Consider the following 57,671-nt stretch of genomic DNA (forward strand, 5'->3'; position numbering starts at 1 on the left):
GGGTCGGTGGCACGGCGGGCCGCCACCGCGTGGCGGACCCGCTCCTCGACGCGGGCCAGCCGCCCCCACAGCACCTCGACGTCCGTCTCCTCCGCGACGGGTGGTGCGCTCCGGGCCACCGTCATCGCGCCGCACTCCCCCGCTTGCGCCGCCCTGGCGGCAGCCGCCGGTCCCGTTCGGCGGCGAAGCCCTCCGCCGGCAGAGCGCCGTTCGCCCCCTCGTACCGCAGACGGCGGCCGGGGTCGTCGCCCGCCGTGCCGTCCACGGCGGGCGCGGCCTTCATGACCAGGCCCTCGGTGACCGGCGGCCCGGCCGGGGCGCGTTCCCCGGCGAGCGGAGCGAGGACGCGCAGGTCGATCGCGGCCTTCAGCTCGCCGCCGAGCGCGGACCACACATCGGAGGCGGACGGGCCGTCGGTGCGCGGGCCCGCCGCCTCCAGCTCCACGGTGAGGCCGAGACCGGCGAGGCTGCCGGTCAGCATCCGCGCGGGCAGCACGTCGTGGCGCATCAGGCAGCGCAACACCTCCGAGAGCAGACGGTGTTCGTCCTGCGGGCGGTTGGTCCAGGCGGTGACCAGATAGGTCAGCTCGAACCAGCGGGGCGGGGTCCGCCAGCCGATGACCATCCCGTCCTCGTCGTGCTCCTCGGCCGTTCCGGTCCGCCGCCTCCCCGCGTTCTCGCGGATGCCGTGCAGGAAGATGCTGATCGTGGGCGCGTTGCGCCGCGCCGACCAGTCCTTCGTGGGGGCGTCGAAGACCAGCTCGACCCCGCTCTCCCTGAGGCCGGCGTCGACCAGCAGCAGCCGCAGCCCTTCGTCGACTTCGTGGATCATCGGCGGATCACCTCGTCCGGCGGGGTGATGGTGCCGAGCACCACGAGGAAGTCGGTGGTGACCGGGGAGAAGCCGGGGCCCTTCGCCGTGATCGTGCGCGGTCCCGTCCCGTCCTTCGGCAGGATCAGCAGCTGCGCGATGAACGTGCCGTCCGGGTCGGGGAAGGTCGGCGCGGCGGCAGCCGTGATGCCCGGGTTCCAGCTGAGCCGCACGGGCGCCCCGGGCGGGAAGTCCTTGCCGCGCACCGAGGTGACGAAGCCGGGCTTGCCGACGGCGGGCACGGAGACGATCCGGGGCTGGAGGATGCGCAACGGGATGCGGGAGACGTTGTCGCTCAGGTCCGCGTCCGTTCCGGTGGTGGTGAGGGTGGCCGTGATGGTGGTGCGCAGCGCGCGGTCCGGGGAGAGGACGGCGCGTACGACGGTGGAGGCGCCGGGGGCCAGGTCGGGCAGCGTGCACTGTCCGGCCGTGCAGCCTGCCGGGAGCGGCCCCGCCGGGATGTTCCCGGGCAGTCCGAGCCGAAGTCGCAGGCCGGTGGCGGAGGCGTTCGCGCCGTTGCGCACGGTGTACGTGACGACGACCTTGCCGCCGACGTAGCCGGGGCTGGGCTGGGCCCGCACATCGACTCGGGGACCGGCCAGGGGTGCGGGCGGGAGGGGGGCGGGGGGCCGCGGGGCGGGCGGGCGCGGTGACGGCGGCAACGGCGGTGCGGGCGCGGTGGTGGTGGGCGTCGGTGCCGGGGTGGTCGGCGTCGCGGTCGGCGGGGGCGTGGGGGCCGGGGTCGGCGTGGGAGGCGTCGGGGTGGGCGTGGGAGGTGTGGGGGTCGGGGTCGGGGTCGGGGTCGGGGTCGGCGGGGGAACGTCCTGGACCGGTACGAGGGTGCCGGTGGCGTTGTCCGTCGGGTTCGGGTCGAGCACGGCGCCGGTGACGGACCAGCCGACCGGCTGGTCGCCCCGGGTCACGCCGGTCAGCCGGGCGGTGATCTCCACGCTCGCGCCGGGCGGGACGGTGCCCAGGTCGCACTGGGGTGAGCCCTCCCCGCACGTGCCGCCGCCGGTGGTCAGCTCCTCCAGCCGCACGCCCGGCGGGGCGTCGGCCGTGAACGTGGTGCCGGGCGAGGGTGAGGGGCCGCGGTTGACCACCGTGACCGTCACCTCGACCAAGGAGCCGACCTCCACGGCGGGCCCGGTGGGCGGGGCGGTGACGGCGAGGTCGACCGCTTGCTGGTAGCTGGGCTCCTTCTGGCGCCCGGCGTGGTCGTTGTCCAGGGGGGTCAGCTCGCCGGAGGCGAGGTCGAGCACGGAGAGCTGCTCCATGGAGTTGGGCGGGAGTTCGCGCCGGGAGGTGAGCACGAGGTGGCTGCCGTCCGGGGACCAGGCCACGTCGCGGGGCTGGAAGGGGCCGGTGGCCGTGGTGTCGGGGATCTCCTGGTCGCAGCCGTCGGGGTTGTCCCGCTGCGAGGAGGGGAGCACGACCCGGCAGCCGCCGCCGCGCAGCGGCTTGACGAGGACGCCGGCCCGTTCGTTGGTCCGGCCGCCGCCGTCCTTGCGGTTGAAGGCCACCCGCGTACCGTCCGGGGAGAACGCCGGGCTGTCGTCGATGACTTCGCAGTCGCCGTAGCAGATGGTGGCGCTGAGGTCCCGCTGCCGGTCGAGCCGGTCCGCCGGGACGACCCAGATGTGCTTGTTGCCCCCGCGGCCGTTGATCACCTGTGTACGGGTGAAGGCGAGGTTGAGTCCGTCGGAGGACCAGGTCGGCTGGGCGTCGCCGCCCTGCGGCCGGCCCTCGGGCGGGCGGATCTCGTCGAGGATCGCGCCGGTGGCCACGTCGGCGATGAGGATGCGGCCGGGACCCGCCGCCTCGCCGACCCCGCCGGGCGAGGTCCGGGTGAACACCAGTTTCGTACCGTCGGGCGAGAAGGCGGGGTCGGTGTCCCAGTCGCGTTCGCCCCGGCCGGCGAGCGGCAGGGGGGCGCCGTTGGTGCCGTCGGCGTCGACCATCCAGATGCGTTGGACGCGCGCGTCGGCGGGGCCCTCGAAGCGGGTGACGACGATGCGGCGGCCGTCGGGGGTGTAGTTCTGCCGCTCGGTCCACGGGTCGAAGCCGGCACCCGGGTTGAACAGCGGGTCGTTCGCCGGGTCGGTGTTGGTACGGGCGGCGGGGTCCTCGCGGAGGATGGTGAAGCCGAGGTCGCGGGGGTCGGAGCCGTCCTGCCGTACGTCCTGGAGCGTCACGGTGGTCGCCGCGTCGGCGGTGATCCGGGTGACGACGACAGAACCGGAGTCGGGCGGGCCCAGCCAGGTGGGCGGGCCGACCTCGCGGTCCTCGGTGAGCAGTTGCTCCGGAGTCTCGTCGGTGAAGGCGGTCACCCGGTAGACGTGGTCGAAGTCGTCGCAGCCGCAGACGTGGAAGGGGCTGAGGAAGAGGAGCCGGTCGCCGTCAGGCAGCCAGGAGGCCCCGTGGCTGCCCCACTCGGCGTGGCCGCCCGCCAGCAGCGGCCGGTCGGTGCCGATGCCCTCGGTGACGCGGAGCCGGTTGCCCTTCTCCGGGTCGGGGTCGGTGATGTGGGTGTACGCGACCCGGGCGCGGTGGGTGTCGTCGTCCACCGGGTTCCAGGACGGGTCCCTGGCGTCGCCGGGCGGGCCGTCGCTGATCCGGGTCTGCGGGCCGCCGGCGAAGGCCCGCTCGTATATCTGCCAGCCGCGCGCGGCGTCCCCGTCGCAGGCGTACGCGATGCGGGTGCCGTCGGGCGAGAAGGTCGGGGACTCCTCGTTGTCCGGGGTGTCGGTGAGTTGCCGCAGGCCCGAACCGTCGATGCCGACCGCCCACAGGTCGCGCTGGGTGCTGCCGCCGGGGCCGCCGGGCTCGGCGGAGTCGAAGACCACCGTCCGCCCGTCCGGGGAGAGTTCGGGGTTCGCCGCGTCCCGGTCGGTGGTGAGTCTGCGTACGCTCCCGTCGGCGTCGCGCACGTATACCTGGGGGCGGGCGCTGTCGCGGAGGCTGGTGAAGACGAGGACGTCACCGCGGGCGGACGGGTCCTGGTCGTAGTGGGCGGGGCCGTCCCCGAAGAGGGGTGTGGTGGCCTTCGGGTCCGTGACCCGGCCGAGGCTGCGGTGTTCCGTACCGGCGAAGGCGATCCGCCCGGCCCGCAGCGGGTCGGCGGCGCCCTCGGCGGCCACCGCCTGGCGCACCCCCTGCGGAGCGGCAGCCGATCCGACCACCAGCAGCGGCGCCAGCAGCACCACCGCGCCCGCCAGCCGGCCCCACCCAAAACGCTTCCACCGGGGATGCCTCGCCGGGCCAGCAGTGCCGGTCACGGCCCACCTCACAGTCTGTCGATGACACTCCACGCTCCACACTTCACGTCGAGCATCGCGCCCGCGCGGGCAGGAGAACAGGCCCCGAGTACCCGGAGCGGGGGAAGGGACCGCTGCCCTTTGCGGCGCTCCCTCCCCCGTCGTGGGTACCGGGGCGCTCAGATCAGGCCGTGCCGCATCGCGTACCCCACCGCATGGGCGCGGTTGCGCAGGTCGAGCCGGGTCGCGACCTCGTGCAGAACGTTCTTGACGGTGCGTTCGGAGTACGAGGTCTTCCTCGCGATCTCCGACGTGTCGTAGCCCTCCGACACCAGCCGGATCATCTCCGCCTCGCGCGCGGTGAGGGTGGAGAGCGTGAGGCCTCGGGGGTCCAGGACGGTCCGCTGGAGGCTGCTGACATGGTCCAGGAGCTTGCCGAGCAGATCGCCGGGGAGGACACCCTCGCCCTTGGCCATCGCCTCGACCAGGTGGATCAGCCGGTCCTGGTCGGCCTCGCCGCGCCGCAGCACGGCGGCGACCCCGCACTCGATCATGGTCTGGAGCGCGCCCGACTCGAAGAAGCCGACGACGAGTCCGGTGCGGGTGGAGGTGTTGCGCTGGAGGCGGTGGAGGAGCTGGACGGTCTGGTCGTCCACCATGTCCACGACCACCAGGGAGACCTGCGCCCGGTCGGCCTCGGCTTCCGGTATCAGCTCGACCTCCGGCCGCATACGGAGCTGATGGATCATCCCGGTCTGGAGGATCAGGTCCTCCGCGTAGACGGCGACGGTGACCCGGCCGCCGGTGCCGGTTCCGACGTCGGCCGCCGCTCCCGTACCGGTGGCCGCTCCCGTGCGTGCTCCCCTGCCGGCGCGTGCCCCTGGGCCGTCGGCCGTTCCGGTGCCGGTGACTGTCGTCGCGCCCGTGCCGGTGCCTGTGCCTGTCGCGTACCGGGCGATCCGCTGGGCCGCGTCGGGCCTGCGGTACTGCCCGCGCTCGGTCGTCCTGCTCTTCGTCTCTGCCGTCGTCATCGCTTCGCGCCGTCTTCCTCAGGTACTTCCGCCCGATATGCCCGGTCCGCTCCCGTAGTCGCCCGCCCTCGGCAGGGGGCGCGGGCCCGGGGCGGGGCCTGCGGGCCCCCGGGCCGGTGTGCGTTCGGGGCACCGGCCCTGCCCGCTCGTTGCCCTCGCGACCCTGCTGCGCAGCCGCCCGGCCGGCCTACCGTCGCAGGGTGACCACATCTGCCGAACTCGAAACGCCCACGGTGACGGTGTCGCCCGGCGGCACCGCGACGACGACCCTGACGGTGCGCAACGACGGTGACATCGTCGAGGCCTACACGCTCGACGTCGTCGGCGACTGCGCCGCGTGGAGCACCGTCGAGCCGGCACGTGTCTCGCTCTACCCGGGCACCTCCGAGACGGTGACCCTCACCTTCACCCCGCCCCGCTCGCACGAGGTCAGGGCGGGCGAGACCCCGCTGGCCGTCCGCGTCCTGCCCGCGGAGCACCCGGAGTCGGTGGTGGTCCCGGAGGGCACGGTCACCGTGGAGCCCTTCCACGAGCTGCGCACCGAGTTGGAGCCGCGCCGCCGCCGGGGCTGGCTGGGCGCCCGCTTCCGTACCGCCGTGCAGAACAGGGGCAACACCCCGATCGACGTCGCCCTCACGGGCAAGCAGGCCGGGGAGGAGCTGCGGCTCGGATTCGCACCGGCTCAGAAGCGGCTGGAGCCGGGCGAGTCGGCCGAGGTACGGCTGAAGGTCCGCGCGGCCAAGCTGATCTGGTTCGGCGAGCCGGTCACCTGGCCGTTCGAGGTGCAGGCCGCCGAGACCGACGCCCCCACTGCCGTGCCCGCCGCGGTGGGAGCCGCGCAGAACGTCGGGGCCGAGGAGCCCGCCCGGCAGGAACCCGCTCGGCCGGAGCCGGCCGGCTCGGACCTGCTGCGACCGGAGCCGGTCCCCGGCGAGTTCCTCCAGCTGCCGGTCCTGCCCAAGTGGCTGCTGATCGTGCTGGCCGCCCTGCTGGCGCTGCTCCTCGCCTGGTTCGCACTGGTCCGGCCCGCGGTGAAGAGCACCGCGAAGCAGGCGGCGACCGAGGCCGCGCAGGAGGAGGCCGCCCGCGGCGAACAGCAGCAGGGTTCGGCCGCACCGGGCGGCCCGGACGACCCCGCGGGAAGCCAGGGACAGGGCACCGGTCCGGAGGGGCCGGGCACGCCGGGTGGCGGCGGCGGCTCCGGCACAGCACCGGGAACAGGCTCCGGTCCGGGTGGTACGGGCACCGGGGGCACCCAGCAGAGTTCCGCGACGATCGACGTGGAGAGCAAGGCCGGCGGCCCCGAGGAGGTCGGGACGTACCAGGTTCCGCAGGGCAAGGTCTTCGGGATCACGGACCTGGTGGTGGCGAACTTCCAGGGCGACGAGGGGGTGCTGACGATCTCCTTCGGAGAGCGGAAGATCACCACCATCGCGCTGGAGACCTTCCGCAACCAGGACTACCACTGGGTCACCCCCATTCAGATTCCGGAGAACGCCACGGTCACCGCCGCCGTCACCTGTGCCAAGCCCGGCACTCCGGCGACCGGAACGCAGGCTTCGGGCTGCCACCAGGTGGTCAACGTCAGCGGTGTGCTCAGCGATCTCGCACGGTAGAACACAGCGGGAACAGCAGCGCCGGGTTCCCTGCGCCACCTTTCGGCGGTGGCACCGCCTTTCGGTGACGACAACAGCAGAAACCCGCCCCCAGGGGAAACCCGGCGTGCCGAGCGGTGGCGGATTCATCCTCCCCAATCCCCCAGAGGTCCGCGCCAATTCGGTCATCCGTGACGCCGAGACCCGGAGAAGAATATCCGGTTCCGGTGGGCGCGGGCACGAACAGCCCTGCGCAGAGCCATTCCTGATGGCCTGATGAGTAAGTGGCGGCGCCCGATCGGAACGGTCGGGCGCCCGTTTCCGTCCGCGGAAACGGGCCGGGCGACCACACTTACCGGGCGCATTCTGGCTGAATCCCGCCAGGCCATGGTGCTGGTCGAGCCACCCCCTACGATTTTCGGCCACTCCGCGTTCACCTGGGAAAAGAGATATCGAACACACTCCCCCAATGAAGCGGAATCACCCGTTCCGGGCGAATCCTGTGACGAATCCGCCACCGTGGCCGGAGCGGAAACAGTTACGTGATCCGCTGTTCTCCTCTTCTTCACACCGGCTCCGTCGGAATGCGCCCCGCCCGGTCACGAGGTGCGCGAACCCGGCCCCGAGGGCCGCGAATACGGCGAGCGGCGCGAGTGGTCCGCCGAGGGCAGCATTCACCGCCGCGGGGGTGCCCGGGAAGGCAGCGCCCTTGCCCCGCGCCCAGGACTTCCGGACCTACTCCCCGTCACCACCGCCGGGCAAGACTGACGGGTGAACGAGTGACCACCCCGAAGGAGCGAGCATGCCGTCGTACCTCACCCCCGGTGTATACGTGGAGGAGGTGCAGTCCGGAGCACGGCCCATCGAGGGAGTCGGCACCGCGGTCGCAGCCTTCGTCGGCTTCGCCGAGACAGGCCCCTTCCACCAGCCGACGCTGGTGACCAACTGGGACCAGTACGTCCAGACGTTCGGCACCTTCACCGCCGACACCTACCTCACCCACGCCGTCTACGGCTTCTTCGCCAACGGCGGCGGCGCGGCCTACATCGTGCGCATCGGCGGCCCCGCCCAGGGCTCCTCCGGCTCCACGGGCCCCGGCGCCGTCGCCCCGGCCCCGGCGCCCGTCGCCCTCGGCGGCTTCCTGGTCTCCGCCAAGTCCGGTACGGGCGAGGGCCTCTCGGTCGAGGTCGCCGACGCCGAGGGCGAGAACCCCCCGGAGGACCGCTTCAGGCTGCTGGTCCGTCAGGCGGGCAAGGTGGTGGAGACGTACGAGGTCTCCACCCGCAAGAACGTCAAGGGCTACCTGGTCACCCAGGCCCGCGACTCCAAGCTGATCCAGGTCACCGAGCAGCCCGGCACGGCCCAGAGCCGCCCCGAGAAGCAGACCGTCGCCCTCGCCCCGGCCACGCCCGCCCCCGGCTCCGGCGTGGCGCGGCTCGACGCCTCCGAGTACGTCGGTGACGCCGCCGCCCGCACCGGGTTCGCCGGTCTGGAGGCGATCGACGAGATCACCATGGTCGCCGTCCCGGACCTGATGAGCGCCTTCCAGCGCGGCGAGATCGACGCCGAGGGCGTCAAGACCGTGCAGCTGGCCGTCATCTCGCACTGCGAGCAGATGGGCGACCGGGTCGCCGTCCTGGACACCCCGCCCGGGCTCAACGCCCAGCAGGTCCGCACCTGGCGCAACGACGAGGCCGGCTACGACTCGCGCTACGCCACCCTCTACTACCCCTGGGTCAAGGTCTTCGACCCGGCGAGCGGCCGCAACTCCCTGGTCCCGCCGAGCGGTCACGTGGCCGGTGTCTGGGCCCGCAGCGACCAGGAGCGCGGAGTCCACAAGGCCCCCGCCAACGAGGTCATCCGCGGTGCGGTGGACCTGGAGCTCCGCCTCAGCAAGGGCGAGCAGGACCTGCTGAACCCGATCGGCGTCAACTGCGTCCGGGCCTTCCCCGGCCGGGGCATCCGCATCTGGGGCGCCCGCACCCTCTCCTCCGACCCGGCCTGGCGCTACCTCAACGTGCGCCGGCTCTTCAACTACCTGGAGGAGTCCATCCTCCTGGGCACCCAGTGGGTGGTGTTCGAGCCGAACGACGACCGTCTCTGGTCGAGCATCCGGCGCAACGTCACCGCCTTCCTCACCGAGGAGTGGCGCCGCGGCGCGCTGTTCGGCCGCACGGCCGAGGAGGCGTTCTACGTCCGGTGCGACCGGAGCAACAACCCGCAGGAGTCGATCGACCTCGGCCAGGTCGTGTGCGAGATCGGGGTCGCCCCGGTGAAGCCGGCGGAGTTCGTGGTCTTCCGGCTCTCGCAGTTCTCCGACAGCACCAGCCTCGTCGACGAGTGACCCTCGCGGCCCCTTTCCCCCACCCACAGCACCACCGCAACCGGAACAGGTGACACACAGTCATGGCAGAGGGCGACGCTCTTTCCACCCACGTCTTCGGCGTGCAGCTCGGCGGCTATCTCGTGGAGTCCATCCAGGAGATCAGCGGGCTGACCGTCGAGGAGGAGGTCGTCGAGGTCCGTCAGGTGACCTCCGACGGCAAGCAGATCATCCGCAAGCAGCCGGGCGCGCGCCAGGCGGGCGAGGTGTCGATCACCCGCGGGCTCGACAAGAGCAGCGAGTTCACCACCTGGATCAAGGAGACGCTCAACAACGGGGCCGTCGACACCGCGCGCCAGAACCTCACGATCGAGATCAAGGACTCGACCGGTGAGACCGTCCGGCGCATCCAGCTGATGCAGGGCTGGGCCTCCAAGTGGGAGGGCCCCTCACTCAAGGCCGGCGAGTCCAGCGCCGCGACCGAGACGGTGACCATCACCTTCGAGGAGATCGTGGTCGAATGAGGCGCCGCACCGTCTCGCCGGGCAGCGGCCTCGAAGAGACCCTCGACAACCTGGCCGCCGCGACCGCCGCACGCCAGGAGGCTCCGGCCGCCGCGGCGCCCGCGGCAGCCGCCCCCGCCCGCGCACCCCAGCGCGAGCAGGACTCCCTGCGGACGGAGTTCGCCTTCGAGCTGCCGCGCGGGTACGTCGACGACGAGGGCCAGGTGCACCGGCACGGCACCATGCGGCTCGCGACCGCCCGGGACGAACTGCGCCCGCAGATCGACCTGCGGGTGAAGGAGAACCCGGCGTATCTGTCCGTGGTGCTGCTGAGCCAGGTGATCACCCGGCTCGGCACGGTCACCGATGTGCACGCCGGGATCGTGGAGCGGATGTACGCCACCGACGTGGCGTTCCTCCAGGACTTCTACCGCCGGATCAACAGCGAGGGCCACACGCACGCCGCGGTGACCTGCCCGCTCTGCCACGGATCGTTCGAGGTGGACCTCTCGGGTGGGCGCCTGGGGGAATCGTGACGTACGCGCTCCCCCGGTTGCGGGAGGAGATCGCGTACGTCGCCTACCACTTCCATTGGCAGCGTGAGGACATTCTCGACCTCACCCACGCGGAGCGTCAGCAGTGGGTGCGGGAGATAGCGCGGATCAACACCCGCGTCAACGAAGGCGGGTGATCGTGTGGGGTTCGGGGACTGGCTGCGCCGCCGGACGGACGGGCGGGGAGCCGCCGGAGGGCCAGAGGACGGTGCTGCCGGTACGGTTGCCGGTCCCGGGGCTGACGCTTCGGCCGGTGTCGGGGCTGCCGTTGCGGCTGCTGTCGGGGATGAGGCCGTCGGTACGGGGGTGCCCGCCTCCGGCGATCCCGGTTCCGGCCTTGGCGGTTCCGACTGGGACGGGGGCTGGCGTCGGGTCGCCCCGCCCTCGGTGACCGTCGCCCGGTCGTCGATCGGGGTGAGCGACGGGCTGCGGTTCCGGTCCCGGCTCGCCTCCTGGCAGAACCCGTCCCTGGGCGGCGAGTTGGGCCACGCGGTCATGCCGTCGGCACCCGTGGGCCTCATCCACGGTGTCGCCCGCCCGGGCGTCCCGCGTTCCGCTTCCCCCGGCGGGCCGCTGCTGCTGCGGGCGGCCCGCCCGGAGGCGGAGGGCGAGTCGGGCAAAGCAGCGGGGGCTTCGCCCGTGACGGCAACGGGTGCGGGGACGAGTGCCCCTCCCCGTACGCGTACGAAGGCCACGCCGACCGTGCAGCGCGGAGCGAGGGCAACCGAAGCCGGGGGCACTGCTGCTGCTCCTGCTTCTTCTTCTGCTGCTGCTTCTGCTTCTGCTGCTGCTTCTGCTGCTGCTCGGGGAGGTGCGCAGGCGGCGGTCCCGGACACGGGTGCCGCTTCGGCTTCGGGCCCCGCACCGGCCTCGGCTTCGGCCTCCGCTCCGGTGCAGCGTGCGCGGCCTGCCGCTGTACGCCCCCGGCGGACCGCGCCGCCGCTGATCGTGGCCCGGCGTCCGGCGACGCGACTGCGGCAGATCACGGGGGTGCTGCCGACGCCCCCGGCCACCCCCGCGGCCTCCGCACCTTCCCGAGCAGCGGCGGCCGCCACCTCCGCAGCGGGCCCGGCTGCCTCGTCCGCACCTGCCGACCCCGCCACTTCCCCGGCGGCCGCCGCTGCTCCCACACCTGTCGGCGCCGCTCCCGAGGCCGTACGTCCCGCCCTGGGCAGGCCCCTGCCCGAGATGCCCTCCGGGGCCGTCCCGGCCTCACCGGCAGGGCAGGGACAAGCCGTGCCGACCGCCCCGGGAGGGCAGGACACGGCGGCCATGCCGGTGCTCCGGCGCCGGGCGACGGAGACGACGGCGGCAACCGGACCCGCCTCGCCCCCCGCGCCGACACCGGGGGAGCGGACGGTGACGAAGACGCCCGGGACCTCGCCCACGCCGACGCCTGTCCAGAAGGCTCCGGCGAGCGGGCAGGCACAGGCACACGTGCGGACCTCGGCCGCCGCCGCACCGCACGAGGCCCAGCGCCGAACCGACGCCTCCGGTCCGGACTCCGGTGCCCGCGCGCGTACACGCGGCGGGATCGGTACGCCGCTTCCCTCGCTCCCGTCGACCGCCCGGCTCCAGCCCGACGCACCCCTCCTCGGCGACCACCGCCGTACGCGGCCGAGCCCTCCGGGTGCCCCGGCTGCCCACAGCACGCCCCCGCAGACCACCGCCGCGCCCCCGAGCGCGCCGACCTCCCCGGGCGCGCCGCCCGCCCTGCCGGTGCGCTCATCGGCCGCGCCCGCTCGGCCCACCGCCGCCCGACCCGACGCCGTACAGCGCGCGGTGGACGGTGGGCGCCTCCATTCCCCTACGGGCGCCGGTACGGTCCCGGGCACGCCCGCACCCGGCACCGCCTCCGCCCCGGCTGCTCCCGCGGCCCCGGTCCGCATCCGGAGCATCGGGCCGAGGCCGCGCCCCGGGCAGACCACCCCAGCACCGCCCGCCCCCACCGTTCAGCGGGCGCGCGCCCTGCTCTCGGACCGGACCCTGGTGGTGGACACCGGCTCCGCTGAAGGGTTCTCGGCGGTCCCGGCCGCCACGGCCGACGGCGCCACCGCCCGCCCGGTCGTGGCAGCCACCTGGCGCCGTGACGTACAGCGCTCGGCCTCCGCCGCCCCCGGCCCGGCTGTCGGCTCTCACGGCCTCATGCCCCCGCAGGCCGACGCAGGCGCGCAGCCCGCCGCCATCCGGCACGGCGCGGGGGCCACCGCACCGCACCTGAGCACCCGCGCCTGGGGCCCGGCCACTTCACCGGCGGCCCCAGCCGCACCCCCGGTGCCCGGCGCCACCGTCCAACGCGCCGTGCACACGGCCGCCGTGCCCGCACCCCGGCAGACTCCCGGTGGCGGAACCAGTCTCCAGGCCACCACCACGCCTCAGGCCACGCCGCCCCGCAGGACGTCCAGGCGCACGGCGGACCGCGCCAGGAAGGCGGACCGCGCCGCAGCCGCGAAGCCCCTCCCGGACGCCACCCGGGCCCCAGCCCCCACCACGGCCCCTGCGACGCACGCCTCCACGCCCGGTGGCGTGCTCCAACGGATCGTACGGCGGCGGTCGGTACGGGCCTCCGCACCCACGCCCACGCCCTACGGCCCTTCCGGCCGGGCGACCGCGCAGGCACCGGTGCCCCGGGCGACGGGCCCCGGCCACCGTGGCTCGCGGCCACCGGCCCTCCAGCCCGCGCCCTCAGCCTCCGCCGCCCCCTCGGACCCCACGCCGTTCCCGCCGTCGATGCCCACCGCGGCATCCCCGACGTCCCCGGCCGCACCGGTCTCCCCAGCAGCCGCACCCCCTCCGCGGCACGCCCCCGCCCCCAGCACCCCGCGCACCCCCGCCTCCCCCGCCCTCGCGACCACCCGCCCCCACCCCGTCCCCGTCGTCCGCCCCCATCCCCCCGCACCGGTCCAGCACGGGGCCACCGTCGTGCCCGTCCAGCGGATGCCCCTGCCGGTCGTGCCCGACCCGGCCGGTCCACCGCCCGCCGGTCCGGCCCCCGGCGGCGACGCCCCCGCGTACGGGCCGCAGCCCCTCTCCGTACGGGTTCCGCCGCGCACGCCCTCCCCGGCTCCCGCCGCGAGCGGTCCCGGAACCACGCGCCGACAGCCCCCGACACAGGCTCAGGCCCTTCAGCGCGTGGCCGCCGATGCGGGCCTCACCGGCGTCCCGGTGAAGGCGGTCCCCCCGAGGAGCGCCCGACCGGGCAACCCCCGCCCGGGCACCTCTCAGCCGAGGACCGTCCAGCGGACCGACAGCACCGGAAGCACCGCGCCGGGCGGGACCTCCGGCCTCGGAACCACCGGCACCACACCGGCAGAGACCACCACCCCCGCGAACCGGATCACCGGGGCGGAGCTGGACGCGCTGGCCCGACGGCTGATCGATCCCGTCAGCCGGCTGATCCGCGCCGACATGCGGCGCGGGCGGGAGCGCGCCGGGCGGCCCCACGACGGCCGCCGCTGACGGCGTCCCGCCCGTCGGCTCCCGGGCCCCGCACCCCATACGCACAGCGACAGCACCGCAGAGCAGAGAAGAAGAGAAACGGCATGACGGACAACATCTTCGCGACGAGCGTGTTCTTCAAGCTCGTGATCGGCGGCAGCGACCTGGGCGCCTTCCACACCTGCTCGGGGCTGGGCGCGGAGGTGGAGATGGAGACGTACGCCGAGGGCGGCAACAACGGCTTCACCTGGCATCTGCCGGGACGCATCACCTGGACCAACATCACGCTGACCCGACCGGTCACCGCCGACACGATGAAGATCGCACGCTGGCTGAACGAGACCATCCAGCGGGTCGAGCCGAAGGACGGCGAGATCGTCGCCCTGCGCCCGGACCTCAGCCGCATCATCAGCTGGCAGGTGCGGGGCATCGTCCCGGTGCGCTGGCAGGGCCCCTCCTTCGACCCGGCCAACTCCCAGGCCGCCATCGAGACGTTGGAGATCGCGCACGAGGGGCTCGAAGCCTCCTGATGAACCGCCACCGCCATGCCACCGTCCCAGTCCCCGGCCCGGAAGGAGGAACGCCATGTCACCCGCTCTGCGTGCGAACCGTGTGCGCGCCCAACTGACCATCATGGAACCGCCGTCGACGGTCGGCGCGAAACCGGGCGGCCGACTCGCCCAACTCACGCTCCAGTTCAACCCGAACAAGCTGTCGCTGAGCAAGAGCACCGAGTGGCGGCGCACCCCGTCCCGGATGGCCGGGCAGTCCGCGCTGCCCGAGTTCGTCGGGAGCGGGCCGCGCTCGCTCTCGCTGGAGGTCTTCCTCGATGCGACCGCCACCCACGACAACTCCGTGGAGAAGGCGGTGGAGCAGCTGATGATCGCCTGTGTGCCCACGCCGACCAGCCTCGCGCGCAAGACGCCCGCAAGCCCCTGGGTGCGGTTCGACTGGGGGACGTCGCGGACGACGTCGTTCGACGGCGTGCTCTCCAACCTCTCCGTCTCCTACACCCTGTTCGACGTGGACGGGAAGCCGCTCCGCGCCACCTGCTCCCTCTCCATCGAGGAGGCGAGCGTCGACCCGGCCGGTCAGAACCCCACCTCGGGGTCGAAGGAGGCACGGCGGACGCACCGGGTCGTGGCCGGGGACAGCCTGCCGCTGCTCGCCTGGCGGGAGTACGGCGACGCCACCGCCTGGCGGACGATCGCGGAGGCCAACGACATCGACGACCCCATGCAGTTGGCGCCGGGCAGCGAACTCCTCGTGCCGGGCCTGGAAGACCGTCTCGCAAGGGGCAGCCGATGACCGCCTCCTCCCCGGGGCGCTCCTTCGCCGCCGATCCCGTCGTGGAGATCCCCGCCGAACTTCCGCTCGGCTGGGCCGCCCAGTTGGTGAGCTGCGTGGTCGACGAGAACGTCGGCCTGCCGGACACGGCCGTGCTGACCTACCGGGACCCGGACCACGATCTGCTGAGCGAGAGCGGGATCACCCTCGGCACGCCGCTCAGGATCTCCGTCGTCACCGTCCAGGACCGGGTCCGCGAGCGGCTGTTCACCGGCGAGGTGACGGCGATCGAGCTGGACCACGACACCACCGGCACGTTCACCGTGATCCGGGCGTTCTCCCGGGCGCACCGGCTCCAGCGCGGCCGGAAGGTGGTGGCGTACCGGAACATGAAGACGGCGGACATCGTGCGGAAGGTCGCCGCGGGCGCCGGGCTGACCTGCGGCAAGGTCGAGGCGGCGCCGATCACGTACAAGCAGCTCACCCAACCCAACATCTCAGACTGGGAGTTCCTCCAGCATCTGGCGGCCGAGAGCGGGGCGCAGGTGCGGGTGGACGACGAAGGCGTGCTCCAGTTCACCAGGCCGAAGCCCGCCTCGTCGGCGCCCTCTCCCGACACCCGGGCCGCCACGCACCCGATGGTGCTGGAGTACGGGGACAACCTGCTCGCGCTGCGGGCCGTGGTGACCGGGGCGGACGGGGCCGGGGATGTGGAGGTGCGCGGCTGGAACGTCGACACCAAGACCCGGCTGGTGGCGCGGGAGCAGTCCGTGCACAGCGACACCGTGACGCCCGGGATGAGCCCGTCGGCGGCGGCGGGGGCGTTCGGCGCGAGCGCCCGGATGACCGTCGCCGACACCCCGTACCGCACGCAGGCGGAAACCACGGCCGTGGCCGGGGCGGTGGCGGCCCAGGTCAGCTCGGGGTTCGGGGAGATCGAGGCGGTGGCCTTCGGCAACCCGCAGCTGCGGGCGGGCGAGCCGGTGGCCCTCGGCAACGTGGGCCCCGCCTTCTCCGGCCGCTACACCGCCACCGCCGTCCACCACGTCCTGGAACCGGACGGCGGCTACCGCACCACCGTGATCGTCAGCGCCTCGCCCGACCGCTCCCTGGCCGGGCTGACCGGCGGCGGCGCCCCCTCACGCGGCCCGCGCATCCCCGGGCTGGCGATCGGCGTGGTCACCGACATCCGCGAGGGGAGGGGGCAGCGGGGCTGGGTGCGGCTGAAGTTCCCCTGGCTCGACGACACCTATGTGACCGACTGGGTCCGTACGGTGCAGTGGGGCGGCAACGGGGGCGGCGGGGTGTTCAGCCCCGAGGTCAACGACGAGGTGCTGGTCGGCTTCGAACAGGGGCTGCTGGACAGCCCGTACGTCCTGGGCGGCCTCTACAACGGCGTCGACCGGCCCTCCGAGCATGACGTCCCGCTCGTCGACAGGACCAGCGGCAAGGTCAACCGCCGTTCCCTGGTGTCCCGTTCGGGCAACCGGCTGGAGCTGCTGGACACCCCGCGCGGCCCGTCGGGCGTCCGGCTGGCGAGCGGGAGCAGACGGCTCGAAGTCCTGCTGGACGAGCGGAGGAACGAGATCGCCCTGACCGTCTTCGCCCCCGGTTCCAAGCGGCCGCAGAGTTCCGTGACGCTCTCCTCCTCAGGCATCACGCTCGACGCCGGTACGGGGAACGTCGAGGTCAAGGGGCGGTCGGTGACCATCAACGGCAAGACGGGGGTCACCGTGGACGGCGGCCTGCTCGCCGTACTGAAGGCCAAGCTGATCCGCATCAACTGACCCCGTCGACACGTTCACTGACTCCCTATCACTTCACTCGCGCAGCTAGGAGAACCCCGGTCATGCCCCCCGCAGCCCGTACGGGCGACAGCACCGCCCACGGTGGCCTCATCGGCACCCCGCCCCCGGGCGCGGTGGCCGTCGCCACCGTGCTGATCGGCGGCCGGCCCGCGGCCGTCACCGGGAGCCTGCACGTGTGCGTGGTCCCCCCGCACGCGGCCCTCGGGCCGGGCAACGTGATCATGCCCGACCCGGCAGCCGCCGTCTCCGGCCCGGTGCTGATCGGCGGACTGCCCGCCGCCCGGATGGGCGACAGGACCACCTGCGGCGCGCCCGTCATCAGCGGCGCGCTCGACGTCCTGATCGGGGGCGCGATATGAGCGGCGACGGATACACCGGCGCCCGCAGGGGAACCGGCGGCGGCTTCATCGGGCGCGGCTGGGGCTTCCCGCTGCGCACCGGCCCGACCGGCGGGATCGCCCTGGTGGAGCGGGACCGGGAGATCGAGGAGGCCATCGGGCTGATCCTCGGTACGGCACCGGGCGAGCGGCCGATGCGGCCGGAGTTCGGCTGCGGCATCCACGACTACGTCTTCGCGCCCGGCGACGGCGCGACCGCCGGGCGGATCGCCCAGGAGGTCCGCACCTCGCTGGAGCGGTGGGAGCCGCGGATCGAGGTGACGGACGTGGTGATCGCGTTCGACGCGATCGAGGAGGGCACGCTCTACATCGACGTGCGCTACACCGTGCGGGCCACCAACGACCTGCGGAACCTGGTCTTCCCCTTCTATACGATCCCGTCGGAAGACGGCTCGTCCGAAGCGGGTGCGCGCTGATGGCCCTGCCCTCCCCCAACCTGGACGACCGGCGCTTCCAGCAGCTCGTCGACGAGGCCAAGCGGTACGTCCAGCAGCGCTCGCCGGAGTGGACCGACCACAACGTGTCGGACCCCGGGGTCACGCTGATCGAGACGTTCGCGTACATGGTCGACCAGCTGCTGTACCGGCTGAACCAGGTGCCGGACAAGAACTACGCGGCCTTCCTGGACCTGCTGGGCGTGACCCTGTTCCCGCCGACCGTCGCCCGCGCCGAGGTCGACTTCTGGCTCTCCGCGCCGCAGCCGGAGACCGTGCACCTGGTCGCCGGGACCGAGGTCGCGACCGCGCGCGGGGAGGCCGAGGAGCCGGTGGTGTTCACCACCTCCGACGACCTGCCGATCGTGCCGAGCGAGCTGGTCCGGCTGGTGACCGCGCCGACGACCGGTGACCAGACCGACCGGACCGGACCGCTCGGGGCGGGCAAGGACATCCCGTGCTTCTCGCCGCGCCCGGAGCCGGGTGACGCGCTGCTGTTCGGGCTGCCCACCGCCGTACCGCGGTGCATCGTCGCCGTACGTCTGGACAGCCGGGTGGAGGGCGTCGGCGTCGACCCGCGGCAGCCGCCGCTGGTGTGGGAGGCGTGGGACGGGACCCGTTGGGTGGAGTGCGCGACCGGTGACGACACCACCGGCGGGCTCAACCGGCCGGGCGAGGTCATCGTGTTCGTCCCGGCCGGGCACACCGCGTCCGTCGTCGCCGGGACCCGGGCCGGGTGGCTGCGCTGCCGGGTGACACCGCCCGAGCCGGGCCAGCCGTTCTACTCCGAGTCGCCGACGATCCGGGAGGCCGAGGTGTTCACGGTCGGCGGTACGGCCGCCGTCGAGCACGCGGAGACCGTGCTCGACGTGCCCCTCGGAGTCTCGGAAGGGGTGGCCGGGCAGCGGTTCTCGGTCGGCCGGGTGCCGCTGCTGATGGACGGCGACCCGCCGGTGGTCCAGGTGTCGACCGCCGAGGGCTGGCAGATCTGGACGCCCGTCGAGCACTTCGGGGCCTCCGCGCCCGGGGACCGGCACGTGCGGATCGACGCCGTCTCCGGGGAGTTCGCGTTCCCGCCGGAGGTACGGGAGCCGGACGGCACGATGCGTGCGTACGGGGCCGTTCCCCCGAAGGGCGCCCAGCTCCGCGTCCCCCGCTACCGCACGGGCGGCGGGTCGGCCGGAAACGTGGCCCGGAGCGCGATCTCCGTGCTGCGCAGCTCGGTCCCGTACATCGCGCGGGTCGACAACCGGGAGGCCGCCACCGGCGGCGTGGACGGGGAGACCGTCGCCAACGCCAAGGTGCGCGCGCCCAACATCCTGCGGGTGCAGGAGCGGGCGGTCACGGCCCGGGACCACGAGGTCATCGCCCGGGAGGCCGCGCCCTCGCTGCGCCGGGTGCGGTGTCTGCCGGCGGTGGCGGGCGAGGGCGGTGCGGTGCGCGTGCTGGTGGTGCCGGACGCGGTGCCCGACGAGGGCGGCAGGCTGCGGTTCGAGCAGCTGATCCCGTCGGACCAGGTGCTCGCGGCGGTGGCCCGGCGGCTGGACGAACGCCGTCTGGTGGGGACCCGGCTGGTCGTGGAGCCGCCCGCCTACCAGGGCGTCACGGTGGTGGCCCGGCTGGTCGCGGCCCCGGGCGAGGTGGACCGGGTGCGCGCGGAGGCGCTGGAGGCCCTGTTCCGGCTGATCGACCCGCTGCGGGGCGGTGCGGACGGCGCGGGGTGGCCGTTCGGGCGGCCGGTGCAGTACGGGGAGGTGTTCGCCGTGCTCCAGCAGGTGCGGGGGGCCGGTCTGGTGGAGGAGGTCCGGCTCTTCCCGGCGGACCCGATCACCGGTCGGCGCGGCGGTGCGGTGGACCGGATCGACGTGGCCGCGGGCGCGCTGGTCTTCTCCCACCAGCACCAGGTGATCGTCACGCCGAGCGGGCCGGGTGAGGGCGTATGAGCCGGGCCGCCGTTCCGGGGCTGCCGAGCCGCTACCCGATCGGTGAGCTGCTGCCCGCCCTGTACGCCGACGACGACCTGGCCCAGCGCTTCACGGCCGGGCTCGACACCGTCCTGGCCCCGGTGCTCTCCACCCTGGACAACCTGCCCGCCTACTTCGACCCGGCCCTGGCCCCCGCCGACTTCCTGCCCTGGCTGGCGACCTGGGTGGGCGCGGGCGTCGACCCCGACTGGCCGCCGGAGCTGCAACGGGCCGTGGTGGCGCGGGCGGTGGAGCTGCACCGGTGGCGCGGCACCCGGCGCGGACTGGTCGACCACCTCCGGCTCTGCTTCGGCGTCCACGCCGACGTGCGGGACGGCGGAGGCGTGGCCTGGTCGGCCGAGCCGGGCACGGAGCTGCCTCCGGCGCCGACCGGTGAACTGCTCGTACGGGTCTGGCCCGCGGCCCCCGGCGCCACGGTGGACGCGGCCCGCGTCCTGGAGGTGGTGACGGCCTCCTGCCCGGTCCACCTCACCTGCCGGGTGGAGATCCTGCCGGGCCCGCCGGAGGCGGCGCCCGGAACGACCACAGAGACGACGGGAGGCTGACGCGATGCGTTCGTGTCCGGCGTGCGGTACGGCCAACCGCGAGGACGACGACTTCTGCGGCGACTGCGGCGCGTACCTGGGGTGGTCGACGGAGCCCCGGCGCACTCCGGCGGCCCGGGAACCGGAGCCTGTGCCGCCGCCTGTGCCCGCGTCCGGGCCCGAGCCCGTGCCCGAACCGGCCCGGGAGCCGGAGCCGGAGCAGCGGTTCGCCCCGGAGCCCGTACGCGAGGGTCGTACGTCCCCGGAGTCCGCGCCCGCGCCACGCTCGGAAGCGGCACCAGGAGCACCGACACCTGCCCCGGAACCGGAGGCATCGGATACACCGGTGCCCTCCACAGCCGAGCCCATGATTCCCCCCGCGCCCGCCACCGCGCCCGCGGTGCCCCCGCGCCCGGCGGCGGAGCCGACTCCTCCCGCGACGCCCCCGCCCCCACCCGGCGTCGCCGCGCCGACGGCCGCCCCGACCGCCCCCGTCCTCCCGCGCCCCACCTCCGTACCACCGCAACAGCCCCGGCACCCCGCCCCCGCTCCCGTGCGGCCGGCGGTCCCTCGGCCCCCGGAAGAGGAACCCGTCGGGGCGGTCCAGCCGGCCCGGCCCGTCGCCCGGCGGCCCGTCGTACGGCCGGTGGAGACGGACGAGGCGGTGGAGGGCGAGCCGTGTCCGGCCTGCGGTACGCCGAACGCGCCCGGGCGCAGGTTCTGCCGCCGGTGCGCGGCGCCCCTCCGGGCGAAGGCGGAGACCGTGCCGCTGCCGTGGTGGCGGACGGTGTGGCCGTTCCGCCGCCGGGTGCGGGTCCGGTCGGGGCGGGCGCTGCGGCGGATCCTGCTGGTGCTGGCGGTCGTCGGGCTGCTCCTGGTGGGCTTCCTGTTCCTGCCGGCCGGGCGCGTGGTCTTCGAGGACGTCCGGGACAAGCTGGGCGGCACGGCGGCGGTCAGCCCCTCCGGCGTGACCGCGAGCGCCGAGGCTCCCGGCCATCCGGCGGGCGCGGCCGTGGACGGCCTGACCAACACGTACTGGGGCGCCCCCTCCCTCGGCGCATCGCTGACGGCCGCCTTCGGGACACCGTTCCGGCTGGTCGGGGTGGTCCTGCACACCGGGGCCTCCACGGAGCCCGAGGAGTTCCGGGGGGAGCCGCGGCCGGTCCGGGCGGACCTGATCGTCACCACGGCGGACGGCGCGGTCCATGAGAAGGAGCTGACGCTCAACGACAAGCCCGGCGAGCAGACGGTACGGACCGGGATCAGCGATGTCGTCACCGTCCGGCTCGTCCTCCGGGAGGCGGTGGGCGAGGCGAAGGGACGTCCGATCGCACTGGGGGAGATCGAATTCTTCCAGCGCACCTGAGGGCCCGGAGAAAGGACGCATATTCCAGAGGCACAGACCCCTCACCGTCACGTTCAACCCCAGAAGCCCCTCAACTGCTCATATCTGCTCAGCTGTTCGGTTCGATGAAGCAATTCCGGTCACATATGGCTTCCCTTCACGGCTCCACAAGCGGTTGACTGGGCATCACACATGGTGACGTGATCGCCTTCCGCGGCTCTCGGGCCCAGCTCCGGCGGCCGTGCATCCTCACGATCACCGGAAATGCGCGGTGCGCATCACCCGTCCGTACTCGTCGACGAGGGGGCTGCAATGAGCCAGATAACGTTACCGGCGTTTCACATGCCGTTCGCCAGCGCGGGGTGCAATCCAGGCCTGGACGAAACCAGGGAGGCGGCCTGGGAATGGGCGGAGGCGGAGGGGTTGATCCTTTCGGTCCCGGCCCGCCGGAAGATGATCCGCACACGGCCCGAACTCTGGATTTCCCTCGTCTTCCCGAAAGCCTCGCAGGATCATCTCGACCTCTTCTGCCAATGGCTGTTCTGGGCCTTCCTGGTGGACGACGAGTTCGACGACGGCCCGGCCGGGCGCGACCCCCTGATGTGCGAGGCGGCGATCACCCGGCTGGTGGACGTGTTCGACGGGGCCGAGCCGCACGGGCCGATGGAGCGGGCGCTGGCCGGGTTGCGCGAGCGGACCTGCCGCGACCGGTCCCCCCAGTGGAACAGGCAGTTCCGGCGGGACACGGCGGCCTGGCTCTGGACGTACTACGCCGAGGCGGTCGAGCGGGCGGCCGGGCAGGTGCCGAGCCGGGTGGACTTCGTCAAGCACCGCCGGGATTCGGTGGCCATGCAGCCCTTCCTGGATCTGCACGAGATCACCGCCGGAATCGATCTGCCGGATTCCGCCCGCAGCCTGCCCGCGTACATCGCCCTGCGGAACGCGGTGACCGATCACTCGGGCCTCTGCAACGACATCTGCTCGTTCGAGAAAGAGGCCGCGCTCGGCTACGAGCACAATGCGGTACGGCTCCTCCAGCGCGACCGGGGCTCCACGCTCCAGGAAGCCGTCGACGAGGCCGGGATTCAACTCGCCCGTATCGCCGAGCGAGTGGTGCGAGCGGAGAAGGAACTGATCGAGGAGATCGAGGCCGCGAGGGTCGGCCCCTCGACCCGGGCCGCGCTGGAGCGCTGCGTACAGGACTACCGGGGGCTCGTGCGGGGCGACTTCGACTATCACGCGCGCGCCGAGCGCTACACTCGGCCGGACCTGGTGGAGCTGGAGGCACGGAACTCGATGTCCCGGTACTTCGCCGCCTGAGAGCACCGTGGCGTACGGGGGCCGGAGGGCGGGAGCCTTCCGGCCCCCGGCCGAGAGGGAGCGAATCGGCCGAAACCACCCCAGCCGCCCCTCCGGTAGCGGTCGATCGCATCACATCGCGTCCGATCGGGAAGGAACGGGAACGGTCAGAAGCGATCGCGTGGGAGACTGTGCCGCGCAAGCATGTCCCGGGTCGCCCCACCGGCCGGGCCGACGACCGTGTCGTGCCCCCGGTCAGCGACTGACCGGTCGGAATGCCATGCCTTCCACCACCGTCCCCGGGGATAGCGACACGTGAGATCACAGCGAAGAATATGGACCACGGCCGCCGTCGCCACGGCCGCCGTGACGGGCACCCTGGTCTTCCACGGTATGACGGGAAGCTCCTCCCCCGGCCGTGACACGGACGCCAAGTCCGCTCCCGGGGCGGCTGAGCCCGAGGTGTACCACACCCCGCTCAAGACCTCCGGGGACGGCACCTCCGCCTCGCTCGGCCGGCGCTCCACCGACCGTTTCAGCCTGCTCGGCGTGACCTGGACCGACCCCGCCGCCAAGGTGACCGGCCGGGTGGAGGCGCGTACCCGCTCCGCCGCCACCGGCGAGTGGACCGGCTGGCTGCCGCTGGACACCGAGATCGACGGCCGCACCGAGGCCCGCCGGTCCGGCGTCCGGGGCACCACCGAGCCGCGCTGGGTCGGCCCCTCCGACGGCGTCGAGGTCCGGATCCGCGCCGCCGACGGGGCGAAGGCCGGACTGCCCGACGGGCTGCGGCTGGACACCGTCGACCCCGGCGGCCGGACCACCCCGCTCGCCGCCGGACCGGCCGCCTTCGCCGCCGAGCCCGCCGCGTTCACCACCGACGAGTCCCCCTCCGCGGAGCCGGAACCGGAACCGTCCGACGAGCCCGCCCCCGGGGAGCCGACGGAGGAGCCGACCCAGGACCCGGTCCCCACGCCGACGGCCCCGTCCCCGACGCCGCCGTCCCCGAGCCCCACCCCGAGCGCGACCACCGCGTCCCCGACGCCTTCCGCCTCGCCGACCCCCACCGCCTCCACGACCCCGCCGCTGCCGCCCGGCCCGCCGTCCACCGTCCCGCAGCCGCCGATCGTCTCGCGGACCGCCTGGAAGGCCGACGAGTCGCTCAACAACGAGTCGCCGGACTACATGGCCTCGGTCAAGGCGGTCTTCGTCCACCACACCACGCAGACCAACGACTACTCCTGCGCCGACTCCCCGGCGATGGTGCGCGCGCTGCACACCTACCACGTGAAGTCCAACAAGTGGAAGGACCTCGGCTACAACTTCGTGGTCGACAAGTGCGGCACCGTCTTCGAGGGCCGCAAGGGCGGGGTGGACCGGCCCGTGATGGGCGCCCACACCTACGGCTTCAACCGGGACACCGCCGGGATCGCCGTGATGGGCCTGCACACCCAGACCCCGGCCAGCAGCGCCGCGACCACCGCGGTCGCCCGGGTCGCCGCCTGGAAGCTCGGCCAGTACAAGGGCGACCCGACGGGCACGGTCCAGCTGACCGCCGGGGCGAACGGCAAGAACGCCGTGCACAAGGAGTTCACCGCCGGGCAGCAGTACCCCTTCCAGCAGATCTCCGGCCACCGGGACGGGTTCGCCACCGAGTGCCCCGGCCTCGGCCTCTACAACCAGCTCCCCGGCATCCGCTCGACGGCCGGCGGCACGGTCACCGGTCTCACCGTCTCCTCGATGAGCGGAGCGAGCGCCTCCGGCTCCACGTACTACACGAAGTCGACCGTCACCGTGGGCTGGAAGACGACCACGCCCGCCGCCTTCGTCAAGGGGTACGAACTCCTCGTCGGCGGCAAGCCGGTGGCCGCCGTCAAGGGCAACGTCACGTCGGCCCCGGCCACCCTCGCGCTCGGCAAGCACTCCGTCCAGGTACGGGCCACCCACCAGTCGGGCAAGGTCACCACCTCGCCCGCCGCCACGGTCGTCGTCGAGCGCACGCCCCCCGTCTTCACCACCAAGCCGGCCCTCACCCTGCGCACCGGCACGGTGAACACCGCCGCCGTCCCGGTCACCCTGAAGTGGAAGGCCACCGACACCACCGCCCTGAAGGAGGTCCGGCTCACCGCGCCCGTCGCGAAGACGTACGGCCCGACGACGGGCAGCGCCTCGCACACCGCGAAGTCCGGCGCGGCGACCGCCTGGAGGATGACGGCGTACGACCACGCGGGCAACACGGCCGCCGCCTCGGTCTCCGGCACCCCGGTGATCCTCCAGGAGACCGCCGCCGCGAAGACCGGGAAGTGGACGGCGAAGTCCTCCTCCAGCTATCTGGGCGGCAAGTCCCTGACCAGCAGCGCCAAGGACGCGAGCCTCACCTGGACGTTCACCGGCCGGTCAGCCGCCTGGGTGGTGTCACGGGCCGCCACTTCGGGGCAGGCATACGTCTACGTCGACGGCAAGAAGGTCGCCACGGTGGACCTGAAGTCCGCCTCCACCAAGTACCGGGACGCGATCTGGACCCAGTCCTGGTCCACCAGCGCCAAGCACACGGTCAAGATCGTGGTGGTCGGTACGAAGGGCCGCCCGGCCATCACCACGGACGGTCTGGTCTATCTGAAGTAGGCGGCTCCACCACCGCACCGCGAGAGGGGTTGGCACACACCATGTCCGACATCGTGGAGGCCACGGCCAGGACCGCTCAGGGCACGGTACGCGGTGCGGTGGAGGGAAATGTCGCGGTCTTCCGCGGCATCCCCTACGCGGCTGCGCCGGTGGGCGCTCGGAGGTTCCGCGCGCCGGAGCCGCCGGAGCCGTGGGAGGGCGTACGGGAAGCCCTCGTCTTCGGGCCGACCGCCCCCAAGCGCCCCTACACCCCGCCGCTGGACCGGCTGCTGCCGGACCCGGAGGTGCCGGGCGAGGAGTGGCTCAACCTCAATGTGTGGACGCCCTCCACGGGGGCCGCGGGGCTCCCCGTCCTGGTGTGGATCCACGGCGGTTCGCTGCTGCACGGCTCCTCGGCGGTGCCGGTCTACGACGGCTCCGCCTTCGCCCGGGACGGGGTGGTGCTGGTCTCGGTCAACTACCGCCTGGGCGTCGAGGGCTTCGGGCTCTTCCCGGACGCGCCCGCCAACCGGGGGCTGCTGGACCAGCTGGCCGCCCTGGAGTGGGTGCGGGAGAACATCGCGGCGTTCGGCGGCGACTCGGACCGGGTGACGGTGGCCGGGGAGTCGGCGGGGGCGGTGAGCGTGGCCGCGCTGCTGGCCACGGACCGGGCGGCGGGGCTGTTCCGGCGGGCGGTGCTCCAGAGCGGGGCGCCCGCCGCCCTGGACCCTGAGGCCGCGCGCGGGACGACCGGGCTGATCGCCCGGCGGCTCGGCGTCCCGGCCACGGCCGCCGCGCTGGCCGCCGTGGCCCCGGAGGCGCTGCTGGCCGCGCAGACCGCGGTGACGAGCGGCGGCAACCCGCTGACCGGCCGCAACTCCTTCCAGCTCGTGGTGGACGGCGAGCTGCTGGCCCGGGACCCGGCCGAGGCGCTGCGTACGGGGGCGGCGGCCGGGGTCGACCTGCTGATGGGGGCGAACACCGAGGAGTACCGGCTCTGGTTCGTCCCCAGCGGCCTCACCGAACGGATCAGCCGGCTCAAGCTCCGCCTGGCGCTGCTGAAGTTCGGGGTCCCGGGCGCCACCGCCCGCACCTACCGGGCCAACCGCCCCGACGCCACCCCCGGCGAACTCCTCGGCGCCCTCGCCACGGACCTGCTGCTGCGCGTCCCGCTCAACCGGCTGGCCGACGCGCGGGCGGGCGCCGAGGGGTCCACGTACGTCTACGAGTTCGGCTGGCCCACCCCCGTACAGCGGCTCGGGGCCTGTCACGCGCTGGAGCTGGGCTTCGTCTTCGACACCCTGGCCCACCCCGACACGAGGGCCCTGACCGGCCCGGACGCCCCGCAGGAGCTGGCGGACGCGATGCACCGGGCCTGGGTGGACTTCGCGACGACGGGCGACCCCGGCTGGCCGTCCTGGGACGCCCGGCGGCCGGTGCGGTTCTTCGGCCATGGGGCCGAGGGCGGCCCGGCCGTGGTCCTGGCCCCGCGCGACGACGAGCTGCGGGGCTGGGAGCCGTACCGGCCGACCAGGGCCGCGGGGAGATCCCGCGCGGGTCGGGGACCGCGGTGAGGATGGCGGACCCGGCCACCACCACGCCCGGCACGAGCTGTTCGCGACGGGCGGGGAGGTGGGCGACGGCCGGGTCGTCGTCCCTCGGCATCCGCCCCCGGGCCGCCGGCGCGGGCAGGACCGGATCGCCCGGCTGTGCGGGTGACGGGCCGGACGCCCCGGGCACGAAGCCCTCGTGGCATCAGCTCAGCAGCTCGGTGGCCGTGACCGCGCGCAGGCCGCGCCGGTCGACCTCGGTGAGGAGCAGCGGCAGCGCGGCGACGGTGACCGGCCGCGCGAGGCTCAGCCCCACCACGGAACCGTGCCGCAGCTCGCCGGTCACCTTGCGCAGGACGGCCGGCACCCCGGTCGCGGCGTGGTCGCGCGACTCGACGTCGTAGCCGAGGACGTGCGGGTAGCCGACCCGCAGGGCGAGGCGCTGGACGGGGGCGGTCGCGCCGGGGCCGGGCGAGGGGCGGAACCAGGTGCCGATGGAGCCGGTGAGCCGGCGCAGCGCCCGGGCGCAGGCGGCGATCTCCTCGTACGCGGAGCGCTCGTCGCGCTCGGCGAGGGCGGCCAGGTCCGGGTGGTGCTGGGTGTGGTTGCCGATCTCGTGGCCGCCGTCCAGGATCCGGCGGGCCAGCTCCGGATGCGCCTCCAGCCAGCTGCCGACGGCGAGGACGGTGACCCGCGCCCCGGCCCGCTCGATCCGGGAGAGCGCGGCACGGGCGAGGCCGGGGTCGCCCCGCCCCTCGAAGGTGAGGGCGATACGGGGCCGGTCGCGGGGACCGTGGGCGACCACCCCGGGCCACCCGGGGAAGCGGCGCGGCCCGGCGGGTTCGGCAGTCGACCCGTACGAGGCCGGGGCCGGGGGCGAGGAGGCGGGCGCCCCGCCCCCGGTCCCTCCCGGTCCGGCTCCCTCCCCGCCGCCGCGCGCGCACCCCGCCGCGAAGACCGACGCGAGGAGCCCGGCCCCGGCGCCCAGCGCGTCCCGGCGGTGCACCGGCCGCTCGCGCCCGCCCATGCCCGACCACCTCGCCTTCCCCACCGTCCACGGAATCCCGGGGACACAGTAGAGGCGGGACGGGCGAAATGTAACGATTGAGCGATCCCTTGGATGATCTAGGAATCATTCAAGCAGCCTCATAAAAATACATGGAAAGCCAGGCAAGTGACCGAGCACACCTATGATTCAGCCACGAGATGCCTGCTTGACACCAGAATTACCCCAAATGCTCCTTTGGCACCGAGGTCCCCCGTCTGCCATAGTCGGAGCCACGACCCCCATTGACCCGGGCGAGGTCGCCATCAGCGGCCGTGAACACACCCCACCTTTCACGGCCCCCTCAGAAGCCCCCGCAGCGCCGCACCCCGGCCGACCGGGGGCTTCTGCGCGTCCAGGAGAGGGCACCGCGCCGGCCCGCCGCATCAGCGGTCGGAGATCCGCATCTCGAACCAGGTGGTCTTGCCGCGCGGCAGCAGATCCACCCCCCACCGGTCGGAGAGCTTGTCCACGAGGAAGAGCCCGCGACCGCTGACATCCATCTCGCGCACCGGCATCAGACACGGCAGCCCGCGCGAGGGGTCGCGCACCTCGATCCGGATCCAGCCCCGGCGGCGCACCATCCGTAACCCGAAGACGCGGGCCCCCGTGTGGCGCACCGCGTTGCCGACGAGTTCGGAGACGAGCAGCACCGCGTACTCGGCGGTCTGCGCGGAGAGCGCCCACTGCCGGAGCACCACGCAGGAGGTGAGGCGGCGGGCCGTCGCCGCGGACTCCGGCCGCGACGGCAGCCGGACTTCCGCCTCGGCCGGATTTCCGAACAACTCCAGCGCCTTGAACGCCTGTTCGTCATCCATGCCCGACGTCCACCGTGCCGCGGTCGCGCTGCTGCGCGGTCGCGGCTGATCCACATCCTCCAGGCCCGCCATGCCCACCATCATGGACGCACACTCCGGCCCCCGGGGCCGTTCCGACGGAATCCGCCCCCCGGAGCACACCATTCCGCAGCAGGCTCTCGGCATATGCCAGAGGCACAACAAGGGCCTTCGCAACCCCACTGAACTGCGGCGATACACCGGTCGGGCGGGCTCGCCCGGAGGGATACGGCACCGGGCCTTAAGGTTGCCTTAAGGCCCGGATAATCCGCCCGGAGGGATGAACCCCCGTCAGAAGCGCGTCCGGGGAGGCCGAACGGGAGGAACGGAGGGAGCGCCGGTGGCCGCCCGGCGGCCGCTCAGAGGAACTCCGCCTTCCCCGGGCCCTCCTCCACGAAGCTGCGCATCCCGCGCTCGCGGTCCTCGGTGGCGAACAGTCCGGCGAACCAGTTCCGCTCGACGGTGAGCCCGGTGTCGATGTCCGTCTCCAGGCCCGCGTCCACCGACTCCTTGGCGGCGCGCAGCGCCAGCGCGGGGCCCTTCGCCAGCCGGGCGGCCCAGGCGTGCGCCTGCTCGTAGACCTCCGCGGCCGGGACCACCCGGTCCACCAGACCGAGCGTCAGGGCCTCCTCCGCCCTGACCATCCGGCCGGTGAAGATGAGGTCCTTGGCGCGGGACGGGCCGATCAGCCGGGCCAGGCGCTGGGTGCCGCCGGCGCCCGGGATCAGCCCGAGCAGGATCTCCGGCTGGCCGAGCTTGGCGTTCTCCGCGGCGATGCGGTAGTCGGCGCAGAGGGCCAGTTCGCAGCCGCCGCCGAGCGCGTAGCCGGTGACGGCCGCGACGACGGGCTTGGGGATGCGGGCGATTGCGGTGAAGGAGTCCTGGAGCGCCTTGGAGCGCAGGACCATCGCGGTGTGGTCCATCGCCTGCATCTCCTTGATGTCCGCTCCCGCCGCGAACACCTTCTCGCCGCCGTAGAGGACCACCGCGCGGACGTCCTCGCGCCGGGTGGCCTCCTCGGCCAGCTCCCGCAGCCGGTCCTGGACCGCCACGTCCAGGGCGTTCATCGGCGGCCGGTCCAGCCGGATCGTCCCGACGTTGTCGCTTACTTCGAGGGTCACAGTCATGGAGGCAGGTTAACCACTGCTAACGCGGGCGGACCCGGTGCCGTTGGTCACAGCACCGGGTCCGCTCACGCGCGTAGCGCGGGGTGGAGGAAGCTCTACTTCTTCCACTCCTCCCAGTCCATGTTCCAGCCGTTGAGGCCGTTGTCCGGCTGGATCTGCTTGTCCTTGGAGTTCTTCACGATGACGACGTCACCGATCATCGACTTGTTGTAGAACCAGGCCGCCGGGGTCTGGCTGTCGTAGCCGCCGCGCACATCGCGCAGACCGACGCAGCCGTGGCTGGTGTTGGTCGTGCCGAAGATGGACGGGGCGCCCCAGTAGTTGCCGTGCAGGAAGGTGCCCGAGGTGGAGAGCCGCATGGCGTGCGGGACGTCCTTGATGTCGTACTCGCCGCCGAAGCCGACGGTGTCGCCGTTCATCCGGGTCACCTTGAGCTTCTCGCTGATGACCATCTGACCGTTGTACGTGGTGGTCGCCGGGGCGCCCGCGGAGATCGGGATGTCCTTGATCTCCTTGCCGTCACGGACGACCTTCATCCGCTTGGTGCTCGCGTCCACGGTGGAGACCTGGGAGCGGCCGATGGTGAACGTCACCGTCTTGGCCTGCTTGCCGTAGACCCCCGGCCGTCCCTCGACGCCGTCCAGGTGCAGTTCGACGGTCACCTTCGTACCGGGCTTCCAGTAGTGCTCCGGGCGGAAGTCGAGGCGGTCGTTGCCGAACCAGTGGCCCTCGATCTCGACCGGCGGGTCGGCCGTCACCTTGATGGCCTTCTCCACGGCGGCGGGCTCGGTGATGCCCCGGGTGAAGTTGATGGAGACCGGCATCCCGACACCGACGGTGGAGCCGTCCTCCGGCGTGTAGTGGCCGATGAAGGTGTTGGCCGGCACCAGCGTGGTGAAGGTGGTGTCCTTGGCCGACTCCCGGCCCTTCGCGTCCTTGGCGACCGCGTGGACCGTGTACTTGGTGGCGGCGGCGAGGTGGCGCTCCGGCGTCCAGCTCGCGCCGTCGGCCGCGATCTCGCCCGCGACCTCGTTGCCCTTGGGGTCCGCGACCTTGACCGTGGTCAGCTTGCCCTGCGCGGCGGTGATCTTCAGCGCGCCGCTGGTCGCCACCGAGTCCGCGCCGTCCTCCGGCGCGATGGTCACCACCGCCTGCGAGGCCGTGGTGTCCTCCGCCTTAGGGCTGCTCTGGCCACCGCCCTTGCCGCCCGCCTCCGCGTCCCCGCCGCATGCCGTCACCAGCAGCAGCATCGCTCCCAGAGCCAGGGCCAGGGGCCCCGATCCGCCGCGCCGCTTCCTGCCCGCCCCGGCCGATGCCCCCGATATCGGCTGCCCGTTCACTGTGTCTCCCCTCGCTGGGCCTGGCACTGCCATGGCCCGCATCCCCCGCGCGCTGCACATACGCGCTCGCTCCACGCAAGATAATCACACCGTCGGTGCGGTGGATCCCCTCCGGAATGTCACCGTTCCGTCCCAAGTGGCGGGGAGAGCCGTGCAGGTGGGGCGGGGTGCGGGACGGGGGCGGCGCGGTGGTGCCCGCGGGGGCGGGAGGGGCGTCAGCGCACGACCGAGCCGGCCTTCCACTGCTTCCAGTCCAGGTTCCAGCCGCTGAGCCCGTTGTCCGGCGCGACCTTCTTGTCCTTGGAGTTGACGACCTCCACCACATCCCCGATCAGCGTCCGGTCGAAGAACCAGCCGCCCGGGGCGGTGGCGCTGCCGCCCTTCTCGTCGCGCAGGCCGATGCAGCCGTGGCTGACGTTCTCCTTGCCGAAGACGGACGTGTCGGCCCAGTAGTTGCCGTGCAGGAAGGTGCCGGAAGTGGTGAGCCGGATGGCGTGCGGGACGTCCTTGATGTCGTACTCGCCCTTGCCCTCCTCGTCCGTGAAGCCGACGGTGGCCCCGTTCATCCGGGTCACCTCGTGCATCTCGGTGACGACCATCTTCCCGTTGTACGTGGTCGTCTTCGGGGCCCCCGCCGTGATCGGGACCGTACTGACCAGCTTCCCGTCCCGCCTCACCTCCATGGTCTTGGCCTCCGCGTCCACCAGGGAGACCTGGGAGCGGCCGACCGTGAAGACGACCTTCCTGTCCTGGCTGCCGTAGACCTTCGGCGCGCCCTCCACGTCCCGCAGCCCGATGTCCACGGTGACCTCCGTGCCCGGCTTCCAGTACTCCCGGGGGCGGAAGTCCAGCCGGTCCTTGCCGAACCAGTGGCCGACCACCTCCACCTCCGGCTTCGCCGTCACCCGGATCGCCCGCTGCACGGCCGCGCGGTCGGTGATGGGCCGGTTGAAGGAGAAGGAGACGATCATGCCGGTGCCGACGGTGGACCGGTTCTCCGGCTTGAAGTAGCCGATGAAGCGGTGCTCGGGCACGAGGGTGGTGAACGTGGCGTGGCGGGCCGAGCGCCGGCCGGACGCGTCCACCGCCACCGCGTCGATGCTGTACTTCGCGGCCAGGGCGAGCCGGGCCGCGCCGGGCTCGGGCTCCCAGGAGAGGCCGTCGGCGGCGATGCGCCCCGCCACCGTCTGCTGCTGGGCGTCCTCGATCCGCATCGCCTTGACGCTCTCCAGTCGGCCGTCGGGGATCCGCACCCGGATCCGGGTCTCCGCGCCGACCTCCTTCGCCCCGTCCTCGGGGAAGATGCTGATCACATCGCCGGGAGAGCCCGGTTTGCCGTTCAGCGGGGCCTCTCCCGTACCGGTGCATCCGGTCAGCAGGACCAACACGGCCAGTACGGTGAGCAGCCCCGCCCCTGTCAGCACGGTGGCCGAGCCCGCCCGTGCGCTCTTCGCTACGTGGTTCACGCTCCCCCAACGACCAGGGCCGGTCGGGGGAAACGTGAGAGCGGGGCCCGCGGTGGGCAGAACAGAGGGAAGGACTGCCAGGAGAGGGCCGCGGCCGGGACGTCGCGCGCCCCCTGTCCGGTGCCCGTCCTCATGAGCCGCGGGAGGCGACACGTGTCGAGCGCAGCCGAGCAGGAGGCAGTACAGGAGCCGGCCGGGAGGGCGGTGGAGCCCGGCCGGCCACCGGGGCGGGCCGCCCCCGTCACCCTACGGTCGCAGGGCACGGGGATCGCGGCGGCCACCGAAGCCGTACGGGCGGCGCCCCGCGCCCCCGTCGTGTGGCCCGGGGCGCCCATGCCGCTCGGAGCCCGCTTCCGGGTCGGCCCCGACGGGGTGGCGGGCACCAACTTCGCGCTCTGGGCGGGCGGAGCCGAGGCGGTCGAGGTGTGCCTCTTCGACGCGGACGGCGCCGAGACCCGCTGCCCGCTCACCGAGCTGACCCACGAGATCTGGCACGGCTTCCTGCCCGGGGTGCGGCCCGGTCAGCGGTACGGCTACCGGGTGCACGGCCGCTGGGACCCCTGGACCGGTGCCCGCTGGAACGCGGCCAAGCTGCTCCTGGACCCGTACGCCCGTGCGGTCGACGGCACCTTCACGCTGCCGCCCGAGGTGTACGGCCATATGAGGGACTGGCCCGACCAGCATGTGGCCGACACCGTGCGCGACGAGCGCGACTCCGCCCCCCACGTCCCCAAAGGCGTGGTCGTCCACGATGACGACGACTGGGTGGAGGACCGGCGCCCCAAGACCCCGTGGGCCGACTCGGTCATCTACGAGCTCCACGTACGCGGCTTCACCAAGCTCCACCCGGACATCCCGCCCGAGCTGCGCGGAACCTACGCCGGGCTCGCGCACCCGGCCGCGATCGACCATCTCACCCGGCTCGGGGTGACGGCGGTGGAGCTGCTGCCGGTCCACCAGTTCGCCCACGAGGACCATCTGCTGCGGCGCGGGCTGCACAACTACTGGGGCTACAACTCCATCGGCTACTTCGCCCCGCACGCCGACTACTCCGCCTCCGGCACCGCCGGACAGCAGGTCGGGGAGTTCAAGCGGATGGTGCGCGCCCTGCACAGCGCCGGGATCGAGGTCATCCTCGACGTCGTCTACAACCACACCGCCGAGGCGGGCGAGCTGGGCCCGATGCTCTCCCTGCGCGGTATCGACAACCGCGGCTACTACCGGCTCCAGCACGACCCGCGCCGCTACGCCGACTACACCGGCTGCGGCAACACCCTGCACGTCGTCCAGCCCCAGGTGCTGCGGCTGATCACCGACTCGCTGCGCTACTGGGTCACCGAGATGGGCGTCGACGGCTTCCGCTTCGACCTGGCGGCGGCCCTGGCCCGCTCGATGTACGACGTCGACATGCTCTCCCCGTTCCTCGCGGTCATCGCCCAGGACCCGGTGCTGCGCCGGGTCAAGCTGATCGCGGAGCCGTGGGACGTCGGCAGCGGCGGCTACCAGGTCGGCGCGTTCCCTCCCCTGTGGACCGAGTGGAACGACCGCTACCGCGACGCCGTACGGGACTTCTGGCGCGGCGCCCTCCCCGACGTACGGGACCTCGGCTACCGGCTGACCGGCTCCAGCGACCTCTACGCCTGGGGCGGGCGGCGCCCGTACGCCTCGGTCAACTTCGTCACCGCCCACGACGGCTTCACCCTGCGCGACCTGGTCTCCTACGAGCACAAGCACAACGAGGCCAACGGCGAGGGCAACCGGGACGGGACGAACGACAACCGGGCGTGGAACTGCGGGGCGGAGGGCGAGAGCGATGATCCGGGGATCAACGCGCTGCGCCGCCGCCAGCTCCGCAACCTGCTCACCACGCTGCTGCTCTCCACCGGGGTGCCGATGCTGGTGGCGGGCGACGAGATGGGCCGGACCCAGGGCGGCAACAACAACGCCTACTGCCAGGACAACGAGATCGGGTGGCTGGACTGGTCGCTGCTTGAGCAGCCCGAGTGGCGGGAGCTGACCGCGCTGACGGCCCGGGTGCTGCGGCTGCGCCAGACCCATCCGGTGCTGCGGCGCCGGGCGTTCTTCTCCGGCCGGGCCCAGGCGCCGGACGGACTGCGGGACCTGGCCTGGTTCGCGCGGGAGGGCCGGGAGATGACGGAGGGCGACTGGTACGCACCCGCCGCCACGCTCGGGCTCTACCTCTCGGGGCGGGACATCCCCGGGCGGGACGCGCGCGGCGAGCCGGTCACCGACGACAGCTTCCTGGCCATCCTGCACGCGGGCGCGGAGCCGGTCGCCTTCGCGCTGCCGGGCGCCCCGTGGGCGGAGCGCTACGAACTGGTCCTGGACACCTCCCGGGAGGACCAGGCCGACGCGCCGGGCACGGTCCTGGACGGCGGTACGGAGCTGAGCGTCCCGGCCCGCTCGGTGCTGCTGCTGCGGGTGGCCGCGTAGGGCCCTGGAGGTCAGCCGAGGATGCCCCGGTCGTAGCCGACGGCGACGGCCGCGGCCCGGTCCCTGGTGCCGAGCCTGGCGAAGACATGGGTGAGGTGGGTCTTCACGGTCGCCTCGCTGATGAAGAGTTCGGCGGGAAACGGCGGTATCCGCCAGCACGCTCGGCGCCGCATCGACCGATCGGTTGATGCGGGGGTACGACCGGTTGACCCGGAGGTGCGACCGGGTGGCCGGCCGGCGTGGTCTGCGTGGCCCGGCCGAAATTGGGAGGACCGATGTCAGTGGTGAAACGTACAGTCGGTTCTGATGCCCGAAAAGCCTGCAGAGCGCACGGACCGGTCCGCCGTGCGCTCCCTTCTGCGTCTGTGGCCCTATGTCCGCCCGGTACGGCTCCGCCTGTTCACCGCCGCTTTCGTGGCGATCCTGGCGTCCTGTCTGTCGCTGGTGATCCCGCTGATCCTGAAGTGGATGGTGGACGGTCCGGTGGCCGACCGTGACCCGGGCGGGGTCTGGCTCGGGGCGCTGTATCTCCTGCTGCTCGGCATCGCGGAGGCCGTGCTGTTCGGGTTCCGGCGGTGGCTGGTGGCACGTCCGCTGGCCGGGGTCGAGGCGTCGATGCGGGCGGACCTCTACCGCCGTCTGCAACGGCTGCCGGTGGCCTTCCACGACCGGTGGCCCTCGGGTCAGCTGCTGTCGCGCGGTACGACGGACCTGATGCTGCTGCGGATGTTCCTGGCGTTCCCGCTGACCTTCCTGGTCGTCAACTCCGCGACGATCCTGGTCGGTTTCGTCATCCTCTTCGCACAGGACTGGTCCCTCGGCCTGGTGCTGCTGGTGCCCGTGGTGCCGCTGGTGATCCTGTGCTCGGTCTTCGAGACGAAGTACTCGCTGGTGGCGCGGAAGGCCCAGGACCAGACGGGCGATCTGACCACGGTCGTCGAGGAGAGCGTGCTCGGCATCCGGATCGTCAAGGGGTTCGGCCGCCACCGCAGCCAGGCCCAGGCGTTCAAGGCGCTGTCGCAGCGGCTGCGCTCCACGGAGCTGGGCAAGGCCCGGCTGCTCGCCGGGATCTGGGCGCTCATCACCACCATCCCGGAGCTGGCGATCGGTGCGGCGCTGGTGCTGGGCACGATCCAGGTTGCGGACGGTTCGCTGTCGGCGGGCACACTGGTCGCCTTCCTGTCGACGGCGCTCGCGCTGCGGTGGCCGGTGGAGTCGATCGGGTTCCTGCTGGCGATGAGCCAGGAGGCGGCGACGGCGACCGACCGGTACTTCGAGGTGATGGACGCGGCGGAGGAGCAGGACACGGCGGGCGCCGCCGACGCTCGCGAGGGGGCTCCGAGGGCGCCCGCCGGGCTGGTCTTCGAGGGGGTGGAGTTCCGCTACCCGGACGCGGAGCCCGGTTCCCCGCCGGTCCTGGCCCGGATCGACCTGGAGGTGCGGCCCGGCGAGACCATGGCCCTGGTGGGCGGTACGGGCTCCGGCAAGACGACGCTCACCGCCCTGGTCCCCCGGCTGCACGAGGTGACCGGGGGGCGGATCACGCTGGACGGCGAGGACATCGCCACGATGGAGCGGGCGCGGCTGCGGGAGCTGGTGTCGGTGGCGTTCGAGGAGCCGACGCTGTTCTCCGCGACGGTCGGCGAGAACGTGCTGATGGGCGCCGAGGGCGCGGACGAGGAGCAGGTGCGCCGGGCGCTCGCGGTGGCCCAGGCCGACTTCGTGCACCAGCTGCCCGAGGGGCTGGACACGCAGGTCGGTGAGCAGGGCCTGAGTCTCTCCGGTGGCCAGCGCCAACGCCTCGCCCTGGCCCGTGCGGTGGTGGGCGGGCCGCGCTTCCTGGTGCTGGACGACCCGCTCTCGGCGCTCGACGTGCACACGGAGACGCTGGTGGAGGCGGCGCTGCGCCGGGTGCTGGAGGAGACCACGGCGGTGGTGGTGGCGCACCGCCCCTCGACGGTGATGCTGGCGGACCGGGTGGCACTGCTGTCGGAGGGCCGGATCGCGGCGGTGGGCACGCACCAGGAGCTGCTGCGGTCGAACGCGGAGTACGCGTGGCTGATGTCGGGGGCGGAGCCGGGCGGGGGCGGCCTCGGGGCGGGCCCGGATGACGGATCCCTCGCGTCCTCGCCGACAGGGCCGGGCGGAGGTCCCGGCCGTGTCGGCGAGGACCCCGACGCCCCGGCCCCCGGCCCCGTAACGACCACCGAGGTCCCTGCCGAGGAGGGCGCCCGATGACCACGACCACCGACGACGCCGGGCACATCCCGTCGGCCGACGACGGCGAGGCCGCAAGGCCCGCCGCCACCAGTGAAGGCGGCCGTCCGGCGCCCAGCCGCCCGGCACCCGGCAAGGCGGCTCCCGCCCCGGGGGCCCCCGACCCCTTCGACCAGGACGACCTGCCCGCCCCGCCCGGCGCGACCCGGGCGCTCCTGTTCTCCCTGCTCCGCCCGATGCGGGGCAGAGTCGCCGTCGTCGCGCTGCTGCTGGTGCTCCAGCAGGCGGCCGTCCAGGCGGGCCCGCTGCTGGTGGCGTACGCGATCGACAGCGGGGTCCCGGCGTTCCGGGACCACGACTACGGGCCGCTGATCGCGGTGGCGGTCGGCTATCTGCTCTGCTCGGCGGGGGCGGGGCTGCTCCAGTACGCCTTCATCAGGGGCTCGGCCCGGATCAACCAGAACGCGCTGCTGGACCTGCGCGGCCGGATCTTCCGCCACGCGCAGGCGTTGAGCGTGGACTTCCACGAGCGCTACACCTCGGGGCGGCTGATCTCCCGCTCCACCACGGACGTCGAGTCGCTCCAGGAGCTGCTGAGCGAGGGGCTCCAGGAGCTGATCACGGTCGTCCTCTCCTTCGTGTCGATCGGGCTGATCCTGCTCTGGCTGGACCTCGCCATCGGCGGTATCGCCGTACTCTCCTTCGTACCGCTGTACCTGCTGGTGCGGCTCTACCGGCGGCGCGCGGCCGTGGTGTACGGGGCGCGGTCCACGGCCATCGCGTCGGTGATCGTGAAGTTCGCGGAGACCATGAACGGCATCCGCCCGGTGCGGGCGTTCCGCCGGGAGCGGGCCAACGACGCCGCGTTCGCCGCGCTCAACGGGGTGCACGAGCGGCGCAACGGCGACGCGCTGCTGGAGATGGCGCGCTATGTGGTCGGCTCCCGCCTGGTGGCGAACACGGCCGTGGCCGGGATGGTGCTCTGGGGCGCCTACCGGGTGGCCGACGGGACGCTGGCGCTCGGGGTGCTGGCGGCGGCGGTGCTGTATCTGCGCCGGCTGTACGACCCGATCGACCGGCTGGCGATGTTCCTCAACTCCTACCAGTCGGCGGCAGCCTCGCTGGAGAAGATCGCGGGCCTGCTGGCCCAGACCCCGACCGTCCCGGACGCGGCGGAGCCGAAGGAGCTGCCCGCCCTGACCGGCGAACACCCGGGCCGGGAGGTCGTCTTCGACGGGGTGCGGTTCGCCTACCGTACGGGCGGTGAGGTGCTGCCCACGTTCGACCTGCGCATTCCGGCGGGCGCCACGGTGGCGGTCGTCGGCTCGACGGGCGCGGGCAAGTCGACGCTGGCCAAGCTGCTGGCCCGGTTCTACGACCCGACCGAGGGCCGGGTGCTGCTGGACGGGGTGGACCTGCGGGACCTGTCCACGGCCGAGCTGCGCAAGGGCGTGGTGATGGTGACGCAGGAGGCGTTCCTGTTCTCCGGGACGGTGGCGGAGAACATCGCGATCGGCCGCCCGGACGCCACCCGCGACGATATCGAGCGGGCCGCGAAGGCGATCGGCGCGCACGACTTCATCGCCTCGCTGCCCGAGGGGTACGACACGGACGTACGGAAGCGGGGCGGCCGGATCTCGGCGGGCCAGCGCCAGTTGGTCGCCTTCGCCCGCGCGCTGCTGGCGGACCCGGCGGTCCTCATCCTGGACGAGGCGACCAGTTCCCTGGACATCCCCGGCGAGCGGGCGGTGCAGCACGCCATGGACACGGTGCTGCACGGCCGTACGGCCGTGGTGATCGCCCACCGCCTCTCCACGGTGGAGATCGCGGACCGGGTCCTGGTGATGGAGGGCGGCCGGATCGTCGAGGACGGGGCACCCGCCGAACTGATCGGCGGCACGGGCCGGTTCGCGGGGCTGCACCGGACGTGGAAGGACAGCCTGGTCTGACCGGCGGCGCGCACAGGGGTGTGGCCCCCGTCCGGACTCCTCCGGGCGGGGCCCACAGCCATCAGGGCGTACGGGAAAAGCCTCAGACGGCCGCGTCGGCCTTGCGGCGGCGGCCCATGGCGAAGACGACACCGGCACCGGCGAGGATCGCCACGCCGCCGATGGTCGCGATGACCGGCAGGTTGGAGTCCGAACCGGTCTGGGCCAGGGTGCCCTCGGGCTTGATCGGCGTGTTGCCGACCGGCTTGGCCGTGACCGGCTTCTTGCCGCCCGTCTGGGGCTTGGCCTCGTTCGGCTTGCCCGCGTCCTTGCCTGCGGCGAGGACCTCGAACTCGTAGTACGCCTCGCCGTCGGGGAAGACGCAGTTGCCCTTGTCGTCCACGTAGACACCGGTGGCGATGGCCAGCCCGAAGCCCGCGGGCGCCTTCTTGTCGACGCTCAGCCGCACGTCGATGGCGAAGGACTCCTTGGCACGGATGCCGGTGTAGCCGATGTAGCCCTCGGCGTCGTCGTCCTCGTCGAGGACGATGTCCGTCCAGACGCCCGTCTCGGGGTTCTTGAACTGGAGCGTGAGGTACGCGGTGGTCTCGTCCCAGGTGTCGGTGTCGACCTGGAAGGCGAAGAGAGCCAGGTCGACGCGGTCGTAGGTCTTGTCGCCCTTGTTCTCCACATTCAGCTTGAAGGCGTGGAAGCCGCTGCCGGCGACGACCTTGGAGGGTAGACCGGAGAGCGAGGTGCGCAGGTTCTTGTCGGTCGTCGGCCGGTCGCTGTCGACGCAGATGTCGGCGGGCGGGGTGGCGGACGGCGACGGGGCGGGCGCGGTGGCGGAGGGCGACGGGGCACCCTCCTTCGGCTTCTCCTCCTCGTCCGAGGGCTTCTCCTTCTCCTCCTCGGCGGGCGGCTTCTCCTCGCCCTCCTCGGCGGCGGGCTTCTCCTTCTCCTTCTCCTGCTCCTCCTCGGGGGCGGGAGCGGGCGCCGGCTGCTCGGTCTCGGCGTCCGTCCCGGCCTCCTCCTGCGTGGCGGAGGCGCTCTCACCGGCCTCCGGGGCCGGGGGGGTGGTGGCGAACGCGGCCGGGGAGGAGAGGAGGGTGACCGGGGCGAGTACGGCGGTCGCTGCGGCGACGGCCAGAGCGCGGCGGATCTTCATACGTTCGGGTCCTCTGGGGAGTCCGGGTGCCGCCGGAGCGGCACGAAGGCTGGGAGGGCCGTCTCCCGGGTTCGAAGGTCAAGGGATACACGGGTCGGGCCACTGGGTCTGACCCGCGTCAGGGGTGGACGGTTGTACGGATCAGCGACCGAGCCATGTGAGGTGGCACACAGCACCCACCCAGGAAGCGCACAGAATGCACACATAGCGCCCCCACCGCCTTTTTCCTCCTCCTCACCCCGGCAGCAGCCGCACCGCCGCATTCCGCAGCCAGGCCCGCTCCGTGCCCGTGAAGGCGGTGCAGGGTGCGCGAGGCGAAGGCCGTCCGCCGGACGCTGCGCCGGCGCTCGCGGCCGTAGGCGCGCAGCGCTGCGGCGGGGGCGGCGGGCCCCGGGGGCTCGGTGGCCACCGTCATGAGGTCCATGGGGCCCGTGAGACCTATGGGACCCGTGAGATTGGTGGAGCCCATGAGGCCCTCCGCGCCCCTCGCCGGAACGGTCGCGCACCAGTTCGCCCCCTCGCGGACGGGCCGAAGGCACTGGCGGCGGGGCTGGACGATCTCGACCGGTTCGTACGGGACCTCCTCGACGCGGCCTACCCGACGGGCGCCACCGACCGACGCGGGACCGACCCGACGCCACCCGTCACCCACCGCCCCGCCCCCGGCTGCCACCGGCCCGCACCCCGACTTCCGTCGGCGGTAACTGGCCAGAACCCGACCCCGTCTCATCTGCTGGGCGGTAACCGCGTCCGCCCGTCGCCGCACGCCTGCTCCCCGCCGCGCCGAACCTGTGACCAGCCTGTGAATACGGGCCTTTGCACACCCCCGCAACATCCCGGCAACCATCGGCGAAACGTCCGCTTAACGAACATGACCTTTCCGGCAACGAACGAATTCCGGCCAAGTTTTTGACGCGCTCCTGACAGGCATACGGATCTGCTGACACTCTTCACCCCGTTCTGCGCACCGCCTGCACCGTCCCGGACGGCTCATCCAGCGCCGCCCGGTCACCCCCCTCGCAGAAGGAGTCCGCGTGAGATCCACGCCCAGCCGTCGCGCCACCGCGACCGGCGCTCTGATAGCCGCAGCAGCCATGATCGCCGTCGGACTGCAGTCCGGCGCCGCCACCGCCACCCCCGCGGCCCCGGCCGGCGGGATCACCGCCGGCAGCACGGTGGACACCGGTTCGCTCCCCGCCGAGCTCTCCCCCGCCCAGCGCGCCGCGCTCCTGCGCGAGGCCGACGCCACCAAGGCGGCCACCGCCAAGGAGCTGGGGCTCGGCGCCGCGGAGAAGCTCGTCGTCCGTGATGTCGTCCAGGACCGGGACGGCACCACGCACACCCGCTACGAGCGCACCCTGAACGGACTCCCCGTCCTCGGCGGCGACCTGGTCGTCCAGGAGACCCCGGCGGGCAGGACGCTCGGCGTCACCAAGGCGTCGCAGGCGACCAGCGCACAGCTGAAGGCCGTCGACCTCACCGCCGACGTGGCCCCGGCCGCCGCCGAGAAGCAGGCGCTCGGCGCGGCGAAGGCCGAGGGCTCGAAGGCGACGAAGCCGAGCGAGGCCCCCCGCAAGGTGGTCTGGCTGGGCAGCGGCTCCCCGCAGCTCGCCTACGAGACGGTGGTCGGGGGGCTCCAGCACGACGGCACCCCCAACGAGCTGCACGTGATCACCGACGCGACCACGGGCGAGAAGCTGTACGAGTGGCAGGCCGTCCACAACGGGACCGGCCACACCCAGTACAGCGGCCAGGTGACGCTGGGCACGGCGCCCTCGTACACCCTGACCGACACCACGCGCGGCAACCACCGGACGTACAACCTCAACCGCGGCACCTCCGGCACCGGCACGCTCTTCACCAACTCCACGGACGTGTGGGGCAACGGCACCCCGCAGAACCTGGAGACGGCCGGTGCCGACGCCCACTACGGCGCCGCGCTCACCTGGGACTACTACAAGAACGTGCACGGCCGCAACGGCATCCGCGGTGACGGCGTCGGCGCGTACTCCCGGGTCCACTACGGCAACAACTACGTCAACGCGTTCTGGCAGGACAGCTGCTTCTGCATGACGTACGGCGACGGGGCGGGCAACGCCAAGCCGCTGACCTCCATCGACGTGGCCGCCCACGAGATGACCCACGGTCTCACCTCGAACACCGCGCGCCTCGTCTACAGCGGCGAGTCCGGCGGCCTCAACGAGGCGACGTCCGACATCTTCGCCGCCGCCGTGGAGTTCCACGCGAACAACCCGCAGGACCCGGGCGACTACCTCGTCGGCGAGAAGATCGACATCCGCGGCAACGGCACCCCGCTGCGCTACATGGACAAGCCGAGCCGCGACGGCAACTCCAAGGACTACTGGTACTCCGGCATCGGCAGCGTCGACGTCCACTACTCCTCGGGCCCGGCCAACCACTGGTACTACCTGCTCTCCGAGGGCAGCGGTGCCAAGACCATCAACGGCGTCAGCTACGACTCGCCGACCTCCGACGGGCTGCCGGTCACCGGCATCGGCCGGGACAAGGCGTCGCTGATCTGGTTCAAGGCGCTCACCACCAAGTTCACCTCGACGACCAACTACGCGGGCGCCCGCACCGGCACCCTCGCGGTCGCCAGTGAGCTGTACGGTGCCAACAGCCCCGAGTACGCGGCCGTGGCGCACGCCTGGGCCGGCGTCAACGTGGGCACCCGTCCCGGCGGCGGCGACCCCGACCCGGGCGGCAAGGTCTTCGAGAACAACACCGTGGTGAACATCCCGGACGCGGGCGCGGCCGTCACCAGCGCGGTCAACGTCACCGGCATCCCGGGCAACGCCCCGAGCGCCCTCAAGGTGGACGTCAACATCAGCCACACCTACCGCGGTGACCTGGTCATCGACCTGGTGGCCCCGGACGGCGGCACCTTCCGGCTGAAGAACTCCTCCGCCTCGGACTCCGCGGACAACGTGGTGGCGACCTACACGGTCAACGCCTCGTCCAAGGTGGCCAACGGCGAGTGGAAGCTGAGGGTCCAGGACGTGTACCGCTCGGACACCGGCCGGATCAACAGCTTCAAGCTCACCTTCTGATCCACCGGCCGCACCGCGGCACCACATGACCGGACGGCCCGGCAGGGGTATGGCTCCCCTGCCGGGCCGTTGGCCCCTTCACCGTACGGGCGCATCTCAGCGCATCAGCACGCCCGCGCCCTCCCCCGGGGTCTCGTGCGGCACCGCGAGCAGACCCAACTCCGCGCCGGATGCCAGCAGTTCGTGCGAGGGCAGGACCCGGACGGTGTAGCCGTACGGTCCCGTCCGGTCCAGGGCGAGCGGGCCCTCGTACAACCAGCGGTCCTCCAGGTCCTGGCCGCCCGACGGCTTCAGCGGGAAGACCTGGGCGTCCGCGATGGCGTCGGCGGAGTCCACCCGGCCCGCGACGACCTGGACCTCCACGTCGTCCGGCTCCAGGCCGCCGAGCGCGATCCGCACCCGGAGGGACAGGGTCGCCCCCAGCTCGGCCGAGCCGCCCGCCACGGTGTCGGTGACCGACTCCACATGGCCGACGGAGACTTCTCGCCAGGCCGCCCGGACCTTCGCCTTCCACCGGGCCAGGTCCCGTGCCACCGCCGGGCCGAGCGCCCGCCGGGAGAGCGCGGCGGGGGCGTAGAGCCGCTCCACGTACTCGCGCACCATCCGCCCCGCGAGCACCTTCGGCCCCAGGTTGACCAGGGTCGAACGGACCATCTCGATCCACCGGTCCGGCAGTCCCTCCGCACCCCGGTCGTAGAAGCGCGGGGCCACCCGGTCCTCGATCAGGGCGTACAGGGCGTTCGACTCCAGCTCGTCGCGCCGGTCCTCGTCGACCGCGGAGCCGTCGGCGGTGGGGATCTCCCAGCCGAAGGCCGGGTCGAACCACTCGTCCCACCAGCCGTCGCGCACCGAGAGGTTGAGGCAGCCGTTGAGCGCGGCCTTCATCCCGCTGGTGCCGCACGCCTCCAGCGGGCGCAGCGGGTTGTTGAGCCAGACGTCACAGCCCGGGTAGAGCTTCTGCGCCATGCCCATGCCGTAGTCCGGCAGGAAGACGATCCGGTGGCGCACCCGGGGGTCGTCCGCGAACCGCACCAGCTCCTGGACCAGCCGCTTGCCGCCGTCGTCGGCTGGGTGGGCCTTGCCGGCGACGACGATCTGGATCGGGTGCGTGGGGTGCAGCAGCAGCTCCCGCAGCCGGTCGCGGTCCCGCAGCATCAACGTAAGGCGCTTGTACGAGGGGACGCGGCGGGCGAAGCCGATGGTCAGGATCTCCGGGTCGAGGACGCCGTCGATCCAGCCCAGCTCGGCGGTGCCCGCGCCGCGCCTGCGCCAGGAGGCGTAGAGGCGGCGGCGGACCTCGGTGACGAGCTGCCCGCGCAGCTCGCGGCGCAGGTCCCAGATCTCCCGGTCTGCGATCCCGCCCACCGCGTCCCAGCGGCGCGGGGTGCCGGGCTGCTGCTCGGCGGCCGTGTCCGCCACCGGTCCGCCCGCCAGCACCTGGTGGGCGCGGCCGGTGCCGATCTGTCCGGCGCCCAGACGGAAGACCTCGGGGGCGACCCAGGTGGGGGCGTGGACCCCGTTGGTGATGGAGGTGATCGGCACGTCCGCCGGGTCGAAGCCCGGCCAGAGCCCGGAGAACATCTCCCGGCTGACCGACCCGTGGAGGGTGGAGACCCCGTTGGCGCGCTGGGCGAGGCGCAGCCCCATCACCGCCATGTTGAACAGCTCGGGCGCACCGCCGGGGTAGGTCTCGCGGCCCAGCGGCAGGATCTTCTCCACGGGGACGCCGGGCAGCTCGCCGTCGTCGCCGAAGTGGCGGGCGATCAGCTGCCGGTCGAAACGGTCTATCCCGGCGGGCACGGGGGTGTGCGTGGTGAAGACGGTCCCGGCCCGGACCACTTCGAGGGCGGCGTCGAAGTCGAGCCCTTCGGCGGCCAGTTCCCGGACGCGCTCCAGGCCGAGGAAGCCGGCGTGGCCCTCGTTGGTGTGGAAGACCTCCGGCTCGGGGGTCCGGGTGAGCCGGCACCAGGTGCGCACCGCGCGCACCCCGCCGATGCCGAGCAGCATCTCCTGGAGGAGGCGGTGGTCGCTGCCGCCGCCGTAGAGCCGGTCGGTGACATCGCGCTCGCCCGGGGCGTTCTCCTCGACGTCGGAGTCGAGCAGGAGGAGCGGGACCCGGCCGACCCGGGCCAGCCAGATGCAGGCGTACAGCGAGCGTCCGCCGGGGAGGGCGAGCACCACCCGGGCGGGGGTGCCGTCGGCTTCACGGACCAGGTCGAGCGGGAGTTCGTTGGGGTCGAGGACCGGATAGTGCTCCTGCTGCCAGCCCTCGCGGGAGAGGCTCTGGCGGAAGTAGCCGTGCCGGTAGAGCAGGCCGACGCCGATGAGCGGGACGCCCAGGTCGCTGGCGGCCTTGAGGTGGTCGCCGGCCAGGATGCCGAGGCCTCCGCTGTACTGCGGCAGGGCGGCGGTGACACCGAATTCGGGGGAGAAGTAGGCGATGGCGGAGGGGAGTCCGGCTCCGGTCGCCTGCTGTTCCTGGTACCAGCGTGGGCCCTCGAGGTAGTCCTTCAGGTCGGCGGAGGCCTCGGCCAGGCGGCCCAGGTACTCCTCGTCCCGGCCCAGTTCGGCCAGGCGCCCCGCGGTCAGGGAACCGAGCAGCCGTACGGGGTCACAGTCCGCGGGCCGCCACCCCTCGGGGTCGGCGGACCGGAACAGCTCGCGGGTCTCGGGATGCCACGACCAGCGCAGGTTGCGCGCGAGGTCGTGGAGGGGTCGGAGGGGTTCGGGGAGGACAGGACGCACGGTGAATCGACGAATGGCCTTCACGTACTCCACCTTTACAGGGGACTTGCGCATCCGAGGGGACGCACGACGGTGTGCGCCCTTCCGTCACCCTCGACGGTAGCGGCCGTCCGTGGCCCCCGGCCACGGCGCGCGGACGGCTCACCGGGGCCGGGCACGGCCCGCGCGCGCTGCCCCACAGGAACACCACCCGCACCGCCGGCCCTCTCCCACCCCACCCTTCACCTGCGGGTTTGGCCGATTTCCTTCCCGTACGCAGCCTTGTGGACCTTCGCGTCACAGGGAAGGCTGCCGTGTGGCGGCGCGGAGCGGGTATCCGGAACCTGTGAGGGTGCCGCGAGTCCCGTACGCGCAACGGGGCGCGCGCCGGGCGCGACCGGACCGGACCGGAGCGCGGCCGGGGCGCGGTCGGGGCGCGGTCGGCCGGTTACGACCGAGTAGTTAACACGGCGCCGGATTTCCCGTGAACGGGTGCGGGGAAGGCTTATCCGCGTACTTCCCGGTACGCAGTCGGACCCGGCCCGCACGCCCTCCCGATGCAGTCGAAACATGCGCGAAACCCCCGCGACCCACCCATTCGAGTGCCATTCGAGTGAACGCGGACAGGAGCGGCCATGCCCACAGCCCGTCAGCAGAGAGCCGAGCAGCTACAAAGGACAGATCCCCATCATCGCGGCACGCGCGGTCGGTCCTCCGCGTCCCTGCCGTCCCCCGTGCACACCGAGCTCCTCCAGCCCCCAGGTGATTCCATGATCGGTCGAATTCCCGTCCTCGACGTCCGTCCCCTCGTCGACTGCGGCAGACGGGCGGCGAAGGCCGTCGTCGGTGAGACCTTCGAGGTCACCGCCACCGTCTTCCGCGAAGGCCATGACGCGGTGGCGGCCAACGTCGTGCTGCGCGATCCGAGCGGACGGGTGGGACCGTGGACCCCGATGCGCGAACTGGCCCCGGGCACGGACCGGTGGGGCGCGGAGGTGACGCCGACCGCCGAGGGGCGGTGGACGTACACGGTCGAGGCCTGGAGCGATCCGGTCGCCACCTGGCGCCACCACGCGGCGGTCAAGATCCCGGCGGGCATCGACACCGACCTGGTGCTGGCGGAGGGCGCGGCCCTGCTGGAGCGGGCCGCCGCCGGTGTGCCGAAGAAGAACGGCCGGGAGGCGGTGCTCGCCGCCGTGGACGCGCTGCGCGACACCGCGCACACCCCGGCCGCCCGGCTGGCCGCCGCCTGGACCCCGGCCGCCGAGGCGGTGCTCGGCCGCCATCCGCTGCGCGAACTGGTCACCCGCTCCAAGCCGCTGGCGGTGCGGGTGGAGCGCGAGCGGGCGCTGTACGGCTCGTGGTACGAGCTGTTCCCGCGCTCGGAGGGCGCGAAGCGGGTGCCGGTGGACCCCTCCGACACCTCGCCGGACGCTCCGACCCGGCTGGTGAGCGGGACCTTCCGTACGGCGGCCGAGCGGCTGCCCGCGGTCGCCGCCATGGGGTTCGATGTCGTGTACCTGCCCCCGATCCACCCGATCGGGACGACCCACCGCAAGGGGCCCGACAACACGCTGACGGCCGGTGAGCACGATCCGGGCGTGCCGTGGGCGATCGGTTCGCCCGACGGCGGGCACGACGCGGTCCACCCGGAGCTGGGCACCCTGGAGGACTTCGACCACTTCGTGGAGGTGGCCCGCAACCTCAGGATGGAGATCGCGCTCGACTTCGCGCTCCAGTGCTCGCCGGACCACCCGTGGGTGAAGGACCACCCGGACTGGTTCCACCACCGCCCCGACGGCTCGATCGCGTACGCCGAGAACCCGCCGAAGAAGTACCAGGACATCTATCCGATCGCCTTCGACCAGGACATGCGCGGCCTGGTGGCGGAGACCGTACGCGTCCTGCGCTTCTGGATGGACCACGGCGTACGCATCTTCCGCGTCGACAACCCGCACACCAAGCCGGTCGTGTTCTGGGACAAGGTGATCGCGGAGATCAACGGCACCGACCCCGACGTCATCTTCCTGGCGGAGGCGTTCACGCGCCCGGCGATGATGCACACCCTGGGCGCGGTCGGGTTCCAGCAGTCGTACACGTACTTCACCTGGCGGAACACCAAGCGGGAGCTGACGGAGTACGTCACGGAGCTGGCGGGCGACGCCGCCTCGTACATGCGCCCCAACTTCTTCGTGAACACCCCGGACATCCTGCCGGGGTACCTCCAGCACGGCGGCCGCCCGGCCTTCGAGGCCCGGGCCGTGCTCGCCGCCACCCTCTCCCCGTCCTGGGGCGTCTACGCGGGGTTCGAGCTGTGCGAGAACACCCCGGCCAAGCCGGGGAGTGAGGAGTACCTGCACTCGGAGAAGTACGAACTGCGCCCGAGGGACTGGGAGTCGGCCGAGCGCGAGGGCCGCACGCTGACCCCCCTGATCACCTCGCTCAACCGGATCCGACGCCACAACCCCGCGCTCCAGCAGCTGCGTGACGTCCACTTCCACCACGTCGACAACGAGTCGCTGATCGCCTACAGCAAGCGCTCGGGTTCGAACACCGTTCTGGTGGTCGTGAACCTCGACCCTCACCACACCCAGGAGGCCACGGTCTCGTTGGACATGGAGCGGCTCGGCCTCGAAGGGCACGAGCGCGTACCGGTGCGCGATCAGCTCACCGGCGACACCTATCACTGGGGCAGGACCTTCTATGTGCGCCTGGAGCCGGGCATCACGCCCGCGCACATCGCCGTCCTGCGACCGTCCCCGCCGACCGGAGGGTCACCCACACCATGATCGTCAATGAGCCTGTCCACGACACGTTCGAGGACACTCCCGCCAAGGACCGCGATCCCGACTGGTTCAAGCGAGCCGTCTTCTACGAGGTGCTCGTCCGGTCCTTCCAGGACTCCAACGGCGACGGAATCGGCGACCTCAAGGGCATCACCGCCAAGCTGGACTATCTCCAGTGGCTCGGTGTCGACTGCCTCTGGCTGCCGCCGTTCTTCAAGTCCCCGCTGCGCGACGGCGGTTACGACGTCTCCGACTACACCGCGGTCCTGCCGGAGTTCGGTGACCTCGCCGACTTCGTCGAGTTCGTGGACGCCGCCCACCAGCGCGGCATGCGCGTCATCATCGACTTCGTCATGAACCACACCAGCGACCAGCACGAGTGGTTCCAGCAGTCCCGCACCGACCCGGACGGGCCGTACGGCGACTACTACGTCTGGGCGGACGACGACAAACAGTTCCAGGACGCCCGGATCATCTTCGTCGACACCGAGACGTCGAACTGGACCTTCGACCCGGTGCGCAAGCAGTACTACTGGCACCGCTTCTTCTCCCACCAGCCGGACCTCAACTACGAGAACCCGGCCGTCCAGGAGGAGATCCTGGCGGCCCTGCGCTTCTGGCTGGACCTGGGCATCGACGGCTTCCGGGTCGACGCGGTGCCCTACCTCTACCAGCGCGAGGGCACCAACTGCGAGAACCTCCCCGAGACCCACCACTTCCTCAAGCGGGTCCGCAAGGAGATCGACGCCAACTACCCGGACACCGTGCTCCTCGCCGAGGCCAACCAGTGGCCCGAGGACGTCGTCGACTACTTCGGCGACTACGAGGCGGGCGGCGACGAGTGCCACATGGCGTTCCACTTCCCCGTCATGCCGCGCATCTTCATGGCGGTGCGCCGCGAGAGCCGCTACCCGGTCTCCGAGATCCTCGCCAAGACCCCGGCGATCCCGAAGAACTGCCAGTGGGGCATCTTCCTGCGCAACCACGACGAGCTGACCCTCGAAATGGTCACGGACGAAGAGCGCGACTACATGTACGCGGAGTACGCCAAGGACCCGCGGATGCGCGCCAACATCGGCATCCGCCGGCGCCTGGCCCCGCTGCTGGACAACGACCGCAACCAGATCGAGCTGTTCACCGCGCTGCTGCTGTCGCTGCCCGGCTCCCCGATCCTCTACTACGGGGACGAGATCGGGATGGGTGACAACATCTGGCTGGGCGACCGGGACGCGGTCCGCACCCCGATGCAGTGGACGCCCGACCGCAACGCCGGGTTCTCCTCCAGCGATCCGGGGCGGCTCTACCTCCCCACGATCATGGACCCGGTCTACGGCTACCAGGTCACCAACGTGGAGGCGTCGATGGCGTCGCCGTCCTCGCTGCTGCACTGGACCCGCCGGATGATCGAGATCCGCAAGCAGAACCCGGCCTTCGGGCTGGGCGAGTACACCGAACTGCCCTCGTCCAACCCGGCGGTGCTGGCGTTCACCCGTGAGTACAAGGACGACCTGGTCCTGTGCGTGCACAACTTCTCGCGGTTCGCCCAGCCCACGGAGCTGGACCTGCGGTCGTTCAACGGCCGCCATCCGGTGGAGCTGATCGGCGGGGTGCGCTTCCCCGCCATCGGCCAGTGGCCCTACCTGCTGACCCTGGCGGGACACGGCTTCTACTGGTTCCGGCTGCGCAAGGACGCGCCGCCCGCCTGATGGGCGGTCGCGTCGGCCCGATGGCGGCCGACGGCTCGTGCGGGGCGGTTTCCCCCGTCCCGCACGGGGCACTCTGACCGAGACGAAAGGCCCTGGGCCCTCACGGTTCCGCCGCCTTCGGCCTTTCCCGGTTCCGCCGTTCGAGTCCGTACGCACCTTCCTCTCCCGACACGTCCCGCACAGCCGGACAGCCATTGCCGCAATCCGGGACACTCTTCGCATCCTGTGTGCCCGGGGAAAGGACGCGATGCCATGTCGGAGGCTGCATCCAGTCACGTCGCCCTGGCGAAGAGCACGACCAGCACAACGAACAGCGCGACCCCGGGCAGTACGGAGGACGGCACCCTGCTGCCGTCCCTCGCCCCCCTGCTCCACGCATGGCTGCCCCGGCAGCGGTGGTTCGCCGGCAAGGGGCGGCCGGTCACCGGCTTCTCGCTGGTCTCGGCCACCGAGATGCTGCCGCTGGACGGCACCGCCGGACCGGGCCTGCTCCACCTCCTGGTCCGGGCCGAGCAGCCCGAGCGGTCGGGCCACCGGGCGGACGACTGCTACCAACTCCTCGTCGGCGTAAGGACATCGCTGCCGACCACGCTCGCCGCGGCCCTGATCGGCCGGGTCGAGCGCGGACCGCTGGCCGGGCGCACGGTGTACGACGCGCTGCACGACCCACGGCTGGCGGGCCTCCTGCTGGAACGGTTCCGCCGCCCCGGCGCCCTCGGCGCCCTCCGCTTCGAGCGGACCGCCGCGATCCCGGCCGGGCTCGCCCCCCGGGTGCTGGACGCCGAGCAGTCCAACTCCTCGCTGGTCTACGGCGACGCGTACATCCTCAAGGTCTTCCGCCGGGTCTTCCCCGGCGCCAACCCGGATCTGGAGCTGCCGCTCGCCCTGGCCCGCGAGGGGTGCGGACGCGTCCCCGCTCCCATCGCCTGGTTCGAGGCCCCCGGCCCCGAACCGCTCACCCTCGGCGTGCTCCAGCCCTTCCTGCACGGCGCCCGGGACGGCTGGCAGCTCGCCCTGACCGCACTCACGGCGGGCCGCGACTTCGTCCCCGAGGCGCGGGCACTGGGCCGCGCCACCGCCGAGGTGCACACCGCGCTCGCCGCCGCCCTGCCCACCCCGGCGCTGCACGGCACCCAGACCCGGCAGCTGGTCGCCCGGATGGTCCAGCGCCTGGAGGCCGCCGCCGACGCGGTGCCCGCCCTCGTCCCATACGTCCCCGCCCTGCGCACCGCGTTCGACGCCCTCACCGCGCTCGGTCACCGGGGCGGCGGGTGGGCGCAGCAGCGGGTCCACGGCGACCTCCACCTCGGCCAGGCACTCCGCTCCCCCGACGGGTTCTGGTCGCTGATCGACTTCGAGGGCGAACCGGCCCGCCCGCTGGACGAGCGCCGCCGCCCCGCGCCGCCGGTCCGCGATGTGGCGGGGATGCTGCGCTCCTTCGACTACGCGGCCCGCTCGCACCGCCCCTGGAACCCCGAGTGGGCGGCCCGCTGCCGCGCCGCCTACTGCGAGGGGTACGCACAGGCGTCCGGCACCGATCCGCGGGGCGAACCGGAGCTGCTGCGCGCCCACGAGACCGACAAGGCGGTGTACGAGGTGGTGTACGAGGCCCGCCACCGCCCCGACTGGCTGCCGGTCCCGATGGCCGCCATCCAGCGCCTGGCCCAGTCCGCCGCGGCCTGAGCCCCGCCCCCTCCCGCCCGCACCCCTCCCTTTCCTCCCTCCGAACTCCCCGAGGAGGCAGTCCCTGTGACCGCCCGCAAGCCGTCCCGCAAGGCATCCCGCTCCAAGTCCGCAGCCGCCGAAGGGGCCACCGCCAAGGCGCCTGCCGAGGCCGTGAGCAGGGAGACCGCGCAGTCGCCCGCACCCTCGCCCGGGTCCGCCGCCGCTCCGGCTCCCGCGCCCCCTCTCCCTGCTGCGGAGGCCGAGACCGCCGCCCCGGCAGCCACCAGGGCCGCCGCCCCCGCCGGGCGCGCCCGCCCCCGGCCTGCGGACGCCGTCCCCCCGCTCCCCCGGCAGGCCGGTGACGGGCGCGCCCGGCCCGCACCGGCCCTGGACCCCGCCGACCGCGGCCGGCTGCTCGCCGGGGACCACCACGACCCGCACGCCGTGCTCGGCGCCCGTCCGATCCCCGGCGGGGTGCTGGTGCGGGCGCTGCGCCCGTTCGCCCGGTCGGTCACGGTGCTGGCCGAGGGGGTGCGGGCCGAACTGCACGACGACGGCGACGGGTTCTTCTCCGGGGTGCTGCCGGTGAAGGAGGTCCCCGCCTACCGGCTCCGGGTCGCGTACGAGGACGACACCATTGAGGTGGACGACCCGTACCGCTTCTGGCCCGCGCTCGGTGAGCTGGATCTGCATCTGATCGGGGAGGGCCGCCACGAGGAGCTGTGGCGGGCGCTCGGCTCGGAGCCGATGGTCCACCAGGGGGTGGCCGGGACCCGGTTCACCGTGTGGGCGCCGAACGCGCGCGGGGTGCGGGTGACCGGTGACTTCACCTACTGGGACGGCACGGGCACGCCGATGCGGTCGCTCGGCTCGTCCGGGGTGTGGGAGCTGTTCCTGCCCGGCATCGGGGAGGGCGCGCTCTACAAGTTCGACATCTGCCGCCCGGACGGCTCGCACACGGTCCGGGCCGACCCGATGGCCCGCCGCACCGAGGTCCCGCCCGCGACCGCCTCCGTCGTCACCGCCTCGCACCACGAGTGGCGGGACCAGGACTGGATGGCGCACCGGGGCGACCGCCCGGTCCACGAGGCCCCGTTCTCCGTGTACGAGGTCCATCTCGCCTCCTGGCGACCGGGACTGACCTACCGTCAGCTCGCCGATCAACTCCCTTCCTACGTCAAGGACCTGGGCTTCACGCACGTGGAGCTGATGCCGGTCTCCGAGCACCCCTTCGGCGGCTCCTGGGGCTACCAGGTCACCGGGTTCTACGCCCCGACCTCACGCATGGGCACCCCGGACGACTTCCGGTTCCTGGTGGACGCCCTGCACCGGGCGGGCATCGGCGTCATCATGGACTGGGTCCCGGCCCATTTCCCGCGCGACGACTGGGCGTTGGCGGAGTTCGACGGACGTCCGCTGTACGAGCACGCCGACCCGCAGCGGGCCGCGCACCCGGACTGGGGGACGCTGGAGTTCGACTACGGCCGCACCGAGGTACGCAACTTCCTCGTCGCCAACGCGACGTACTGGTGCGAGGAGTTCCACATCGACGGGCTGCGGGTCGACGCCGTCGCCTCGATGCTCTACCTCGACTACTCCCGCGAGGACGGCCAGTGGTCGCCCAACGAGTTCGGCGGGCGGGAGAACCTGGACGCGGTCGCCTTCCTCCAGGAGATGAACGCCACGGTCTACCGGCGCAACCCGGGCGTCGTCACCATCGCGGAGGAGTCCACCGCCTGGGACGGGGTCACCCGGCCCACCGACAGCGGCGGCCTCGGCTTCGGGCTGAAGTGGAACATGGGGTGGATGCACGACTCGCTGGTCTACATGTCCAAGGAGCCGGTGCACCGCAAGTACCACCACAACGAGATGACGTTCTCGATGGTGTACGCGTACAGCGAGAACTACGTCCTGCCGATCTCCCACGACGAGGTGGTGCACGGCAAGCAGGCGCTGGTGGCGAAGATGCCCGGCGACTGGTGGCAGCAGCGCGCCAACCACCGCGCCTACCTGGGCTTCATGTGGGCCCACCCCGGCAAGCAGCTCCTCTTCATGGGGCAGGAGTTCGCGCAGGGCGCCGAGTGGTCGGAGGGGCACGGGCCGGACTGGTGGCTGCTGGACCCGACGTACGACGCCTCCGGCGACCACCGGGGCGTACGCACGCTGGTCGGTGATCTGAACGCGGTGTACGGGGCGGTGCCCGCGCTGTGGCAGCGCGACTCGGTGCCGGAGGGGTTCAGCTGGGTGGACGGCGGGGCGGCCGAGGACAACGTCTTCGCCTTCCTGCGCTACGACGCCGACGGCTCCCCGCTCCTTGCCGTCTCGCACTTCTCCCCGGTGGTCCGCCACGACTACCGCCTCGGAGTGCCGGAGACCGGTGCCGAGGGGTGGGTGGAGGTCCTCAACACCGACGCGGAGCGGTACGGCGGCAGCGGCGTGACGAACGAGGAGCCGCTGAAGGCGGAGGCGGTGCCCGCGCACGGCCGCCCGGCCAGCATCTCGCTGACGCTGCCGCCGCTGGCCACGGTCTGGTTCCGGCCCGCCTGAGCCGGGTGGCCCGGGCCGGACAGCCCGGGTCCGAAGGTCCGGGCCGGGCGGCTCGGGGCCTGAGCCCGGCGGCCTTCGGGGCCTTCGGGGCCTTCGGGGCCTTCGGGGCCTTCGGGGACCCGGAACGGCAAGGACACCCGTACCGGGGGATACGGGTGTCCTTGGGTGGGGGGTGTCGCAGTGGCTATGAGGGCCCGTCAGACCTTGGCGGGCTCGGCCGCCGTCCCACGCGGCTCGGGTACGTCGGTGGAGGCGTCGTGGCCGTCGTGGCCGTCGTGGCCGTCGTGGCCGTCGTCCACCAACGTCCGCTCGTCGAAGGGGATCTGGCCGGCGAGGACCTGGCCCGCGCGCTCCTTGTCGATCTCCTTGGTCCAGTGGCCGACCAGGACCGTGGCGACCGCGTTGCCCGCGAAGTTGGTCAGGGCGCGGGCCTCGCTCATGAAGCGGTCGATGCCGACGATCAGGCCGACGCCGTCGACCAGTTCGGGGCGGTGCGACTGGAGGCCGCCCGCGAGGGTGGCGAGGCCCGCGCCGGTCACGCCCGCCGCCCCCTTCGAAGCGATGACCATGAAGATGAGGAGCGAGATCTGCTCGCTCGCGCTCAGCGGGTCGCCCATCGCGTTGGCGATGAAGAGCGAGGACATCGTGAGGTAGATCGCGGTGCCGTCGAGGTTGAAGGAGTAGCCGGTCGGCACGGTGATGCCGACGACCGGCTTGCTGACACCCAGGTGCTCCATCTTCGCGATCAGCCGGGGCAGCGCGGACTCGGAGGAGGAGGTGGAGAGGATGAGCAGGAACTCGCGGCCCAGGTACTTCAGCAGCGAGAACAGGTTCACCCCGGCCACCAGGCGCAGGATCGCACCGAGCACCACGAAGACGAAGAGCGCGCAGGTGACGTAGAAGCCGATCATGATGATCGCCAGGGACTTCAGGGCGTCGAGCCCGGTCTCGCCGACCACCGCCGCGATCGCGCCGAACGCGCCGACCGGGGCGGCCCACATGATCATGGCGAGGATGCGGAAGACGAGCCGCTGGATGTGGGTGATGCCCCGGATGATCGGCTCGCCCGCCGAGCCCATCGCCTGGAGCGCGAAGCCCGCGAGCAGCGCTACCAGGAGGGTCTGGAGCACCTCGCCCGCCGTGAAGGCGGAGACGATGGTGGTCGGGATGATGCCCAGCAGGAAGTCCGTGGTGGACTCGCCGGCACCGGACGCCTGCTTCTCCCCGGCGGCGCGGGCCGCCTCGGTGATGTGGAGGGTGGAGCCGGGCTCCAGGAAGTTGCCGACCAGCAGGCCGATGGCGAGGGCGACGGTCGACATGACCAGGAAGTAGCCGAGCGCCAGCCCGCCGACGGCACCGACCTTGGCCGCCTTGCGGACCGAGCCGACGCCCAGCACGATCGTGCAGAAGATGATCGGGGAGATCATCATCTTGATCAGGTTCACGAAACCGGCGCCGACGGGCTTCAGCTCGACGGCCACCCCGGGGGCCGCGAAGCCCACCAGGATGCCGAGCGCCACGGCGGCGATCACGGCGATGTACAGGTAGTGGGTGCGGTCCCGTCGTTCGGCTGCCACAGCCATGGTGGGGCTCCTCGGCTCGGTCAGGGGATGCGCCCCCGTCCCTGGGGGCTCCGGTGACTATCCACCGCCCTGTGACCCCGGTCACCCTTGCGTTCATATCGTTCACGGGCGCATTCGAGCCACTGGGGAGCAGGGGTTCCGGCGGGGCAGACTGTGGGGCATGCGCCTCCCCCGCACCCGCCCCCGCAGCCTGGCCGGGCAGCTCTTCGCCATGCAGGTCGTGCTCATCGCCGCCGTGGTGGCCGGGTGCGCGGTCTTCGCGTACGTCTCCGGTTCCGCCCAGGCCGAGCAGACGGCGGCCCGGCAGGTGCGGGCGGCGGCGCTGGCGGTGGCCGATTCCCCCTCCGTACGGGAGGCCATCCGCACCCCGGACCCCTCCGCCGTCCTCCAGCCGTACGCGGAGCGGGTGCGCCGGGACACCGGGATCGCCTTCATCACGATCATGGACACCGACCGGAAGCGGTGGACGCACCCGGACACCGCGCAGATCGGGGAGACCTTCCTCGGCCACACCGAGGAGGCGCTCGCCGGGGCGACCTTCACCGAGACCTACACCGGCACACTGGGCCCCTCGATACGGGTGGTCACCCCGGTCCGCGACGGCGAGGAGATCATCGGCCTGGTCAGCGCGGGCATCACCGTGGACCGGGTCTCCTCGCAAGTGCGCGAGCAGCTCGGCGCCCTCGCACTGGCGGCGGGCGGGGCGCTGGCGCTCGGCGGGATCGGCACGTACGTGGTCAACGCCCGGCTGCGGCGCCACACCCACGGGATGAACGCGGCCGAGCTGAGCCGGCTGCACGACTACCACCAGGCCACGTTGCACGCGGTGCGCGAGGGGCTGCTGATGCTGGACGGGCAGCGCCGGATCGCGCTGATCAACGACGCGGGGCGGGAGCTGCTGGGGCTCGGCCCGGAGGCGGAGACGGTCGGCCGGACCGTGGCGGAGCTGGATCTGCCCGCGCCGCTGACCGGGGCGCTGCTGGCGTCGGAGGCGCGGGTGGACGAGCTGCACCTGACGGCGGAGCGGGTGGTCGTGGTCAACACCCGTCCGGTGGTGGGCGGGGAGCGGCGCGGCACGGTGGTGACCCTGCGGGACCACACGGAGCTTCAGGCGCTCACCGGTGAGCTGGACTCCGAGCGCGGCTTCACGCAGGCGCTGCGCTCGCAGGCCCACGAGGCCGCGAACCGGCTGCACACGGTGG

38 protein-coding genes and 3 pseudogenes (2 of these 41 only partly in view) are annotated in these 57,671 nt (G+C 72.8%); 27 read left to right on the top strand and 14 right to left on the bottom strand.

Annotation, left to right across the window (positions count from 1 at the left end; all coding sequences use genetic code 11):
- The 4 genes from AC0682_RS04390 to AC0682_RS04405 form a co-directional block, all read right to left on the bottom strand.
- Positions 1–125, bottom strand: the beginning of a protein-coding gene (locus AC0682_RS04390) for an ATP-binding protein (protein ID WP_478530869.1). Its footprint begins 2,023 nt before the window's first position; the window shows 125 of its 2,148 coding nt (coding positions 1–125); the start codon lies at positions 123–125; its stop codon lies beyond the left edge, outside the window.
- Entirely contained in the window at positions 122–832 is a 711-nt protein-coding gene (locus AC0682_RS04395) for a Pvc16 family protein (RefSeq protein WP_478530870.1), read from the bottom strand. Before AC0682_RS04395 ends, AC0682_RS04390 begins: the two co-directional genes overlap by 4 nt.
- Entirely contained in the window at positions 829–4,077 is a 3,249-nt protein-coding gene (locus AC0682_RS04400) for a hypothetical protein (RefSeq protein WP_478531098.1), read from the bottom strand. Before AC0682_RS04400 ends, AC0682_RS04395 begins: the two co-directional genes overlap by 4 nt.
- 230 nt (positions 4,078–4,307) lie before the next feature.
- Complete coding sequence (locus tag AC0682_RS04405) at positions 4,308–5,159, bottom strand: helix-turn-helix transcriptional regulator (RefSeq protein ID WP_478530871.1); 852 nt, start codon at positions 5,157–5,159, stop codon at positions 4,308–4,310.
- A gap of 200 nt (positions 5,160–5,359) precedes the next feature.
- Here AC0682_RS04405 and AC0682_RS04410 point away from each other — a divergent pair, with 200 nt between their 5' ends.
- The 18 genes and pseudogenes from AC0682_RS04410 (at position 5,360) to AC0682_RS04495 (ending at position 26,830) form a co-directional block, all read left to right on the top strand.
- Positions 5,360–6,775 carry a COG1470 family protein gene (locus AC0682_RS04410; protein ID WP_478530872.1) on the top strand — a complete coding sequence of 472 codons (1,416 nt, stop codon included), beginning with the start codon at positions 5,360–5,362 and terminating at the stop codon, positions 6,773–6,775.
- Between the two features lie 781 nt (positions 6,776–7,556).
- Positions 7,557–9,098, top strand: a complete 1,542-nt coding sequence (locus AC0682_RS04415) for a phage tail sheath family protein (RefSeq protein WP_254811630.1) — start codon at positions 7,557–7,559, stop codon at positions 9,096–9,098.
- Positions 9,099–9,160: 62 nt separating this feature from the next.
- Positions 9,161–9,601: a phage tail protein gene (locus tag AC0682_RS04420; RefSeq protein ID WP_254811631.1), complete on the top strand. Its 441-nt coding sequence runs from the start codon at positions 9,161–9,163 to the stop codon at positions 9,599–9,601.
- The gene (locus AC0682_RS04425; protein WP_254811632.1) at positions 9,598–10,116 is read left to right on the top strand and encodes a hypothetical protein; all 519 of its coding nucleotides are present in this window, start codon (positions 9,598–9,600) and stop codon (positions 10,114–10,116) included. Before AC0682_RS04420 ends, AC0682_RS04425 begins: the two co-directional genes overlap by 4 nt.
- Positions 10,113–10,271 (top strand): DUF6760 family protein, encoded by a 159-nt coding sequence (locus AC0682_RS04430; protein ID WP_018492281.1) that lies wholly within the window; start codon positions 10,113–10,115, stop codon positions 10,269–10,271. Before AC0682_RS04425 ends, AC0682_RS04430 begins: the two co-directional genes overlap by 4 nt.
- Positions 10,272–11,493: 1,222 nt before the next feature.
- Positions 11,494–13,593: a hypothetical protein gene (locus AC0682_RS04435; RefSeq protein ID WP_478530873.1), complete on the top strand. Its 2,100-nt coding sequence runs from the start codon at positions 11,494–11,496 to the stop codon at positions 13,591–13,593.
- A gap of 83 nt (positions 13,594–13,676) precedes the next feature.
- Positions 13,677–14,102: a phage tail protein gene (locus AC0682_RS04440; protein ID WP_478530874.1), complete on the top strand. Its 426-nt coding sequence runs from the start codon at positions 13,677–13,679 to the stop codon at positions 14,100–14,102.
- 55 nt (positions 14,103–14,157) lie between these two features.
- On the top strand, positions 14,158–14,880 hold the full coding sequence (locus AC0682_RS04445; RefSeq protein WP_478530875.1) for a CIS tube protein: 723 nt from the start codon (positions 14,158–14,160) through the stop codon (positions 14,878–14,880).
- Positions 14,877–16,646: a VgrG-related protein gene (locus AC0682_RS04450; RefSeq protein WP_478530876.1), complete on the top strand. Its 1,770-nt coding sequence runs from the start codon at positions 14,877–14,879 to the stop codon at positions 16,644–16,646. The genes AC0682_RS04445 and AC0682_RS04450 overlap by 4 nt, the downstream gene beginning before the upstream one ends.
- A 62-nt stretch (positions 16,647–16,708) precedes the next feature.
- Positions 16,709–17,026, top strand: coding sequence for a PAAR domain-containing protein (locus tag AC0682_RS04455; protein WP_254811633.1), 318 nt, complete (start codon positions 16,709–16,711; stop codon positions 17,024–17,026).
- Entirely contained in the window at positions 17,023–17,481 is a 459-nt protein-coding gene (locus AC0682_RS04460; protein WP_478530877.1) for a GPW/gp25 family protein, read from the top strand. Before AC0682_RS04455 ends, AC0682_RS04460 begins: the two co-directional genes overlap by 4 nt.
- Positions 17,481–19,442, top strand: a complete 1,962-nt coding sequence (locus AC0682_RS04465) for a putative baseplate assembly protein (protein ID WP_478530878.1) — start codon at positions 17,481–17,483, stop codon at positions 19,440–19,442. Before AC0682_RS04460 ends, AC0682_RS04465 begins: the two co-directional genes overlap by 1 nt.
- Positions 19,439–20,029: a phage tail protein gene (locus tag AC0682_RS04470; RefSeq protein ID WP_478530879.1), complete on the top strand. Its 591-nt coding sequence runs from the start codon at positions 19,439–19,441 to the stop codon at positions 20,027–20,029. Before AC0682_RS04465 ends, AC0682_RS04470 begins: the two co-directional genes overlap by 4 nt.
- A gap of 4 nt (positions 20,030–20,033) precedes the next feature.
- A pseudogene (locus AC0682_RS04475) lies at positions 20,034–20,096 on the top strand (zinc ribbon domain-containing protein); the annotation flags it as partial.
- A gap of 675 nt (positions 20,097–20,771) precedes the next feature.
- The gene (locus AC0682_RS04480; RefSeq protein WP_478531099.1) at positions 20,772–21,374 is read left to right on the top strand and encodes an NADase-type glycan-binding domain-containing protein; all 603 of its coding nucleotides are present in this window, start codon (positions 20,772–20,774) and stop codon (positions 21,372–21,374) included.
- A 321-nt stretch (positions 21,375–21,695) separates the two neighbouring features.
- Positions 21,696–22,673 (top strand): terpene synthase family protein, encoded by a 978-nt coding sequence (locus AC0682_RS04485; RefSeq protein WP_478530880.1) that lies wholly within the window; start codon positions 21,696–21,698, stop codon positions 22,671–22,673.
- A gap of 294 nt (positions 22,674–22,967) precedes the next feature.
- Positions 22,968–25,277, top strand: coding sequence for an N-acetylmuramoyl-L-alanine amidase (locus AC0682_RS04490; protein ID WP_478530881.1), 2,310 nt, complete (start codon positions 22,968–22,970; stop codon positions 25,275–25,277).
- 41 nt (positions 25,278–25,318) lie between these two features.
- Positions 25,319–26,830, top strand: coding sequence for a carboxylesterase/lipase family protein (locus tag AC0682_RS04495; RefSeq protein WP_478530882.1), 1,512 nt, complete (start codon positions 25,319–25,321; stop codon positions 26,828–26,830).
- Between the two features lie 181 nt (positions 26,831–27,011).
- On the opposite strand, the gene AC0682_RS04500 is transcribed toward AC0682_RS04495, so the two are convergent.
- From AC0682_RS04500 to AC0682_RS04520, 5 genes are all read right to left on the bottom strand, one after another.
- Positions 27,012–27,833 carry a polysaccharide deacetylase family protein gene (locus AC0682_RS04500; protein ID WP_478530883.1) on the bottom strand — a complete coding sequence of 274 codons (822 nt, stop codon included), beginning with the start codon at positions 27,831–27,833 and terminating at the stop codon, positions 27,012–27,014.
- 404 nt (positions 27,834–28,237) lie between these two features.
- The gene (locus AC0682_RS04505; RefSeq protein WP_254811637.1) at positions 28,238–28,753 is read right to left on the bottom strand and encodes an ATP-binding protein; all 516 of its coding nucleotides are present in this window, start codon (positions 28,751–28,753) and stop codon (positions 28,238–28,240) included.
- 293 nt (positions 28,754–29,046) lie between these two features.
- Positions 29,047–29,814 (bottom strand): enoyl-CoA hydratase/isomerase family protein, encoded by a 768-nt coding sequence (locus AC0682_RS04510; protein WP_478530885.1) that lies wholly within the window; start codon positions 29,812–29,814, stop codon positions 29,047–29,049.
- 95 nt (positions 29,815–29,909) lie between these two features.
- A complete protein-coding gene (locus tag AC0682_RS04515; RefSeq protein WP_103417344.1) occupies positions 29,910–31,154 on the bottom strand; it encodes a L,D-transpeptidase in 1,245 nt (414 codons plus the stop codon).
- 215 nt (positions 31,155–31,369) lie between these two features.
- Complete coding sequence (locus tag AC0682_RS04520; RefSeq protein ID WP_478530886.1) at positions 31,370–32,620, bottom strand: L,D-transpeptidase; 1,251 nt, start codon at positions 32,618–32,620, stop codon at positions 31,370–31,372.
- Positions 32,621–32,773: 153 nt separating this feature from the next.
- Between AC0682_RS04520 and glgX the strand changes: the two genes are divergently transcribed.
- Positions 32,774–35,074, top strand: coding sequence for a glycogen debranching protein GlgX (gene glgX, locus AC0682_RS04525; RefSeq protein WP_478530887.1), 2,301 nt, complete (start codon positions 32,774–32,776; stop codon positions 35,072–35,074).
- 11 nt (positions 35,075–35,085) lie between these two features.
- On the opposite strand, the pseudogene AC0682_RS04530 reads toward glgX, so the two are convergent.
- Positions 35,086–35,208, bottom strand: a pseudogene (locus tag AC0682_RS04530) (LuxR C-terminal-related transcriptional regulator); the annotation flags it as partial.
- A 172-nt stretch (positions 35,209–35,380) separates the two neighbouring features.
- Between AC0682_RS04530 and AC0682_RS04535 the strand changes: the two are divergent.
- Together AC0682_RS04535 and AC0682_RS04540 are read left to right on the top strand one after the other, a co-directional pair.
- Positions 35,381–37,312, top strand: coding sequence for an ABC transporter ATP-binding protein (locus tag AC0682_RS04535; protein ID WP_478530888.1), 1,932 nt, complete (start codon positions 35,381–35,383; stop codon positions 37,310–37,312).
- Positions 37,309–39,240 (top strand): ABC transporter ATP-binding protein, encoded by a 1,932-nt coding sequence (locus AC0682_RS04540; protein WP_478530890.1) that lies wholly within the window; start codon positions 37,309–37,311, stop codon positions 39,238–39,240. Before AC0682_RS04535 ends, AC0682_RS04540 begins: the two co-directional genes overlap by 4 nt.
- Positions 39,241–39,322: 82 nt before the next feature.
- On the opposite strand, the gene AC0682_RS04545 is transcribed toward AC0682_RS04540, so the two are convergent.
- Together AC0682_RS04545 and AC0682_RS04550 are read right to left on the bottom strand one after the other, a co-directional pair.
- Positions 39,323–40,387 (bottom strand): LPXTG cell wall anchor domain-containing protein, encoded by a 1,065-nt coding sequence (locus tag AC0682_RS04545; protein WP_478530891.1) that lies wholly within the window; start codon positions 40,385–40,387, stop codon positions 39,323–39,325.
- Positions 40,388–40,621: 234 nt separating this feature from the next.
- Positions 40,622–40,796, bottom strand: a pseudogene (locus AC0682_RS04550) (FAD-dependent monooxygenase); the annotation flags it as partial.
- A 625-nt stretch (positions 40,797–41,421) separates the two neighbouring features.
- Here AC0682_RS04550 and AC0682_RS04555 point away from each other — a divergent pair.
- Positions 41,422–43,458: a M4 family metallopeptidase gene (locus AC0682_RS04555; RefSeq protein ID WP_254811642.1), complete on the top strand. Its 2,037-nt coding sequence runs from the start codon at positions 41,422–41,424 to the stop codon at positions 43,456–43,458.
- A gap of 96 nt (positions 43,459–43,554) precedes the next feature.
- Here the strand turns inward: AC0682_RS04555 and glgP are convergent, their stop codons facing one another.
- Positions 43,555–46,227, bottom strand: a complete 2,673-nt coding sequence (gene glgP / locus AC0682_RS04560; RefSeq protein ID WP_478530892.1) for an alpha-glucan family phosphorylase — start codon at positions 46,225–46,227, stop codon at positions 43,555–43,557.
- A 725-nt stretch (positions 46,228–46,952) separates the two neighbouring features.
- Between glgP and AC0682_RS04565 the strand changes: the two genes are divergently transcribed.
- The 4 genes from AC0682_RS04565 (at position 46,953) to glgB (ending at position 54,886) form a co-directional block, all read left to right on the top strand.
- Positions 46,953–48,971, top strand: a complete 2,019-nt coding sequence (locus AC0682_RS04565) for an alpha-1,4-glucan--maltose-1-phosphate maltosyltransferase (protein WP_478530894.1) — start codon at positions 46,953–46,955, stop codon at positions 48,969–48,971.
- A complete protein-coding gene (gene treS / locus AC0682_RS04570) occupies positions 48,968–50,674 on the top strand; it encodes a maltose alpha-D-glucosyltransferase (RefSeq protein ID WP_018492249.1) in 1,707 nt (568 codons plus the stop codon). Before AC0682_RS04565 ends, treS begins: the two co-directional genes overlap by 4 nt.
- A 252-nt stretch (positions 50,675–50,926) precedes the next feature.
- On the top strand, positions 50,927–52,357 hold the full coding sequence (locus tag AC0682_RS04575; protein ID WP_478530895.1) for a maltokinase N-terminal cap-like domain-containing protein: 1,431 nt from the start codon (positions 50,927–50,929) through the stop codon (positions 52,355–52,357).
- A gap of 66 nt (positions 52,358–52,423) precedes the next feature.
- Entirely contained in the window at positions 52,424–54,886 is a 2,463-nt protein-coding gene (glgB, locus tag AC0682_RS04580) for a 1,4-alpha-glucan branching enzyme (RefSeq protein WP_478530896.1), read from the top strand.
- Between the two features lie 197 nt (positions 54,887–55,083).
- Here the strand turns inward: glgB and AC0682_RS04585 are convergent, their stop codons facing one another.
- Positions 55,084–56,469, bottom strand: coding sequence for a cation:dicarboxylate symporter family transporter (locus tag AC0682_RS04585; protein ID WP_478530897.1), 1,386 nt, complete (start codon positions 56,467–56,469; stop codon positions 55,084–55,086).
- Between the two features lie 160 nt (positions 56,470–56,629).
- Between AC0682_RS04585 and AC0682_RS04590 the strand changes: the two genes are divergently transcribed.
- A protein-coding gene (locus AC0682_RS04590) for a sensor histidine kinase (RefSeq protein ID WP_478530899.1) crosses the window boundary here: on the top strand, positions 56,630–57,671 show its 5' portion. Its footprint extends 668 nt past the window's final position; only the first 1,042 of its 1,710 coding nucleotides appear in the window; its start codon is at positions 56,630–56,632; its stop codon lies beyond the right edge, outside the window.

It is taken from the genome of Streptomyces sp. NPDC043746, assembly GCF_056436485.1.

What these genes read in the sequence shown, in the direction of transcription:
- AC0682_RS04395 (WP_478530870.1), bottom strand. Translation starts at nt 832, where the DNA reads ATGATCCACGAAGTCGACGAAGGGCTGCGGCTGCTGCTGGTCGACGCC.
- AC0682_RS04405 (WP_478530871.1), bottom strand. Translation starts at nt 5,159, where the DNA reads ATGACGACGGCAGAGACGAAGAGCAGGACGACCGAGCGCGGGCAGTAC.
- AC0682_RS04415 (WP_254811630.1), top strand. Translation starts at nt 7,557, where the DNA reads ATGCCGTCGTACCTCACCCCCGGTGTATACGTGGAGGAGGTGCAGTCC.
- AC0682_RS04420 (WP_254811631.1), top strand. Translation starts at nt 9,161, where the DNA reads ATGGCAGAGGGCGACGCTCTTTCCACCCACGTCTTCGGCGTGCAGCTC.
- AC0682_RS04425 (WP_254811632.1), top strand. Translation starts at nt 9,598, where the DNA reads ATGAGGCGCCGCACCGTCTCGCCGGGCAGCGGCCTCGAAGAGACCCTC.
- AC0682_RS04440 (WP_478530874.1), top strand. Translation starts at nt 13,677, where the DNA reads ATGACGGACAACATCTTCGCGACGAGCGTGTTCTTCAAGCTCGTGATC.
- AC0682_RS04445 (WP_478530875.1), top strand. Translation starts at nt 14,158, where the DNA reads ATGTCACCCGCTCTGCGTGCGAACCGTGTGCGCGCCCAACTGACCATC.
- AC0682_RS04450 (WP_478530876.1), top strand. Translation starts at nt 14,877, where the DNA reads ATGACCGCCTCCTCCCCGGGGCGCTCCTTCGCCGCCGATCCCGTCGTG.
- AC0682_RS04455 (WP_254811633.1), top strand. Translation starts at nt 16,709, where the DNA reads ATGCCCCCCGCAGCCCGTACGGGCGACAGCACCGCCCACGGTGGCCTC.
- AC0682_RS04460 (WP_478530877.1), top strand. Translation starts at nt 17,023, where the DNA reads ATGAGCGGCGACGGATACACCGGCGCCCGCAGGGGAACCGGCGGCGGC.
- AC0682_RS04465 (WP_478530878.1), top strand. Translation starts at nt 17,481, where the DNA reads ATGGCCCTGCCCTCCCCCAACCTGGACGACCGGCGCTTCCAGCAGCTC.
- AC0682_RS04470 (WP_478530879.1), top strand. Translation starts at nt 19,439, where the DNA reads ATGAGCCGGGCCGCCGTTCCGGGGCTGCCGAGCCGCTACCCGATCGGT.
- AC0682_RS04485 (WP_478530880.1), top strand. Translation starts at nt 21,696, where the DNA reads ATGCCGTTCGCCAGCGCGGGGTGCAATCCAGGCCTGGACGAAACCAGG.
- AC0682_RS04495 (WP_478530882.1), top strand. Translation starts at nt 25,319, where the DNA reads ATGTCCGACATCGTGGAGGCCACGGCCAGGACCGCTCAGGGCACGGTA.
- AC0682_RS04500 (WP_478530883.1), bottom strand. Translation starts at nt 27,833, where the DNA reads ATGGGCGGGCGCGAGCGGCCGGTGCACCGCCGGGACGCGCTGGGCGCC.
- AC0682_RS04505 (WP_254811637.1), bottom strand. Translation starts at nt 28,753, where the DNA reads ATGATGGTGGGCATGGCGGGCCTGGAGGATGTGGATCAGCCGCGACCG.
- AC0682_RS04510 (WP_478530885.1), bottom strand. Translation starts at nt 29,814, where the DNA reads ATGACTGTGACCCTCGAAGTAAGCGACAACGTCGGGACGATCCGGCTG.
- AC0682_RS04535 (WP_478530888.1), top strand. Translation starts at nt 35,381, where the DNA reads ATGCCCGAAAAGCCTGCAGAGCGCACGGACCGGTCCGCCGTGCGCTCC.
- AC0682_RS04540 (WP_478530890.1), top strand. Translation starts at nt 37,309, where the DNA reads ATGACCACGACCACCGACGACGCCGGGCACATCCCGTCGGCCGACGAC.
- AC0682_RS04545 (WP_478530891.1), bottom strand. Translation starts at nt 40,387, where the DNA reads ATGAAGATCCGCCGCGCTCTGGCCGTCGCCGCAGCGACCGCCGTACTC.
- AC0682_RS04565 (WP_478530894.1), top strand. Translation starts at nt 46,953, where the DNA reads ATGATCGGTCGAATTCCCGTCCTCGACGTCCGTCCCCTCGTCGACTGC.
- treS (WP_018492249.1), top strand. Translation starts at nt 48,968, where the DNA reads ATGATCGTCAATGAGCCTGTCCACGACACGTTCGAGGACACTCCCGCC.
- AC0682_RS04575 (WP_478530895.1), top strand. Translation starts at nt 50,927, where the DNA reads ATGTCGGAGGCTGCATCCAGTCACGTCGCCCTGGCGAAGAGCACGACC.
- AC0682_RS04585 (WP_478530897.1), bottom strand. Translation starts at nt 56,469, where the DNA reads ATGGCTGTGGCAGCCGAACGACGGGACCGCACCCACTACCTGTACATC.